Consider the following 56923-nt stretch of genomic DNA (forward strand, 5'->3'; position numbering starts at 1 on the left):
CCCCACCCCCGCCGCGCCGCGCCCCAGCGTCATCCAGCTCGCCATCAAGGAAAAGGCCGCCCTGTACGCGGCCTACATTCCCTTGTTTGCCGACGGCGGCGTGTTCATTCCCACCACGCGGGACTACAAGTTGGGCGACGACGTCTATGTGCTCCTTTCGCTGCCGGACGAACCGCAGCGCTACCCGGTCGCCGGCAAGGTGGCCTGGGTAACGCCCGCGCGCGCTGCGGCCAATCGCACCCAGGGCGTCGGTATCCGGTTCCCGTCCGACGACAAGTCCAAGGTCCTCAAGATGAAAATCGAGGAAATCCTGGGCGGGCACCTGGCCTCCGAGCGGCCCACGCAGACCATCTGACCGCTACAATTTTTGTAGCCTGCCGCGCCATTCCGGCTGCGGCGCACTTCCTTTTCCACTCCCGATGTTCGTCGATTCGCACTGCCACCTGACCTTTCCCGAGCTCGCGGCCCGGCTGCCCGAAATCCGTGAGGCGATGGCGCAGGCGCAGGTCGACCGCGCCCTGTGCATCTGCACCACGCTGGAGGAGTTCGAGTCCGTGCATGCGCTGGCGCTGCAATTCGACAACTTCTGGGCCACCGTCGGCGTCCATCCCGACAACGAGGGCGTGACCGAACCGAGCCTGGACGATCTGGTTCGGCGGTCGGCCTTGCCGCGCGTTGTGGCCATCGGAGAAACCGGCCTGGACTATTACCAGATGGAAGAGCGCAAGGGCGGCCGGGCGGTGTCGGACATGGATTGGCAGCGAGACCGCTTTCGCACGCACATCCGGGCTGCGCGCCAGGTCCGCAAACCCCTGGTGATCCATACGCGGGCGGCGTCTGCCGACACCGTGGCGATCCTGAAGGAGGAGGGTGAGGACGGGTCTCCCGGCAGCGCGGGTGGCGTCTTCCATTGCTTCACCGAGACCGCCGAGGTGGCGCGCGCGGCGCTGGATCTGGGCTTCTACATCTCGTTTTCGGGCATCCTGACGTTCAAGACCGCACAGGATTTGCGCGACGTGGCCGCTTTCGTCCCCGCGGACCGGCTGCTGATCGAGACCGACAGTCCCTACCTCGCACCTGTCCCGTTCCGAGGCAAGACCAACAATCCCTCGTATGTGCCCCATGTGGCCCGCCAGCTGGCGCATTTGCGCGGCGTGGCCGTCGAGGAGGTCGCGGAGCTCACCAGCCGCAATTTCGAGCGTCTTTTCATGGCTGACGAATCATGAGAAACCACATCAAGAATTTTATCTATCTTATTGCCCTGCTGTCATTTTCCTTGGCAAAGGCGGGCTCGTACGAAGATTTCTTCACCGCCATCAAGCGCGACAACCCGGCCGCAATCACAGCATTGCTGACCCGCGGATTCGACCCCAACACACCAAGTCCCGAAGGTCTGGACGGCTTGTACCTCGCGCTGCGCGACTCCTCGCTCAAGGCGGCGCAGGCGCTCGTGGATTGGCCCAAGACCCGGGTCGAAACGCGGACGCCGAAGGACGAGAGCCCGCTGATGCTCGCCGCACTGAAGGGCCACACCGACCTGGTCAAGAAGCTCATCGAGCGCAATGCCGACGTCAACAAGACCGGCTGGACGCCGTTGCATTACGCGGCCACCAACGGGCACCTGGCGATCATCGAACTGCTGCTGGAAAACCATGCGTACATCGACGCCGAGTCGCCGAACGGGACCACGCCTTTGATGATGGCCGCGCATTACGGGTCACCCGAAGGCGTGAAGCTGTTGCTGGAGGCCGGCGCGGATCCGGGGTTGAAGAACCAGCTCGGGCTGACGGCGATTGATTTTGCTCAGAGCGCCAACCGCCGGGATGCGGCAGAGTTGATTGCCGGTTTTGTGCGCCGGGGGCAGCCGAAAGGCAAATGGTGATAAGGGGTTGACGGGTTAATCTCATGTAGGGGGTGAGCTTTTGGCGCTGGCGGCGGCGTGTTTTCGATGAACAAACTGATATGGTTTGTATTTTATACGATGTATATTATGTTAAATAAATGCAGACTTCAATCCGCGTGGTGATTCACCTTCAAACGGGATTGGTAAATCTGTTGACGTCTCTGAGGCAAATTCATTGACGTTCAAACGGAATTCGTTGACGTTTCAGGGTGCCACTCATTCGATCGATGTCAAGTGTGCGACGGACATGAACATGCGACCAACTGGGCGACAACCCTGCGACAAGGCAGCGGGGTTGGGTGTATTGCGCTAACTCCGCCTCAGCACCGTTTCTTTGTGGGCATCAGCACCGCAGTACCACATCCGAAAAGCCAAGTCGCAACTTCACGTCCCAGGCGCTGACAGGAATCCGCGTTTGCTTCTCACGTGACCGACTGCAAAGAGCTTGGGCCACGATCAAGCATGAGCCGACAGCTACCGTTCCCAGACCGGCCTTCCGATAGGGGATTTGACCGGCGGCAGGAACATGGGCGCCCTTCGCGGAAGCAAATCTGGCCAACTTTCCTTCCGCTACCTCGAATGACATCCGGCGAAGGGAAATCAGCACACAAAATGAAAGGATCCCAGCACATTTGGTTGTTAATGTCGGCGCTTGGATTGCACATCGGTGGCCTTGAAACGTCGGATGTCCGCGGCTATGGTGAATCCATGCGCCATGCAACCGATCAAGTTGGACTGGACGTGCTCCTCCGCCTCCCTGGGCAGCCCTTCTTTAATGGTGAACTCTTGGAGTATGGCGGGCGCACAACCGTGCGCTTGGGGCCGCGAAGTTCTGCGATTTCGCCGTCCTGGGGCCGGCGCGACGGCAGCAGCGATGAAGAGCTGAAGACGGGGACTACCGCATGCGAAAGTTGAAGACGCCTCCTCCGCCCAAGCGGCAGACGCAACGCGTCCGGCACACTCGGAATGGCGCCACTGGGCTTACCTCATTTGAGCCTGAGGTCGCCACGTTGCAAGCTAGAGCGCAGGAGATGATCTACGAAGGCACCGAGTGGCTCACCGCGCACCAGGTGGCCAGTCGCGCCGGAGTGGCGGTCGGTTCCGTGCGCCGTTGGAAAGCGCAGCGCAAGCTGTTTTCGATTTGGCTTGCAGGACGAAGTGTGTATCCAGCCTACGCATTTGATCGCGTCCGACAGTGGCGTCCGCTCGCCGTCGTCGCCGAAGTGCTCTCCGCGGCGCCCGAATGGGCTCCGGGTTACACCGCAGCCTTTTTTGAAAGTACTAGCTCTTTCCTAGGCGGCCGCCGGCCACGCGAGATTCTCTCGCTCGACCCACGTCGAGCCATTGCTGCAGCGAAGTTCGCACTCGACACCGAGCGTCACCCCGGTTAGTGACCGACTGTAGTGACCCTTGGCCGCTTCGCGGTATGAGCCGTTGGTCACCATCCCCTTTCGCGGCCGCCCGTGGGAGTCGGCTGGCCAGCGCGTCTTCGTTCCGGTAGTGCCTGGCTAGCCTTGCTGCCGCTCCCCATGCCTGGTCATCGGCGCTGCCTCGCGTGCGTATTTCAGCCCATCGTGGACGGCGTTTCAGGCTGAACGTGGACGGCATTTCAGCGTGATCGTGGACGGCGTTTCAAACTGATCGTGGACGCTGTTTCAGCGCGATCGTGGACGATTTGGGGGTGCGCGCAAGTGATTTCCTGACCCGGCATAGGCTCACCGCTTTTTGCGACGCGAGCCGATGCCAACGAACAGAATCACGATGCGCCGAATCCGAGAGACATTGCGCCTGCACCTGCAGGCAGGCCTGAGCTACAACGAGATTGGCCGAGCGCTGAAGATCTCCAAGAGCGTGGCGGGCAAGTACGTATCACTGGCCCGCGCGGCCGGCGTCGACTGGGACGCTGCCCAGAGCCTCACCGACGAGGAGTTGGAGGCCCGGCTGTATCGCCCGGCACTGCCGCGCTCGAGTCACCAGTTGGCCCCTGACTTCGCGCTGGTGCACCAGGAGCTCAAGCGCCCTGGGGTCACCGTGCAACTGCTGTGGGAGGAGTACGCCAGGAGCAACGCGCAGGCGTACAAGTACACCAGCTTCAGCGTCAAGTACCGCCAGTTCGCCCAAAGCCTGAAGCGCTCGATGCGCCAGGTCCACGTCGCCGGCGAGAAGCTGTTCGTCGACTACGCCGGCCAGACCGTGCCTCTGATCGACGCTGTCACCGGCGAGATCACGGCCGCCCAGATCTTCGTGGCCACGCTGGGCGCGTCCAACTACACCTACGCCTGCGCCACCGAGCGGCAGACCACCGCCGACTGGATCGGCGCGCAGGTTCGGGCCTTGGAGTTCTTCGGCGGCGTGCCGCGCCTGATCGTGCCCGACCAGACCCGCGCCCTGATCAAGTACCCCGACCGCTACGACCCCGAGCCCAATCGCAGCTACGACGAATTCGCCACCCACTACGGTTGCGCTCTGCTGGCCGCACGCCCGGCTCATCCCCGTGATAAACCCAAGGTCGAAGGCTCGGTGCTGCTGGTGGAGAGGTGGATTCTGGCGCGCCTTCGCAACCGGCGCTTCTTCAGCTTGGGCGAACTCAATCGAGCCATCGCCGAGCTTCTGGCCGATCTGAACCAGCGCCCCTTCAAGAAGCTGCCCGGTTGCCGGGCCAGCGCATTCAAGGAGTTGGACGCCCCAGCCCTCAAGCCGTTGCCGGCGCGGCGCTACGAGTTGAGCCGCTGGAAGAGCGCCAAGGTCAACATCGACTATCACGTCGAATTCGACGGCCACTACTACAGCGTTCCGCACGCCCTGGTCGGCACGGTGGTCGAGCTGCGCGTCACCGACGCCCTGGTGGAGTGCTTCGCGGCCCACCAGCGCGTGGCCTGCCACGCCCTGAGCCACAAGCGCGGCGCGCACAGCACGACGGCCGAACACATGCCCGCCTCGCACCGCGCCCACCTGGAGTGGACGCCGGGCAAGCTGATCGCCTGGGGTGCGCGCATCGGGGTGAGCACCGCCGCGGTGGTGACCTGGCAGCTCGAACACCGCCCGCACCCCGAGCAGGGCTACCGCGCCTGCCTGGGCTTGAAGCGCCTGGCGCGCCAGTACAGCCCTGAGCGGCTGGAGGCCGCCTGCACCCGGGCTCTGGCGATCCGCTCGCCCACCTACCGCAGCGTCGCCTCGATTCTGAAGAACGGGCTGGATCGCCAGCCCTCGCTGTTCACCCCGGCGACAGCGCCGCCGCTGCCGGCCCACGAGAACGTGCGCGGCCCCGATTACTACCACTGAAGAAAGACAGATCACGATGCTGAACGAACACACTCTGAACCAACTACGAAACCTGCGCCTGGATGGCATGGTGCGCGCCATCGAGGAGCAGGCCACCAGCACCGCGGCCACGGCGCTGGGGTTCGACGAGCGCCTGACGCTGCTGGTGCAGCGCGAGGTGGCTTGGCGAGACGACCGGCGGGTGCAACGCCTGCTCAAGGCGGCCAAACTCAAGGTCAGTGCCGCCTGCGTGGAGGACATCAACTGGCGCGTCAGCCGTTCGCTGGACCGCTCCCTGGTGGCCGCGCTGGCCGGCGGCGACTGGTTGCGCCACGCCCAGAATCTGCTGATCACTGGGGCCACCGGGTGCGGCAAGACTTGGCTGGCGTGTGCGCTGGCGCATCAGGCCGCACGCTCGGGCTTCTCGGTGCTTTACACGCGCGCGGCGCGCCTGTTCGATGAACTGCAGGTCGCGCACGGGGACGGCAGCTTTGCTCGGCGCCTGACGCAGCTGGCCAAGCTGGATCTCTTGGTCATCGACGACTTTGCGATCTCTCCGATGGGCGCGGCCGAACGCAATGACCTGCTCGAGGTACTCGACGACCGCATCGGCAGCCGCTCCACCTTGATCACCAGCCAGTTGCCGGTCAAGGCCTGGCACACCTACCTGGACGATCCGACGCTCGCCGACGCGATCCTGGACCGCGTGGTCCACAGCAGCCACAAGATCGAGCTCAAAGGCAAATCGCTGCGCGAAACAGCCGAAGACAAATGACCCTCGCGCACCACCGCCGCAGCGCCCAACACGACTTACCCACCGCGTCGGTCGTTCGTCGCAAGCGACGCCCGCCGCCGTGGATAAGTCTGCGCCGCGTAGTTCCGGCAAGCGCTTCGCGCAGGCCCGTTTCAAATTGATCGTGGACGATTGAGATATATTGAACCCCTCGCTTGCGCGCATCCCCCGCGCGTCCACGATGGCGCTGAAACACCGTCCACGATCAGCCTGAAACAGGCGTCCACGATCGCTGAAATGCGCACCTCGCGGACAAGCAGTGGCCGGTCGCCCCATCTTGTGGCCACCATCCATTGAAAGGAAAGTGCCACCACTCGCGTTTGAAGGCAGCTGTGATCAACAAGCTCCCGCCTGGCCGCCATTCGGCATGTGCCGAATATTGGCGATGCTCCGAATATTCACACCCGGAGTTGTCGGACTGGCACTGCCTAGCCTTGGTGGTCCCGCCCTCGCAGCCAATGCACTTGCAATAGCGACTCGATTTCGAGGCGTTATCGTCGAATTTTGGTTTAATGTCCCAGAAGTAGATCACTGCACCGCACCCTGTGCCGATCTGCGGTTGTTTGACGATGAGCGCGTCGCCCGGCTCAGTTGGCTGATGCACAGCGCGGTATCCCATGTGTTAACGGCGCGGATAGCGCGATGTAGTTTAGCGCGGCTGATGCCGGGATACGCTAGGCGTTGGCCGCCGGCACGCAGTGGTCGGCATCGACGTGTACCTGCAAAGGCAGAAATTGGCCAAACGCACGCGGCCCGCCGCACGTTTTGAACCCACATAGACCTCACCTGAACATCAGCACCGCCGGGACGACTTGAAGACCTTTGACTGAGCTTCCAATGTGTCGCGGAGCGCGGCCGTGAGCGCCAAGTACATCCGCGGCATCAAGCGTCTGGCCAAGACGCTTCGTAAAACCACCGGCAGATCGCTTGCCGTCGCTCTGGATGCAGCGGCTACACAGTGCGGCTACGAGCACTGGAAGCATGTGGCAGTCTGCCTTGAACAGATAGCCAGTGCGAGCCGCGGCAAACCGGTACCCGAGTCTCTGAAGGACTGGGGTGCCGTTTCCCGTGCTCAGCGACATCTCGCATTTTCTGTTGCGTTCCCCCTACTTCCTAGCCTATATTGCGGCCACCGAAAACGGCTAGTTATCGTGACTTATAGGCGCGGCCAAAGGGGTACGCGTCGACCTGCCAGGATCCAAAATCATGCGGCTTCCAGTTCTTCGCAGCCACGCCACCCTGCAGCCTCAGGAGCTCTCACAGGCTGCGCAAGATGCGGTGGGCCAGTTGTTGCGGGAAGGTGAATCGCAGAATACGCTGGCCAGTTACCGCTCCGCCTTGCGTTACTGGGCCGCCTGGTTTGTTTTGCGTTACGGGGTCGCACTGGCGATGCCGATGCCCGCCGCTGCAGTGATGCAATTCGTCGTGGACCACGCCGAGCGCTCCACCGAACACGGCTTGCGCCACGAACTACCCAAAGACATCGATCAGACCCTTGTGGCCAATGGCTTCAAGGGCAAACTCGGGCCGTTGGCCCTCAACACCATCGTGCATCGTTTGGCGGTGCTGTCGAAGGCCCACCAGATGCGGGAGGTCAAGAACCCCTGCGACGAACCGAAGGTGCGCGAGCTCTTGTCGAAGACACGCAGAGCCTTTGCCAAGCGTGGCGAACGACCCGCCAAAAAGGACGCCCTCACGAGCGATCCGCTTCAGGCGCTGCTGGCTACCTGCGACGAGTCGCTGCGCGGCAAGCGCGATCGCGCCCTCCTCCTCTTCGCTTGGAGTAGCGGAGGCCGGCGGCGCTCCGAAGTGGCCAACGCCGACATCGGCATGCTGAGCCTATTGCCGGGGGGTGATTTTGTGTACAACTTGGCTCATTCGAAGACCAACCAGGCCGGCACGGACCGACCGGACAACTACAAGCCGGTTGTAGGCGCAGCCGCACAAGCTATGGCGCAGTGGCTGGAGGCAGCCAGCATCCGTGAAGGTCGGATATTCAGGCGGATTCTGCGCGGCGGCCATGTAGGCTCGCCACTGTCTGCCGCGGCAGTACGTGACATCGTGATTAGCAGATGCAAACTCGCTGGCGTTGAGGGCGCGTTCTCCGCCCACTCGTTGCGCAGCGGGTTCGTGACGGAGGCAGATCGGCAAGGCCTTCGCTTGGCGGACACCATGGCGCTAACGGGCCACACCAGCATTTCCACTGTGATGGGCTACACGCGTGCCTCTGAATCGAACCGCGCCGCTGCACTCAAAGCGCTAAGTGCCCTGCGTGGCACGAGTCTATAGGCATGAATGGATGGCCGTAGCATCAAAGCAGGGGTTGAGATTCTGCCGAGCCTGACGCACTTAGCAGCAGTTCAAGATATGGCTGCAGCTCTTCCCGGTTGAGCAATACAAGTTGCTGCGCTTCTGGCACGCCTAGCTCGTGCAGTAGACCGAGCTTCAATAAGACGTAGAACAGCATGGCATGGCGGCACCTGACCTTGAGGACGCCATCAATCATCCCGTAGTCGATTGCGAGCGCACGCCGGCTGGCTTCGGACAAACCGGGGTGCGGCCCAATCTTCAACGTGAGTTCGGTATGCCATTCCTGGTCCTCACTCACGGCCACCGTGCTGGCCGCGCCTACTTCTGCAGAAGCAATTCGAGCAATCACAAAATCCAAGAACCTTCTGCGTGAGTGGCAAAAGGCGCGCACATGCCACCTGAAGCCGTCATGTGCCAAGCCGTGGGGCGAGAGGATCCGCTGCGTGGCATGGGGTCGCTGCACGCTTTGATACTCGACATTAATCATGCGCCTTTCCCTGATGGCGTGAAGAAGCCGCATCAGAATGTCGCCGTCGACCTGTCGGCCGATGACTGGCAACGTCGCTACTGGAGGACGCCATTTCACGAATGTCAACTCGTCGTCGACGATGCCGGCGGCCAAGGCAAGCAGTTCAGCCAAGTACATCCTCGACGAGCTGCGCTGGAATAAAGGTTTGAAGAACGGCGTCCGCAGGTATGCCTTCGAGCTGCGGTCGTACTCCATGTTGTCGGGGGCCAGCTCGTCGTACTTGGCCAAGTCGGCCGTGGCCTGGGGCATCGAAATGTCGAAGAATTTATGCAGATCGTCTCGGTTGATCCTGCCCTCCCACCGCACCCTGAAGTCGATGAATTTCAATCGCCTTTCCTGGCTCCACTTGAGCCCGGCTGGTTCGGCGTCGAGGAATGCCGACCTTGGTGCCTGATCTTCCATACAGCTAACCCGCCTACTAATTTAATCCATCAAGAAACTATGCGTATAATGGGCCAAGCTCGGCAGTTTCGCCAGCAGTTTTTTGACCCACGTACTTGGCGAGAAGGGCCGAAGCGTGACAGCCAACCCACCAATCCCCATTGTCGTGCCACGACGGCGCCTTTCCGAAAGGGCGTCCGGGCAGTTCTTTCACCTGACCCGTGTCATTGCGAACGTATTCGTACCGACCGACACCGAGGTCGAGGTGCTGGATCGAGCCTACCTCTCTATCGGAAACTTCCTGGCGGACAGCGCGGAATTCGGCACCCTTACGATCGAGGTCCACGGTCAAGGGTCGCGCCAGATCGGCACCTTGGTGCGCCCTCTTCATGTCCGTGACCTAGGCTTCGATGTCGATGCGGTGCTGCTGCTCAAACGAGCCGCATTGCAGAGATACCCAGGTTCCGATGGTGCGCGCCGGCTGATAAACGACCTGTACGCGGTTCTCAAGCGGTACGCGGACCAGCACGGATTGAAGATCGAAAGGTGGGAGCGCTGCGTCACCCTGGTCTACGCAAACGATGTGCGGGTGGACGTGGCGCCGGTGATCGAAGATCCGTTGGTGGCTATTCCGTCCGGCGAAACGCACGCCCTGATCCCGGACCGGCTCCTGCAGCGCTACGCGCCGACAAACCCCCGCGGCATCGAACACGGGTTCAACAGCGCAGCCAAGATCCAGGCGAACTTTCCTCGCCGACTGGTTGAGGGCATGACGCTTGACAAGGCCATGCGCGGTGACGTAACGCCCCTGCCCGATGTCGAGGTGGTCTCGGCGAGACTCCTGAGCATCTTCGTGCAGTTGATGAAGGTCCACCGCAACATCAGTTTCGGGGCGCCTCAGGATGGCGTGGAGGATCTCTCCCCGGCATCCATCTTCATCACGTTCCTAGCTGCCGCGGGATACACACTGCAGGCACCCCGGCCGCACGACACGCCCCTCGACCTGCTGCTGGACGTGTTCGATGCGATGCTCCTGTGCTTCGAGCGGGAAGAATTGGCGAACGGTGGACAACGGTGGTCGCTGCCCAACCCGTGGGCGCCGGGTGATGACCTGGCGACGTCGATGAACTCACCGCAGAAGCAAGCCGCCTTTCTCCAATGGCATGAACTGTTCTCCGAGCAGATCGGCCAGTTACTGGACAGCCTGGAGCAGCGCGCTGGCGAGGACGTCATCGAGAAGCTTGTGCACAATGCGTTCGGCCCGCGGGCCGCCCGGGCGGTGCGCGATGATGCGGCGCCCGTTGCGCCGACACGTCAGGCTGGACGGCCAGTCATCTTCGCCACGGCGGCTGGCGCGATAACTAGCGTTGCTGCCCGGGCGAACACCAATTTCGGGTCACCCGATTGAAATCGCGACGCCGGCCGCCTGTGCCCACACTCGCCCAACGCACGATGGAACTGCGTAGGCTCCCATTCCCCGACGCTCGGGTCGAGATGCGTCGCGGCAAGGAACTACGCTATCACTTCAGCATCTCGCCGGGTCGGTATGGCCGCCTTTACGACTGCGTGTTGCAGATCCTGGCCGGCGAGCAACCGCCCCGGATGTTCGTGATGCGGCCGGATCTGGTGGAGCTTTCAGGGGGTATCCGTCCCCCACACTTGTACGACCACGATGGCCCGGGTGCGCTGCTCTGTCTGTACTGGCCGAAGAACGGCGAGTGGGATGCCCGGCTCAAGCTAGCCAATACGTACATCGCGTGGGCAGCCGAGTGGCTGTGGTACTTCGAGCAGTGGCTGAAACACGGCCAGTGGTTGGCTGGCGGCGCTCACCCAACCCGCGTTCCACGCAGGTGGAGTCCCCACTTGTACAGAGAGATTTCCACTGCGGCCGAACCGCCGCTGATTGTGCAGTAGCAAAGCTTCTCGCGACGAGCCGGGCCTCAACCTCGTCGCGCGTAACCTGAGGCAAGGAGTAAGTGATGGGTGCAAATAAAAAGCAGACCTCGCCGCGCGTGGCCACGATCGCAAGCAATACGTTGCGATCGCCCGGCTCTTCCGCAGAAAAAAAGGCGATTGCCGGATCGGCGCTCCGGCAAGCACGCACGCCTGCACAAACAGGCGCCAAGGTCGAAGGAACGGCGTCGCGCGCGCTGGACAATCCGCGTGCGTCGAGAGTGACGCAGACCTTGGCGGGCTCGGTGGTCGCCCAGTCGAATCGCAAGCGCTAAAGCAATGTGCCACGGGACACGCCGATGAGAACGAGCGCACCACCACAATGGAACATACAAGCGCTGGCATCGCGCATCCAACCACAAGATGGCGAGCTCACCGCTGCGCGGGGCCACCTGATGTCGGTTCGCGCTCGTCTGACCAAGTCCTTCGCCGTATCGGGTGCACAGAAGATGGGCAGCCATGCGCGCGAGACGGCCGTCCGACGCTACAGCGATCTGGATTTCATGATCGTCCTGCGCAAGGAGGAGTTTCACTGGGGGGAACGGATGGTCTCTTCAGACACGGTACTCAATCGCCTGCTCGACGACTTGAAGGAGCGCTATCCCCAATCCACTGTAAAGCGCGACATTCTGGCCGCGTCTCTGGGTTTCGGTAGCACCGGACAGAGCCTGGATGTCGTACCCGCAAAGTTCCTGGAGTTCGTGGCCGGCCGGCCGGTGTACCTCATTCCCGACGGAAATGGCGATTGGCTTCGCACCAGCCCGGCGGCGCACGATCGCCGCTTTCAATTGGAACAAGAGCGCAGCGGCAACAAGCTGCGCAAGATCTCGCAGTTGCTGAAGTGGTGGAAGCACTCGCGCGAGAGCGCTCTTCCGATTCGCAGTTTCTACATTGACATGCTCTTGTGCACCAGTGGCGTTGGCACAGGAGTTGGCAAGACATACGGTACTTGCTTGAAGGACTTCTTTGAGTACTTGGTGGCGACCGAATGCCGGCCAGTGGTGGATCCGTGCGGCATTGCAAGCCGCATTTCAGCGAACGACACGCATGCCCAACATGAAGCACTGAATCGCGCCGCGATCTACGCCCACCAGCATGCGCATGCTGCGATTTTGGCGGAACAGCGCCGTGATTTTCCTGAAGCGAATCGCCAGTGGGACCTCGTATTCAATGGCGCTTACTGAGTTTCGACCAAGGCACGAGCCATGAAAAACGCACCATTCCCACAGCGGTCAGATCCAGTTGGAGATGTCTACTACTCGCGCGTGGCCAGCGCGGACAAGGCGTCGGATGTTCTCTTCTGCATCGGCGCGCTGTTGTCGCTGGCAGTGCTGTTCGTTGAGAAAGGTGTGCACCCTAATGGGTACCGGATCGCGAACTTGCTCTTCGCGCTCGCGGTTCTCGGCTTGTTCGTCCTAGGAGCGGTTTCGCGCCTGTATCTCACCCCTCGTGCCGAACACAAGCGGCGGCTTGACTTTTTCTCGAGCGCGCTGAGTATCAAGCTCACACACGAGACCAGTGTCAAGTACTACAACAACGCGGAGACTGATCCGATACGCCGCACCGCCGCCCAACTTCTGGAGAACTTGCACTTCACAAAGGAGATCACCTTGATGATGCTGCGCAGGGAACGCACGAAGGTTGCCGCTTATGGCGTGATCTGGATCAGTTGCCTGCTGTGGCAGCAGTCGGATATCGGACTGGTGGTCGCCATCTCCCAGGCGATTTTCAGCGAGCAGATCTTGGCTCGTTACCTGCGCATGGAGTGGCTGCGTATTACGTGCGAACGGCTGTATGACGAGACCTACCAGTCGTTCGCGAGTCATGGGGACGCGGATGCGTTTCGAGCGCTCACGTTGAACGCAGTTGTCGCCTATGAAGCAGCCAAGGCGATTGCGGCAACACCGCTGTCGTCCACGATCTTTCATCGGGAAAATGTGCGCCTCTCGACCGTCTGGGAGCGGATCAAGCAGAGCCTTGCGCTGTAGCGGAAACTGGACCGCGCTGACCAGAGAATTCCAACCTTGCGACAATGGACAGCTAATGACCCGACTCTTCATTTCCTACAGCCATCGCGACGAAGCCCTGCGTGCCGAACTAGACAAGCACCTTGCACTCTTGCGCCGGCAGGGTGTGCTCGACGTGTGGAGCGATCATCGAATCCCCGCCGGTGGTGAACTCGACGCACACATCGATGCCGCGCTCGAGTCTGCCGATGTGATCGCCCTTTTGGTCAGTTCTGACTTCGTGTCGTCCGAGTACTGCTATGGCATCGAGATGAAGCGCGCCATGGAGCGGCACGCCGCGGGCGAAGCCACTGTGCTGCCTGTGATGCTCCGGCCATGCGACGTGAAGGGTGCACCGTTTGCGAAACTCAAGATGGTGCCCACTGATGCTCGGCCGGTGACAAAGTGGCCCAATCAGGACGAGGCGTTTCTGGACGTGGTGCAGCATCTGCGGCGGCTCCTGGAGTCGCGGCGATCAACTGAAGCCGAGGAGGCTGCTTCTCCCCCACCCGCTTCCCCGCCGCGACGCTCCAGCAATTTGTCTCTTCCCCGGGAGTTCACCGATCAGGATCGTCACGATTTCGTGCGTTCCACTTTCGACTATGTGCGCGAGTATTTCCGGGAATCCTTGGCGGCGCTGGGCGAGCGCAATCCAGGTATCCAGGGTCGTCTGCTTGATCAAGGCGCGCAGTCCTTCGGTTCGATCATCTTTCGCAATGGGTCGCGCATCGGCGGATGCCGGGTACGACTGGGCGGCATGTTCAAGGCCGAAGGCATTTCGTTTTCCAATCACGAAGAGACCGGCGAGAACAGTTTCAATGAGATGCTGAGCGTCGAGGCAGACAAGCACTCTCTCCACATGAAGCCGAGCTTCGGGCGTTTCGATGGAAGCGGCGGAAAACCGCTCTCGCAGCAGGGGGTCGCCGAATACCTTTGGTCCTTGTTGATGGATCAGATTCAGTAGGCCGGCTTGCCTTGCTGGCGGCGTTGGCGCGCAAGAAGGAAAAACCCATGAGCGAATTCCGTTCACACAAGTGGTACCTGCAGGAAGACCCGCAACTCGTGCTGTTTCGCGCGGTACGGCGGTGGCTTCAGGAAAGGGTTGGTCCGATTGAAGATTGTGCGGACTGGCACCCCACTTTCAAGGGTAAGGACACGGTACACCCTTCCTACTTCCAGCTACTGGACCTGCGCGGGTGGGACCCTGCTGGCGATCAGAACGACACCGTGCGCCGCATGCTGATTGCGGCCGTGTGTAATCGAAGTGCCGCGCGCAGACTCCACCGCCAGCCCAACCCCAAGAACCTAACTTTCGAGATTGTGGTCTGCATCGACCAGGTCGACGCGCCGCGGTATAGAGAGCAGGTTCGTCGCATCTGCGCCTGGCTGGACGCCCAAGGTGTCGACTCGACCTACATTGGCGACTTTTTCGAGGGCGAGTACTACGGGGCCCGGCGGCAAACCGAAACTGGCGTGTTCCTGGCTTGAATGCGAGCGGCTTGGTCGGCGACCTGCCCCTTTTAGCAAAGCCAGCGCTTCGTTCAGAGCTGCTTCGTGTTGTTCACGTGCCGTCAGCTGGCGCTCCAGGTCTTCACGGACCCTTCGGACGAAGATATAACGAGCATTGTGCGGCAAGGGGCGTCCTGCTCATTGCAAAGCGTAGGCGCGCACGAACGATGCCTCGACGCACCGCAACACGGAGCGGATTTAGCTAGCCCCTTGCTCGGGTCCAACTACGTGGTCATACGCAGCAAAAAGCGACCCGGTGAGTTCCACGCCAAAGAGCGCGTTATTGATTTTCTGAAACTGCTGCAACCATCCGCTTCGCTCACGAACCGAAATTTCTGCTTCATCGGCCAACGTGCGCTGCGCGTAGAACGGTCTGCCAGCCAGCAGCATCTCCAAGCCTATGACGTGCGCCACGTCTTCGGCGCGCAACGAATACGCCCCATGCCGCGCCATTAAACACATCAACGCCAGCGGAAAGACGAATGCACCAGCGATCAGGTGCTCTTGCTGGCTCCACCCAGAGGGCACATTCAATACCGGTTTGCCGTGTGCGACTTGTCCGCGCAGCTGGTACATGTGATTTAGCCACTGATGCAGCACGGGCTGCCCATCCTCAGCGCACAGCTTCAGTTCACGCCTCATCTCCTCTGTCCAAGGTGAGCCCTCCACTATCGACAGAATCTCCGGGAGCTTGACCTGAATGTCATCGAGCCGCTGGCTGGAACTACTCACACGCTCCAACGCGGCATAGGTGGACAGGCTCAGCGCATCGGGCGGCACGTCCGGCGAATCGCTGTTGGCAAGCAGATACTGTGTGACTGCCGCATCAACGTCATTTCGCTGCAGCTCTGGAAGCGAGTCGAGTTGCTGGAAACCTTCCAGCAGATTCTTGTTGATGGTCGGCGTGCCCTGCCCTACCAGGTAGTAGGGCAGAAAGAACTGAATTTCGCTCTGCCCCATGTGCACGTTGGCGTGCCCGCCCTTTCGCCGATGTGTCAGGTTGATGGCGCCGCTGAACGGCTGAGAGAACGCTTGGACGATGAGTTGGTAGTGACCGGAAGCGGTGTAGTCGTCTGGAAAGTCGCCGATGAAACGGCGTTCGCCCATGCCACTGACGGCCAACTGGCCGGCAAAGCGAAATAGCGCAGCGCGCGCCACTTCGTCCAGATCATCCCCCAGGGGGCGATCTTCATACTGCAGGATCGTTAGGCCTCGAAGCGGCAGATGCGGTGCCGTGCGGTACTGTGCGAGCAGCTTCGTTATGGTTTCCGGCATCAGGCCCGTAGGCACATCGGCAGGCAGTGGCTGGTCGATGACATGCGTGAACGCATGGAATGCCCCTGCTCGCACTGGCTCGCGAAGCTTTAACCACGGGAGAAACGCAAGCATCGGCATGTGCGGTCCTTCAAGGCATCAGTTGTAGCCACGCCGGTATTACAACGACACCACTTGCAACTCTTCTGATGCCACCGAGCGTCGCGCGATGTCCAGCAAGTGCTCATGGTGCGTGAACACCAGCACCTGGCTGCCGCGCGAGAAGTCCGCCAGCGCCTGCAACACGCAGCCGGCGCGGCCGTCACTGGAGGTCATGAGCACATCGTCCAACACCATGGGCAGGTCCACGCCGGCATCCCGGCGCAAGCTCACCGCGGCCAGCCGCAGCGCCAGATAGAGCTGGTCGCGCGTGCCCTCGCTCATGGCCTCCGTGCCTATGGAGCCGCCCTGCACGCGCTCGGCCAGCAGCACCTGCTTGTCTGCGGTCGCGTCGGTCTTCAGGCGCGTGAATGCGCCGTCGGTCATGCGCTGGAAGTAGCCGCTCGCGCGCTCGAGCATCGGTCCCTGCGCTCGCTCCTGAAACCGGCGCTGCGCTTGCATGAGGAGGCTGTGCGCCAGGCGCAACCGCATCCAGGGCCGCAGGCTCGCTTCGATGGTGGCGGCCGTCTGGCACAGGTCTTCCTGCGCCTGCGCGGCGGTGCCGGATGCATCTATGGCCTCCAACTCGCGCTTGGTACGCTCCGCTTCGGAGCGTACCGCCTCCAGCCTGGGTGCGATGTCCTGCAGGTCTCTGGCGCCTTGCTCTTGCTGAGCCTGTAGCGCCGCGCCGTCTTGCGCAGCCAGGTGCTCGCGCAGCTGCTCCAGTGTCTGGTCTGAAAATGACCGCAGATGCTGCAGGCAGCGACTCTTGTTGGCGCTCGCCTGGCGCTTGCGCTCGGCTCGCGCCTCCACGTCAGCCAGCAAATCCACATCGGCCACGCCGGCGGCGTCGCACAGGCCTCGCAGCTGGGTTGCGTGCTTTTCGATAGCGGTCTCCTGCGTGCGTGCAGCAGTTTGCGCAGTGATCAACTCACGGGTAGCCGCCTGCTGGGCGGTGTGCGTTTCAGTCGCCCGGGTGCGCCGCTCTTCTAGTTGGTCGAACCAGGGGCGCAGGCCCTGCACCTTTTGCGGCGGCTGCGCCTGAAGTGCCTGGGCCACCACATGGGCGTCGGACGCAATCTGCGCAAGGTTCGCGCGCGCCAGTTCAAGACGTCCTTGGGTTTCACCGACCTGTCCCCACGCTTCGCACAGATCGGCGAACTCCTGCACCCGGGCGTGGATCGCGGCCGGCGAGGCATCTTGCGGCAGCAACAGTTCAGCCGCAACGGCTTCGACGCTGGAACGCGTTTCGGCAAGCTTCTCTTCAAGCTCCACCAGGCGCCCGGCACGTTGGCGCTTCTGGTTGTCCAGCAAGTGCCGGCGGGCGCGGTTTTCGTCCGCAGCGCGTTGCTCTCGCTGGATCCGCGATTCGTGCTCTCGCGCAATCGTCTCCAGGCTGGCCAGCGGGTCGACTTCGGATGCAGAGGCGACGTCCACCGCCTGCGCGGCGCAGCGTAGCGCATTTGTCAGACCCGCTTCGACCTGCTGTGCCTGCGCCAATTCGCGCTGCAATCGCTGCAAGGCCGCCCTGCCCTCGCGGCCCGCTTTGAGCAGACCTTGCCATTCGCGCAGTGCCGACGGCGCACGCCGCGCCAGGCCATTGGCCTGCAGCTTCTTCGACCAGGTATCCGCCAGAACTCCACCCTGCGTTACCTGCCGGGTCAGATCATCCCGGAGGGTTTGCACATCGCGCTCGTACCGAGCGATCTCGTCGTGCTTGGCCTTGAGTTCGGCCGCGGCCTTGGTGTCACGGGCATACCCATCAGCCTTACCATCGGCCAGTCGCACCGCTTCCTCGTAAGCCTCGGGCAGCACGCCATTGCCCGTGAAGTCGGACAGCGCCTGCGGATCAACGGCCGCGCCTTGGTCCACATAGGTTGCGCGCACAAACTGCCATCCCTGGTCACGGCGGGCACGCGCCAGCAGCACGTCGTCCGAGGTCACTACCGCCTGGTCCTCTCGCATGCGGTCGCGCTGCTCACGCGCCGCGCGAAGCTCCGGCTCGATCTGGCCGATGCGATCGCGCAGCCGCTGCTGGTTCGAGATGTTGTCTTGAAGGGCTTGGGCTGCCTCGTCGATGTCGGCGTCCAGAAGGGGACGTACCGCGTCAAGGTCGGCCTCCCCCTCCAGTCCCAAATCAAGCACTTGGTGCTCCATTGCCTGCTCGGCCGCAGCAATGTCAGCCGGCAAAGCCCGCAGCCGCGCGAGCGTGTTGCGCTCACGTTCGAGGTCGGCCAGCGCATGGCGAAGCTGCCGTATAACTGCTTCCGCAGGTAGGCTCGCCACCCCGTCAGTGTCATCGTCCTGGTCCTGGGGTGCCGACTGGTTATGGTTCTGAAGCGCCTGCTGGGCGCTGACAAAAGCCTGCACCCGCTGCTCGATCTCGGCGGCGCGCGCTTTGGCCGGCGCTTGGCCTAGTATCTTCTTCGGGTCGGTGCCGGTTTCAATCGCCGCAGCCAATTCCTTGGCCTCTGCTAACTGCGCGGCGCCCTGTTGTTCGAGCTCAGTGTTCAATCGGCGCAGATTGTCCACTTCCTCGGCCTTGGCGATCAGCCTGCCGATCGCGGCACTTTGCCCAATCGCATTCGGATCGGGTGTCAGCGTGTCCAGCTGCTGTTGTGCGTCTCGCGCAGCCTGGGTGGCTGCCGCAAGCGCTTCCTGTGCAGCCAGCAAGCTGGCCTGTGCTGCGGTGCGAGTCTGGCCAACACCTTCGGGCAGGTCGGGCACCGCCTCCAGTTCGGTCAGCGCAGCTTGGGCGGCGTCCAGGTCCTGGATTACCGGCGCCGCAGCGCGCAACGTCGCCAGAAGCTTTTGCCGGGCGTTGAGGGCCGCCTGCTCCGCATTCAGGCGCTGGACTTCCTGTCCCGCCCGCTCACTTGCGTTGAACTTGTCTTGCCAGTCGCGCGGCTTGACCATTGCTTCCTTGACCTGGCGCTGCAGGTCCTTGTGCTTTTTGAGCGCCTCGTTGATTCGGCCCTTGGTGCCGCGCGCACCGGGCATGAAGAGCTCGCGAGCACGTTCGTCCAACTCCTGCGCGATGGCCGTCACATCCCGAATACCTAGGCTCGCTTCGAACAGCGACGTCCCAACTTCCACTTCGCCTCGGGCCAGGCGCTGACCGCCGGCGCGCAGCACCTCGTGGTTCAACCCGAACATGCGCCGGTACTCGTCCTGCCCCAGGCCACCGGTGAGCGCATCCTGAAGCCCGGAGGGCGCCTGCGTCTTGGTCGCCTCCAGCGAGCCGCCACCAAGCGCGTTGGCCAGGAACAGGGAATCCTTGGGCCGCTTGATCCGCATCACCATGGGTGTAGTGCTGTCGGATTTGAGCAAGATCGCGCCCACGCACATGTCCGGGTGTTCGTGCAGAAAGTTGTCCGGGGACTGGCCGTGAATCTGATAGCGCAGGGCTTCAATGGCCCGCAGCATCGCTGACTTGCCGGCCTCGTTCGGACCATAGACCACCACCAGGCTCTTGGCCGGCCCGCCGAAGTCCACGACACGATCAGTGAAGGGGCCGAAAGCTTTGAGGTGCAGGGAGGAGATCTTCATGTCGGCGCCCTCCCCTGCCCCGCTGGCTTCGCCACGCTGGCCGGCATCTTGGCCAGCACGGTTGCCTCGGCATCGGCCAGCAGCTCGCGCAGCGCGGCTGCGTCCAGGTTGCCCGGCGCTTGGCTGGCCAGATCAGACGGCAATTCTTTGAGGTCCTGAAGCTCGCCTCGCACCCAAACCAGCACCGAATCGTCATCGCCGGCCAGCTCGTTGACCAGGCGCACCACCTCGCTGAGTGCGTCGTCCCGACCTTCCAGCGCCGCGCGGTCGATCGGGGCGCTGAGATCGGCCTCGACTTTCTCGATCCAGACGTCAAGGCCCTGCAGGTCCTCGGCCGCGGCACGCACCGCCGCCTCCACGGTGCCGCGCTGGGCGGCTTCGAGACGGGCCAATTCGGACTGCCCGGCCACGCTCACCCGGACCGCATGAAGCGGCTCGGGCATGTCCTCCAGCAGCGTGCGCAACTGCGCCGAGCAAGCAGCGGCCAGCGCGTCCACGTCCGCTAACCCCGTCGCGTCGATCCCCAGGCGGTGCCACCGGACCCGATCCAGGGCAATGTGCTCAGCCTCGATTTGGCCATCGCGAACCGTCACCAGCTCGCAGCCCTTCGATCCGGTCTCGTTGGCGTGCCGGCCTTGCAGATTGCCCGGGAACACGATCCGCGGCGCCGTCTCGCGCACCACCTGCCGCTGATGCACATGCCCCAGGGCAAAGTAGTCGTAGCCCTTGGAGGCCAGCGTTGCCACGGAAGTGGGGGCGTAAGGCAAGTGGGTGCCGGCGGTCTCCGGCGTCAGACAAGTGTGCAGCAGTCCGATGTTGAACCAGCCGGTCTGGGCTGCCGGGTAGTCTTGCGCGAGGTCGTCGGTCACCGCACGCTGCTTGAAGCTCTGGCCGTGCAGCGCGACCTTGAGCTCGGCGATCTCCTGGGTCTCGCAGCGCTTGTGGTCAAAGACGTGCACGCCCTCGACCTTGGGCAGCACCTTGGTGATCTGACTCTCGGCGTCGTGGTTGCCCTTTACGATGAAGACCCGGATGGCCGCACGCACCAGCCGCACGTTCTGTTCCCGGAAAAACTGGCCGGTATGGAAGTCGGCCCAGTCGCCGTCGAAGATGTCCCCCACATACAGAACAAAGGCCACCTGCTCGGCGATTGCCAAGTCAACCAGGGCGGTCAGGGCCTGGCGCGTGGCGCTGCGAAGTCGCTCGGCTGGCGCGCCGTCATAGTTGCTCAGCCCGCGCATCGGGCTGTCGATGTGCAGATCCGCGGCATGAATGAATTTGAAGTCCATGGCTCCCCCCAGGCTTTCCGCCCTGTCCGTCCCTACTTGCTTGTGCGGACCATGCTATCACCCGGGCGCGGAGCCACGGTGGGCCAGTGCGTGAGTCGTCTTTGTGCGGGCCGGTGTCTGCGAAGCGGTGCACGACTTCGTCCTGGGACAGGGGGGCCGCTCGTTTTCAGTGCAATCAAGGGGGTGATCTCAGTTCTCGCGCAGTTCGAAACCTTGGAGCAGCCTGTTTAGCTGCTCAGCTAAACAGGCAAAAAACAGCTAACAATTAGCTGCGCGCCGGCTTGCGACGTGCGGCCACCGACTTCCTCGCAGCCTTGGCCGTGGGTGCGGGCGCCCGGACGACGCTGAGTTGCTGCTGGAGGTCCTGCGTGCGCTGCTCCGCGGCCGCCAGCCGCTCTCGGAGTGCGGCAATCTCCAGCCGTCCCTGGGCCTGCGCTTCCATGGCGCCCTCCTTCCCGCGCTGCGCCTCCTCCAAGCCCGTTTCGTGCCGGCGCTTGGCCTCCCCTAGTTCCGCGCGTGCCTGTTTGGCCTCCTGCCGGGCCCGGTCCACTTCTTCGAGGAACCGGCGTTCAGTGGCCTGTTCGCGTGCCTGCAACCGTTCGCGTTCCTGGCTGGCGGCTTCGGCCTGGACGTCGAAGCGCCGGCGGTCGGCGTCACGCTCCTCGACCAGCCGTGCCAGGCTGGCGCGCGCCTGTGCCAGTTGCTTGCCCGCATCCTCCAATTGGGAGGCCTGGTCCTTGAGCTGCGTCCTGGCCAGCTCAAGTGCTTGCTCGAGGGTGGCGCTGCGTTCGGCCAAGGCGCCCTCTTGGCGCTTCAACTCGGTGCGGGCCTGTTCCAGCTCGTGTCTGTCCTTGGCCAGTTGGGCCTGTCGCTCCTGTTCGCCGGCCGCAGCCTCGGTGCGCGCCATCGTCAGTGCTTGGGTCCAGAGGTCCAACAGCGCCTGGCGCAATGCCGGCGGTGGCGTGTCCTTGCCCTCGGCGGCGTTCTCCGGCCGCACCCCCAACCGCGCCGCCAGGCCGGCGAACCAGTTCTCCAGCAGCGGCCCTACGGTGTTGGGCGATCCGCGGCCCAGCTTCATACGCACCCGTTCCACCGTCGGGCGCAGCTGCTCCGCTAATAGCGCATCGGCCGCGAAGTTCACATCGACCTGCTGCACGCCTCTCGTACTTTTCGGTTGCATAGTGGTCTCCGGGACGGTTTTTCACCATCGATAAGAGATATTTATCGTGGTTAGTTATCGAATTTTGTAATAGATCATACATCGCACATATGAAAAAGCTGAACAGGCCGATCGTGCTCGAACTGGCCAACGCTCGCGACCGTATCCTGGCCCAATCGGCAGCGCTTTCGGCAATGAGGCGCGTGCGGTCTAGCAGCTATTGCGACTGCAAAGGCCAAAACACCGTGTGGCTATGCGTTCGGGGGGAATCCGCGGTTGGGCAGGCCGGTTCGCATTGCGAGACTCGACGGCCCGCCCCCTGCACTCAGATAAGTCACAACAAGACCGGCCGAATCCGTGCGTAGAGGCTCGGGCCAAAAACCGTCGACCATTACGAAAAGCGCTGTTGCCAGACTAGGGGCGCTGCTCCGGCGAAGAACGACGTCTTGAAGGCAGCCCTCCGCAGCGTGCGTGATACCTTTTCTAGTGACCTGCACGGCCTGCGAGATCGCGCAGTGCGGCTATCCCCACTTGGTCGGTCGAGTGGGTTTCGGCGCAGTCACGTTTGCGTTCGGTCGTCGCGCAGCTTGAAGGCTAGCCGAATGCCGCCCGCGACGATCGCACCGGTGATCCAGAACACGCCGGAGATGCCGATAGCAGTGCCCGCCAGGCCGAACAGCATCGGCATGGAGAAGCTCGAGACATTGACCGCCATGACCCGCAGCGCGACTGCCTCACCGTGACGGTGCCCTGGCGTAATTTGGTGGAGCATGCTCATCATCATCGGTTGCACGGTTCCTAGGGCCACGCCCAGCAGGATAGAACACGTGCCCATGGCCAGCGGCGCCTGGAGGAGCGGATAGATGCCGAACAACAGTGCCGTTGCCGCCATCGCTGCCGAGATAACCGCCCATTCGCGCAGGCGTGCGGCGACGAGCGGTAGAACCACCCGCACCAGCGCCGAGGCAACGGCAAAGGCACCGAGGATTGAACCGATCACCGAAGCCGACAGGCCACGCTCATGGCCCAGTACCGGCACGACAAACGCGTGAACATCCCAGCACGACGACAGTAACCAATTGACCAGCAGCAGCCTGCGAAACATCGGCTCACGTATCAAGTCCCAGGTCCTCTTTTCGGGCTGCTCGCCCAACGTCGGCACGCAAGGCAAATCCGGTACCGACTTCACCCAGAACCAAGACAGCAGTGGCAGGGCCGCCATCAGCAAAAACGCAACGCGAAAGCCTCCGTTGTCGATGATCAGGCCGGCGCTGAACGGCCCCAGGAAGTTCGAAATCGCCGGCCCTATAGCGAGCCACGAGAACACCTGCTTGAGTTCGGTTGGGTTCTCCGCTGCCCGGCCGACATGTCGCTGCAAGGCAATCGACGCGACGCCGGCCGCGCCTCCGGTTAGCAGTGCGCTCAGGCAAAGCACTGAAAAGACCGGAAAGGCCACGGCCAAACCCGCCCCGAAGGTCGCAGCCACCACACTTAACCCCATGGGCCGCTTCAGGCCGTGCCGGTCGGCATAACGCCCAGCAGGTAGGGCGAAGAACACCTGCGTTAGCGCAAACAGCGCCATCAGCACGCCAACGGCAACCTCGCCATGGCCCTGCCGCAGCGCCAGCAGGGGCGCAGCCATACGCATGCCGGCCATGCACGCATACAGGAAGATGTGGCCGGCGATGAGTCGGGCGAGAACGGGGTTTAAAGCGCCCCTCATTTGAGCGCTTCGACGGCATACACCTGCAAAACGTTCTTGTCAGATCTGGGCGTCATTCAGAAACCGAACATGAGATCTGGTCAATGCCCTTTCTGCGTCGGCCTGTATTCGACGATCCTGTTGGCATCGACCTCGCAGCTTCCCGAACGCCTTGCACAAGTTGGTCGACCGCAAGCATCATCGCCTTCGCGGCTCCGGTGGCCGCGGCGCCGGCTTCTGTGAGTTTCAGCCCACGATGATGACGATAGAACAACTGCGTCCCGAGCGCATCCTCCAGTCGAGCAAGGCGGTGGCTTGCCCCTGCGACAGATAAATGGCAGTGGGACGCAGCTGCCGAGAGTGAGCCGCGAGCGGCACATTCAAGCAGAAGTCGCATGGAGACAAGATCCAGCCGTGCCAAATTGATCTCCGGAGGGGACACCCCCTCACTCGCAGGAACAGCACGCGCCAGCATTTCAGCCGAGTTCGAACAGAATCTCGCCGTACCCAACAAGTGCTCCTTCAATGACGACTTGCCGTAGATCATGGCGATCGCGATCGCGATGGCGTCAGCACTGCAGTCAGGACCTTTTCGCGATGCTTCGTTGGGTTAATTGCTTGAAGCGACTCCTCGCGTCGTCGACCCATCAGCTCGAGACCCTGCTGGATGCGGCTGTGTTCTCGCGCGAGTTCGCGCAATGCGTTGACCGCAGCCTCGCGGTCGACCAGTTCGAATCGGATACGCTGCCCCTCCCTCAGCTGCGCAACCCGCCACAGGTCCGCTTCGATGACGGTGGCGATCTTGGGGTAGCCCCCGCAGGTGTTCGCCTCCGCGAGTTGGATGATCGGCTGTCCGGCTGGCGGCACGTGCACGGTACCGGGGACAATTCCATGCGACAGCAGATCGAGGGTGCGCCTTGTCTTCAGCGCAACCCCTTCCAGACGGTATCCCTGGCGGTTGCGGTCTGGGGTGACTCTGTACTCCGAGAGCTCGAATGCAGTTGCTGCATCCTCAGTAAAATGCCTGTACTCCGCCCCCGACATGACGCGGATTCTCACTGTCCCGGAGGCCAGTTGACTGGCGAACTGAATTCGCGAATCGGGCGCGATACCCACTGGACCAGTGTGGGCCGCCCCCGAGCTGTTCTCCTGAACCAGGGAAAGATGATCACCTTTGCGGAGGCCGCGTCCCTCCAGCCCACCGAAGCTGCCTTTCAGGTCAGTCGAGCGAGAACCGAGAACTAACGGCACGTCGACGCCGCCGGTGAACGCGAGATAGGCTCTGGCGCCGTGCGTGGGAGCCTCAACCTTCAACACATCTCCCGCCCGAGCTTGAGCCGCCCACCAGCTTGGCAGGTTGCGATGCGGAAGCGTCACCGATGTGGCTGCGCCCGTGCATGCGAAATAGGTGTCCTGGTGCAGCTTGATTCTGAATGGGAAAGTGCTGATCTCGATGCCGGCAGACGTTTCATCGTTGCCTACCATGCAGTTCGCCAACGAAAGAGCGGAAGCGTCCATCGCACCGCCGGCGCTAACGCCGATGCCCACATGCGCAGGACGCCCGAGGTCTTCCACGAGGTTCGATGCGCCGTTGCTGAGAATCTCGATCAAGACGCTGCTCCTCGAGCAGAAAAGCGGATGCGATCGCCGGGTGCGAGAAGACACGGCTCAGCGCGCAAGGAATCGAACATGTCTAGCTCCGTCATGCCCAACATGTGCCATCCGGAGGGCATATCCGTTGGAATGACACCCGTCTGCGCACCACCGATCGCCACCGAACCTTTGGGTACTCGAGCGCGCGGCGTTTGGCGCCGCGGAACGGCGAGCCGGGGCGGCAGTCCTACGAGGTAAGCGAAGCCGGGGACGCTACCGATGCACGCGACGTGGTATTCCTCTGACGTGTGGAGCCGAATCACTTCGTCGATGCTCAAGCGCACATGCCGGGCGATGCCCTCAAGTTCGGAGCCTGGTGACGTGTCATAGGCGACCGGCACCTCCAGCACCCGCCCGGTTCCCTCGTGCGGTGCCGATCTGCTCCATGCATCCTCGAGCGAATTCTGGAGCTCCGGGAGGTCCGCTATGAGGGGGTCGAACGCAAAGAGAACGTTGTTGATGCCCAATACTGCGTTGCGCACGCCACGCAACCTCTCCACGGGACCGCCCTTCGCGGTCAGGAACCAGAGGTGCTGCTGCGTCCGAAGGTCGAATGATCCTTCGGACACATCCATCAACAGGGCACCCGCGCCGCAGGCAGAGAAACGTGGCTTGGTCACAGTCGGCAGGTGAACAGGTTCAATCGACCCTGATGCCGGCTTCGTCAATGACCTTCTTCCACTTGGCTCCTTCGGAGCTGACGATGCCCGCAACCTTCGCCGCCGGCCCGCCAACCAGCTCGATGTCCATCTCGGCGAGCTTGTCTCTGAATTCCTTTTCACTGAGCACCGCGTTAATGGACTGGTTCAGTTTCTCGACTACGTCCTTGGGTGTACGCGCAGGTACAACCATCGCGTACCAGAGATAGATTTCAAAATCTTTCATCCCTTTTGTGTCGGCGACCGGCACGAGCTCTGGATAGCGCGCGGAGCGGCCAGGAGAGGTTATCGCGAGCGCCTTGAGCTTGCCTGCCTTGACCAAGGGCATAGCCTCTGAAACCAGGGCGATCATCATCTGGATGTTGCCCGCCATCAAGTCCTGAAGTGCCGGAGCGCCACCCTTGTACGGAATGTGGGTAACGGACACCCCCGCGGCCCGCTTGTACAGCTCCATGGCCAGGTGACTCGGCGCGCCGCTGCCCGCAGATCCATAGCTCAGCTTGCCGGTATTCTTCTTCAGGTACGCAGTGAGTTCCTCGATGTTGTTCGCCGGCACCTGAGGGTTGACGACCAGGACGCTTGCAATGCGAGCCACCGGCAGGACGGCCGCGAAATCCTTCACCGGGTCGTATTGCAGTTTGCTATAGAGCGAGCCATTGATTGCAAGACCGATCGTCGTGGCGAGCATGATGGTGTGGCCATCCGCGGGAGATCTCGCGACGGTGACGGCGCCCACCTGCTCGGAGGCGCCCGGCTTGTTGTCGACCACCACGGGCTGGCCAAGGCGTTCGGTCAATTTCTGGCCAATCATCCGTGCCATGGCATCCGTGGACCCGCCGGGCGAGTACGGCACGACGATGCGGACGGGACCGGAAGGGAAATCCGCAGCGAACGCAACTGGGATGAACGCAACGAGTGCCAAGGCGACTGCGCGCCGGAGAAGTGAAGTCATTTTTTGCTCCTGAATCTATGGGGATGGGCGCTCAACGAACGACTGCGATCTGTTCGCGTTTGCCCGCTTTGTAGGTGAACAGCGTTAGAGCGCCGTTCTTCATATCGCCTTTGTCGTCAAACGAGATTGCGCCAGTCACTCCATTAAATTCCCGTGTCTTCGCGAGCTCAGGCAAGTACTTGGAAGGAGTGGCTGACCCGGCCTTCACCATTGCCGCAACCATCACCTGGACGGCGTCATACGAATACGGCGAATAAATTTGCACATCAGTGCCGAACTTCTTCTTGTAGGTTTCCTTGAACCTGTCGATCGCAACCTTTCTGGAGCCTTCAACGCCACCAGCCTCGGCACATACAACCTGACCGTCGCCAATGGATTCACCAGCCAGTTTGGGCAGTTCACCTGAGCAGATGCCATCACCGCCCATGAACTTTGCATCGACACCCAGTTGTTTCATCTGCCGCAGCATGGGACCGCCCACCGCATCCATACCGCCGAAGAAGACGATGTCGGGCTTCTTCGCCTTGATGGCCGTCAGGATGGCCGTGAAGTCCATGGCCTTGTCTGTCGTGTACTGCTGCTCGGCGATGGTGCCGCCAGCCGCCTTGACAGCCTTGACGAATTCGTCGGCCACCCCCTGGCCGTACGCCGTGCGGTCGTCGATTACCGCGATCGACTTGCCCTTGAGCTCATTGACGGCGTAACGGCCCAACGTGCGTCCCAGTTGCACGTCATCGGCAACAACGCGGAAGGTCGTCTTGTAGCCCTGGCGCGTGTACTTCGGATTGGTCGATGAGGGAGATATCTGCGGGATTCCAGCATCGCTGTAGACCCTGGACGCCGGGATTGTGGTTCCCGAATTCAGATGGCCGATCACACCGTTGATCTTGGAATCCACCAGCTTCTGGGCTGCCGCGGTCCCCTGCTTCGGATCTCCGGCGTCGTCTTCAGTCAGTAGCTCGAACCTGGCCTTCTTGCCGCCAATCTGGACACCCTTGGCATTGAGCTCGTCAATTGCCATTCGCGCACCGTTCTCGTTGTCCTTTCCCAGATGCGAGATTGCGCCGCTGATGGGCCCCACATGGCCGATTCTCACGACAAGTTCCTGGGCCGACAGCGTGCCCGAAGCAACTGCTACGGCGAAAGCAAGGACGTGAATTCGAAAGTTCATCGGAAAGCTCCTCCAACTAGGGTTTGATGAGCGCGGCATTGAAGGTGGCGCACGGGACAAGCGCCTCTGCCAGCTCGGTGGATAGCGTCCCGTTCAAAACTGCTCACTTGACGCGCGTGGACGGCAAGCGGTTTGCCATCTTCTGAAACAGTCCGATCTCCCGCCACATCAGGGCTGGGTTGGAATACATCGGAAAGTGCCCGCTGTGCGGAATCTCCGACAGACGCACTCCGCGGCCCTCAATGTGTGACAAGTAGGACAGCGTCGCGTTTTGGTCGCCGTACATGAACATCTTGGGACAGGGAAGCGCGAGAAACTTCTCTGTCAAGGCGCCGTGGTCGGATAGCTCCACCATGGATTCGAAGATGCCTCGCACTGCGGCAGCTCGAACTTTGTGGCGCAGGCTGGCCGCGTACAGCGCACTTGCGTAAGCTGGCGAGTGGCGGACTCGTTCAATGAAATCGTCAAAGAAGCGCGCGGCGTCCGGCTGTGGATAGTCCAGGATCTGCCGACTCAAGAAGCAGTCCTGGGGATCGAGATTGCCCTCAATGTTGACCAAGCTCAGTATCCGTTGGGGGTACTTGTTGGCCAGCATCAATGCGGTGAGTCCCCCCATCGAGTGCCCGACGAGGTGAAATCGCTCGTATCCCTGCTTCTCAAGCATTGCCAGTACCGTTTCGACCAAAAATGGGATCGATACCCGGGACAGATCACTGCACTCGGTCTCGCCGCATCCAGGCGCGTCATAGGCAAGGAAGGGATGCCCAGTGAATACGTCGTGACGAACGATGTCGGCGTAGTCCTCCTTCGTTGAACCGAATCCGTGAAGGAACACGATCGGTTCGAGCTTCCCTGCGCGATGAATCGATGCGACCTCCAGATCGACGCCGTCGACACGAAGAGCGGCCTTGGACTTGGCGAACTCACATTTCATCGTGATCTTCTTCGTGCATTTGCAGTTCATCCGTTTCGGCTAGCCGGTGTGAAGGGAGTTGGGGGGACGCGCGTATTTGGTGACTACTGCTGCGGGATGTTCAAGTCCTTGACCAACTTCCCGTAGAACGTGGACTCGGCGCGGATGAACTCGGCGAAGTCGGCGGCCGATCCGCCGGCCGGATAGAGGCTGATCTCCCCAAGCTGCTTCTGGACGTCCGGAGCAGACAGGACTTTTTGCGTGACCGCATTCAGTCGCTGAACGATGGGCGCCGGAGTGCCCCCAGGGGCGAGCAGCCCCATCCAGTACACGGCCTTGTAGTTGGGAATGCCCGCTTCCGCCACCGTGGGAACGTCCGGCAGTGTCGGCAGACGCTTGTCGCTGGTGACCGCGAGCGCCTTCAACTTCCCGCTCTTGACGTAGGGAACAGCGGTCGGTGACGTCTCGAACATGAGATCGATGTGGCCGCCGACCAGGTCCGCAAGCGCCGGTGCGCCGCCTTTGTAGGCCACATTGACCATCTCGGTGCGCGTCGCAACCATGAAGATTCGCGCCGAGAGGTCCTGCGGGTTGCCGACGCCGGAGGTGCCGAAGCTCAGCTTGCCCGGGTTCGCACGAAGATGCGCGACCAGTTCGCCTACGGTGTTGGCCTGCACCTTGGCCGGATTCACGATCAGTACGTTCGGTTGGTCCGCCACCCGAATGATGGGCGCAAGATCCTTCAGCGGATCGAAAGACAGTTTCTGGAACAGGTGCGCGTTGGTAGCCAGGCTGAACGGCGCCATCACCAGCGTGTAGCCGTCCTTCGGCGACTTCGCCACATGGTCCATGCCGATGTTTCCGCTTGCGCCCGGCCGGTTGTCGACGATGACCGGCTGCCGCAGCTCTTCGGACAGCTTCTGGCCAAGCATCCGGGCCACCATGTCGATGCTCCCCCCGGGAGGGAATGGGACGACCAGGCGAACGGGTTTGGAAGGGTACTCGTCGGCTGCGATGGCAGCACCCGCGAGCATCGAGGCTGTCGCGACCGCGGCAGTTGCAAGGGTACGAATGAGTGTGTTCATGGAGTTGGCAATTGATGTGTGAATGAAAGGCGGGGTACAAAGCTCAGTGGTGACTTGATATCCATCTGCGTTGGTGCCATGACGTGCAGGATTGATAGCTGCGAGCGACGCCGAGGATGCGGGCATCCGCGTCGGTGGGGCCAGCGATCTGCAGGCCAATCGGCAAGCCCTTGTCGTCCTCGCCCATCTGCACGGAAATGCCGCAGAGATCCAGCAGGTTTCCGATGCGGGCGTATCGAACCGGAGGCACCGCGTGATCAACAGTGGCGAGCGGGCGGGCTGTCCACTGCGTCGTCGGCGTCAGGAACACGTCCAAATCGCCGAACGACTCGGCAAATCGCGCCTTGAGTTCCGCGCGCCGTCTGCAGGCGTTGACGTACTTCACGGAAGAGAACTTCGACCCCGCCACGATCCTCGGCCGCACGGAGGGGTCCATCTTGAGCGAGTCATCCAGTGCCAGGTGTCCCCAGCTCGCCGCCGCTTCCGACAGCATGATGGAACTGGCGACGTCAGCGAAGTCATCGAAGGTCGTGGGCAGAACCAATTCGCGCAAATCAGCTCGCTGCTCTCGGAAGGTCGACAGCGCGCGCGCGTAGGCCGTTTTGATCTCCGGCTGAAGGCCTTCGAGGTCGCTGTCCGCCAAGTACCCGACCCGCAGGCCATGGAGCGACGCAGTCGTGCCTTCTTGCAGTTCCGCTGCGGGAAACGAGCGCTCGTCCCCGGTGAGAGCGGAAAACATCAGCGCCGCGTCCTCAGCGGTCTGAGCGAGCAGGCCCACGCTGTCCAGTGTGGTGCTCAGCGGCACGACACCGTCGCTGCGCAGGCGACCTATCGTTGGCTTGAGCCCGGTGATGCCGCACAGCGCGGCCGGCACGCGTACCGAAGCCCCCGTGTCGGTTCCGATAGACAGCGGCACCATGCCCGCAGCGACTGCCACCGCGGACCCGCTGCTCGATCCGCCCGGGGACAGGTGCTCCGAGTGGCCCCACGGATTGCGCGGAGCGCCCATGTATTCGTTCGCGCCCCATGCGCCGAGGGCGAACTCGACCATGTGCGTCTTGCCGACAATCACCGCGCCGCACTCCAGCAAACGCCTTGTGATCCATGCATCGGCAACGGCAATTTCGTCCACTCGCAACGACGACCCTGCCGTACTGGCACGGCCGCTCACATCGATGTTGTCCTTCAGTGCAACGGGGATGCCGTGCAACGGTCCCAGCCAGTAGCCGGCGCCGATCAGACGGTCTGCTGCCTCGGCCGCACGTAGTGCTTCATCGGCGTAGACGCCAACGAAGGCATGTAGGTGTTCGTCGAGCTTCCGAATGCGCGCGAGCGCGTACTGCGTCAGGTCGACCGATGTGCATGCGCCGGAGCGGAGCATTTCCCCCATGGAAACGAGGCTGGGGAACCCTGCGGCGAGGATTTGAGTGGCCAGGTTCACGCCTGCGCTCCCATCGCCTTCGCGATCAATGCGGACGTCCCCACGATGTCAGGATACTTCTCGCCCGCGTCGAGTCGCTTCAACGTGAGCTTCTCGTCGCTCATCATCTTCAGCGCGCGTCGCGCGCTCGCCTCGATGTCGGCGGCCGGTATGACCAGGACGCCGTTCTCGTCCGCGAGGATCGCGTCGCCTGGGTTGACTGCCACCGACCCGCAGGTCACAGGGACGCAGAATTCGCCGCCGAGGCCGAGGCTCTTGACGGTGACCGCGGAGGTCCCCTTAGACCACACCGGCACGCCGTACTGGCGCAGCTCGCCGAGGTCGGTGACCAGCCCGTCGACGATGATGCCGGCAACGCCGGCAACCTTGGCCGCGTACGCCACTGCGCCGCCCATGGTGGCGATCATCTCGTCCCCGCAGCGGTCGATGACGATGATGTCGCCGCGGCGCGCCTTGCCGACGGCGTGGTGAACCATCGAACCATCCATCCCCGGCACGCGAACGGTGACGGCCGTGCCGGCGATGCGGCGATCCTGGAAATGTGCGCGGATGGAGGGCGCCATGAACCCGGTGTGCCGAAAGTGGCCGATGACTGCCGGCTCGGCGGTGACGAGAAGATCGAGCAGTGCCGCATCGACTTGCGGCGGAAGATCATTCAGAATGAACAAGGTGCGGTCCTTCAAAACAGTTGCGTTGGAAATCAACTCTATGAGTGCAGCGACCAACCGAAAAGACACATATTTCTCCCCCTGGCTATAAACAAAACTGATGTTGCGAATCACCTTTCGGCAGATGGAGGCTTTTTATTGGGCCGCGACCCTCGGAACGGTCAATGCGGCCGCCAAGCATCTGTTCGTTAGCCAGCCCGCCATCACGGCCCGGGTCAAAGAGCTCGAAGACATCCTCGGGATTGCGCTGCTCAGTCGCAGCCAGCAAGGCGTTCAGCTGACGCCTGCGGGCCGGGAAGTTCTCCAGGACGCGCAGCGAATCCTGAAACTGGGCGAAGAATTGGAGCGGCGCGGACAGCATGAGGTGCCGCCTCTCGACGGGGTCCTGCGACTCGGCGCCGACGAATCCTCGGCGGCGGTCGCTGTGTCCGAAATCCTTCGTCAGCTGAGGGTGCGTTATCCGGCGCTTCGCGTCGATCTGAGCATCGAGCGCAGCAAGGTGCTCCACGAGAAGCTCAATCGGCGTGAACTCGATGTGGCGCTGCAGACGAGCCCCGTCGCGCGCCCCCATGTTTCCGACGAACTGCTCGGCTGGGTGCAAGTGGCATGGGTGGCGGCATCGGGCATGGAGTTGGCGCACCTTCCGCTTTCCCCGAGCGATGCCGCTTCCGTGCCTGTCGTGACCAATCCACCGCCGTCGGTGCTGCATTTCGTGGCGCGAGATTGGCTCAGCAAAGCGGGAACGGATCTGCATCATCTGAACACCTGCAATTCCCTCGCGATGATCATGAGTCTGGTCCAGGAGGGGCACGCTATCGCGGCCCTTCCCGTTCCAGTCGTCTTCGAGAAGCTGAAGCTCGGAACGCTGAAGCTGGTTGAGGCGGAGCCGCCTCTGCCGCCTATCGCCTACTACATCTCCTATCTGGTCGAGAAGCAGGACGCCGGTGTTGCGACGATCGTCGACGTCGCGAAGAACGTGCTCAGCTCGGCCCAGTTCTTCCTTCGGCAACCCGCCGAGTAGGCTCGGTTACGGTTTGGTCGTCGCGTTGCAGAACGCGTTAACGGCCGCGCAGCAAGGAATGAATCGTCCATGAACAGCGCACCTATTCCTTCGGCGCCCCAGAGTCGCGCACGATGGTCTCGTACCGCTTCACCTCCGAAGCGGCGAACCTGCCGAACTCTTGTGCGGTTCCGCCTAAGACAATGGCGCCCATGCCGGTCAGCTTGGCTTGAATCTCGGGATTGCGCAGGATCTTGTTCACTTCCGCGTTGAGGCGCGCCACCGCTTCAGCGGGAGCGTTCGCGGGCAGCATCAGGCCGTACCACGCCGACGCCAGCATGGGCGTCCCGGCCTCCTTGAACGTAGGCACATCCGGCAACGCTGGCAGGCGCTTCTGGGAAGCTACTGCCAGCGGCCGGAGCAATCCGCCCTTGATGCTGCCCAGCGAGCCAGTGTCGAGCATCATGTCGATATGTCCGGCGATGAGGTCTTGCGCCGCCGGGCCGCTGCCCTTGTAGGGCACATGGCGGACGTCGAGCCCGGTGGCCGTCTTGAACTGCGCGCCGGCAAGGTGTTGCGATCCGCCAATGCCGGACGAGCCATACGTGTACTTGCCAGGCTCCTTCTTCGCGGCGCTCACGATGTCCTTGAGCGAGTTCCAGCGCGACTTCGCGGGAACCACCATGATGTTCGGGATCTCGCACAGCGACACCACCGGCGTGAAGTCGCTGACGGGCTGGTAGCCCAACTTCGCATACAAATGCGGCGCCGCGGCGTTGGTGGAGCTTGTTGCGAGAAGGATGACATGGCCGTCAGCCTTTTCCTTAACGAACTGCTGTGTGCCGATCACTCCGCCTGCGCCGCCTTTGTTGTCGACCACGACCGGCACGCCGAGCGCTTGCGACAGCGGCTGCGCCAACATGCGGCCTACCTGGTCGGTGGCGCCTCCGGCCGGCCACGGCACCAAAATCTTGATGGGGCGATCGTCGGATGGCCACGCTGCAAGCGCCCACGTGCTGCAGAGAGTCAACAGGCATGCGGCCGCCGCATTGCGGCGAGAGAAGTTTGTGCGATTCACAGTCATGTCCTTGAAGTTTTTTGATTGATGGTGGCAACGGCCAATGGCGCCGCGCAAGTGCCCGCGCAAATGGCCGCGATGGTTTGCTGCTCCTGCCGAGCCTTTTCTCGTGCCATAGCAGGGACTTCTGCAGCGCTGCCCGCCAGAAAGGCCACGAGGCCGTCTGAGTCTCCGTCCACCGCGTCGCCCGGGTTCACGAGCATGCCGCCGACGGTGATCGTCACGTTGATGCTGCCCGGTCCGCCGTTGTAGGGCCCGCGCAAACTCACGCCGAATTGCGATTGAGGGTATTGGGATATGAGCGCCTCGTACCTGTTGCTGGACAAACGCGATCCGTGCATCAGGTCGGCTTGTATCCGACTTTTGCGATGAGTGCCGCCCACTTCGCACGGTCGCGGGAGAACAGCTCGGACGTTTCCTTGAGGTCCGTCGCCACCACTTCCATCGTGGCGCGGCCCAGCGAGTCCACCACGTCCTGCTGCTTCAGCGAAGCGCGCAGCGCCGCGCTGTGTGCCGCGATGACTTCGGCAGGCATCTTCGCATGCGCGAAGAATGAGAAGTACACCCTGTGAACCATGTCCGCCACACCCTGCTCCGCGAAGGTCGCAACGTTCGGCACGAACGGGCTGCGCTTGTCGCTTGTCACCGCGATCAGGCGCAGCCTGCCTTCCCCCAGGTGCGGCAGCACATCTCCGAGCGTCGTCACCAGCGCGGGCACGTTGCCCGCGATCGTGTCCTGTACCGCCAGAGCGCCACCCTTATAGGAAACATTCACGAGATCGATCCCGGCGGCCTTGCCCAGCACCGCGCCGACGATGAGCGACACGACACCTGCCGTGGCGACCGTCGCGTGCTTTGCATCGCGCCTCACCCACGCAAGGTACTCGGGCACCGTGCGCACCGAGGCAGGCACCATCGGCCCGACGGCGTAGGCGTAATCCATGCAGCAGCCTGCCGTCAGCGGAATGAAGTCCGCAACGGGGTCGTACGGCAACGGATCCTTCTGCACATGCTGCGACAGCGTGAACATCGTCATCGCAGTTTGCAGGATGACGCTGCCGTCCGTGGGCAGTGTCCTGACATAGCTCACGCCAACCTGCCCTGCCGCCCCGGCCTTGTTCTCGACGATCACGGAACCCGCGTAGCCCGCCGGCATGTTCAGCGCCACCTTTCGGCTGAGAAGGTCGGTAGTGCCTCCAGGTGCGAACGTGCAAACGATCTTCAACAACGGAAACTTCTGCTGCGCGTGCAGTGCACCGGCCGCGGCGAGAAGGGGCAAGGTGCCCGCGACAGCAATGATGTCCCGGCGTCGCGAGCCGAAAGTCTTGTCGATAGCGCTCATGCTTAGATCACTCCCGCAGCGCGCAACGCTGCAATGTCGGATTCCCCAAGTTGAAGAACGTCTCGCAGCACTTCGTCCGTGTGCTGGCCGAGAGTCGGCGGAGCAACGGGAGGACGGGTTTCCATGCCCGTGAACTTGATGGGATTGCCCAGGAACTTCACCGCCCCGCCCTGGACGTGCTCGGCCTCGAACGTGAGTTCACGCTGCGCCACCTGCGCATCCGCGAACATCTCGGGATAGGTGTAGATCGGGCCGCCTGGAACTCCGGCGGCCTCGAGTTGCGCCAGCAGCTCGTCCGACTGCCAGGTGCGCGTGAGCGCGTTGAATGCAGACGCGAGGTCGGCGCGATGCGCAAGGCGCTTCGCGTTCGTCGAGAAACGCGGATCACCGGCCAGCTCGGGGTGGCGCAGAACTTCGCAGAAACTCTTGTACTGCGCCTCGCTGCCGCAGATCACCACGATGCTGCGGTCCGCGCATTCGAAGGCCTGGGACGGCAGGCCGCCATTGCCTTCGGTGCCTCTGCGCTGCGGAACGATGCCCGTGGTGAGGTACGTCGCGACATAGTGCGCCTGCGCGGCGATCGTGCAATCCAGCAACGCGATGTCGATGTGCTGGCCCTCGCCCGAAAACGTCTCGCGTTCGTACAGGGCCGCGATCACTCCCGTCGTGGCGTATTGGCCAGCGATAAAGTCCGAGATGCTCGGTCCCGTCTTCATCGGCCCGCCGCCGGGCACACCGTCGGGCAGTCCGGTCACGCTCATCAACCCGCCCATGGCCTGGAACACCGTGTCGTAGCCCGGCCGCTTTGCATACGGGCCGGTCTGTCCGTAACCGGTCACCGAGCAATATACGATCTTCGGGTTCGTCTTGCGAATGGATTCGTAGTCCAGGCCGTAGCGCTGGAGGTCGCCCACCTTGTAGTTCTCGATCAACACGTCGCACTGCGCGGCGAGCTGGTGCACGAGGCGCTGGCCTTCCGGCCTGGCGATGTCGATGGTCAGCGACCGCTTGTTGCGGTTGGCGCTGAGGTACATCGGCGACTCGCGCGTGTCGTTGCCGTCGCGGTCCTTCAGGAAGGGCGGCCCCCAGTGGCGGGATTCGTCTCCCTTGCCCGGACGTTCCACCTTGATGACCTCGGCGCCAAGGTCGCCCAACGACTGGGCCGCGAGCGGCGCCGCGAGGATGCGGCTGAGGTCCAGCACGCGAATGCCGGCAAGGGGTAGTCTTTTCACGATGTTTTTCCAAAGACCCGGTTGACGAATTGCGGATACGTTTCAGCGAGCTCCGCGGCGACGCGCCCGCGCAGCAGCGCCAGCGTTTCGCCGTCAGGCGCCGGCGTCTGCGGCACCTGGCCGGGGCACTCGAAGTCGAAGCCGGTGTTGTCCCGCACTTCCTCGATGGTGTGGCCCGGGTGAATGCTCGCCAGGCGAAAGCGCAGCCGCGCGCGGTCGAACGAGAACCAGCACAGGGGCGTGAGCAGCCCCACGGGGCCGCCGGGTCGGTACGTGCCATCGTTCTTCGGCCCGCACGACGAAATGAAATCCACCCTGGGCACGAATACGCGCCGCGAGTGCTCCTCGCGAAAGAGGATCACCCGCGGTACCAGGTAGTACAGCTGCCCTGAACCGAAAGAGCCCGGCCAGCGCACATCGGTTCGCGGGTACTCGCCGCCGGCGCCAACGAGGTTGATGTTGGCCTGGCCGTCGATCTGCCCGCCGCTCAGGAAGAACGCATCCAGGCGTCCCTGCGCCGCCAGGTCGAACAGCTCGCCGCCGGTTCGGATGAAATTGTGACGGTTGCTCCCGAGTATCCCGAGATACATGGGCGTCTTGGATTTCGCGCGCGCCAGCAGTGCGCCCGCGGCGGGAATCGGCGAAGAAGCGCCGGTCGCCACGATGCGGCAACCCTCCAGCAGCTTCGCGATGACATCGATCAGGAGCTCCTGCGCGTTTGTCTGCAGCACGCTCATGACGGCCCCATCTCCGGGCTGAAGACATGCTTGTCGAGATAGGACTGGAAGTCGGCTTCGCTGCGCGACATCTCCGTATAGAGCTTCAGGTGCGCGGCGTCGGCTTCGTACAGGTCCCACAACGCGAGCGGCCATGCACCACGCTTCGCGATCGCGACTTCGGCGCCGTAGGCGGCCGCCAGGCAGCCGGCCGCCGTCTCTTCCCGCGCGAGCAGGTCGATGTCGCGGATTTCCTCGACAGTGACGAGCGTGCGGTTCGCGGCCTGCGCCATGACCAGAAACTCGCGTCGGGCGCCGATGAACACGTTGCCGTTGCGGTCCGCGTAAGGAGCATGGAACATCGCGAATTCCGGCCGGATCGCGGGCAGCAGGACGAGCGGGTCCTTCTCTTGCGCGAAGGGGTTGTCGATCACCTGCCAGTCGGGCCGGTTGGCGAGCAAGTCGGTCCCGAGTAGTCCGCGCATGGCCATGAAAGGAAGGCCCGCCGCCGCGGCGCGAAAGCCCGCGTGCACCGCGGGACACGTCGCGTCCAGCACGCGGACCTCTCCGGACTTGAGCGCGGCCTGGAACCTGCGGGCTGAGCCGAACTCGCCCAGGGTGATGCCGGACGTTTCCACCGTGCCCACGCAACCGGCGCCGATCAGGAGGTCGGCCTGCATGCCCGATGTCGGCAGGCACACCAGGTGAAGACCGCGCACCCCGCGCCGCACGAGAGCGCGTGTGAGGCTCATCGACACGCCCGACATGTCCGACGGCAGGGCGACCATCGAGCCATCTGGGATCGACGCGGCGAGCTGCTCGACAGTGGCGGGAGTCATCATTGCAGGGCTGCCTTGGCCTTCGCTTCCTCGCTGAACTGCTCGTAGGCGTCGAACGCGCGCACGGAATAGGCGTAAGCGGCACCGGCATTCATGGCGATCGCGGTGCCCATGGCATCGGCCAGTTCCGCTCGCGTCACGCCGGCCGCCACGGCGGCCTTCACGTGCCCGGCGATGCACGTCTCGCAGCGCGTCGTCACCGCCACCGCCAGCGCGATCAGCTCGCGCGTCTTGCGATCGATGGCGCCGGCGCCGTTCTGCGCCGCGCCCAGGTGCTGGAAAGCCTCCATCAGCTTCGGCGATGCCTTCATCAACGCACTGCCGGCGAGTCGGCTGGCCTTCAGTTCCTCGATCCAGTTTTTCAAGCCCATGACGTGTACCTTCAGGCCGCGACAGGCTTCGCTGCTTTCGCGGCGCCCGTGCGGGTGTGGTTGATCGTCGCGCGCACATGCTGCGGGTTCTTGACCAGGCTCAGGACGGGGCAGGTCTGCTCCACCGCCTCGAACAGTTCCTTGATCTGTTCGTTCGATGCCGGCGACGACACATTCACCACGTAGTTGATGTCGGTCGGGTGCACCGGCAGGTTCTCGAACCCCGGCTTGCCCGCGCGCGGGTCGTACGTGCCGTTCACTTCCACTTCGATGGATTCCAGCGGGATGCGGCGCACGGAGGCCTGCATCTCACAGATGTGGACGACGCACGCGCCCAGCACGCCCATCATCGTCTCCGGCGAGCTCGGGCCCAGGTCGTAGCCGGCGAAGTCATACGGGCTGTCGTTGATGATGTGGTGGTCACGGATGCGGATATGCCGGATGCCGCTGCGGCCTTCGGCCGTCACTTTGGCATTGAGCGTCATCGGAAGCAGTTCGCCGCGCGCATGCTTGGCATCGCGTGCTTCCATCGCAAGCCGTTTCTGTTCCAGGTATTCGTTGAGGTTGCTCATGGTGTCCTTCGGTTCGGTGATGGCGATGAATGATTTGGGGAGGTCGGTCAGGCCGCGGGAGGCTGGTAGTTGACGCGCTTGATGTATGCGGCCCACTGCACGCGGTCCTTCGCAAGGAGTTCCGCGGTCTGGTTCGGATCCGTCGGCAACGGGTCCAGGGCGACGCGGGCCAGCGCGTCGACCACATCCTTCTGCGCGAGCGCCGCGCGGATGGCGGCGCTGTGGCTCGCCACCAGCTCGGCAGGAGTCTTGGCATGGGCGAAGAACGCGAAATAGTTCTTGACCACCACATCCGCAACGCCCTGTTCCACGAAAGTCGGCACGTTGGGCGTCAAGGTATTGCGCTTGTCGCCGGTCGTTGCGAGCAGCCGCAATTTGTCACCCAAGAAAGGAACGATGTCACCGATCGTCGTCACCACGCCCGGGATGTTGCCAGCCATGGTGTCCTGCACCGCCGGCGCGCCACCCTTGTACTGCACCTGCACCAGCTCGACATTCGACGCCTTGCCCAGCAGCAGGCCCACGATGGTGGGGAGCTGTCCGATGGCGGCAAAAGTGGCGTTCCTCGGGTCGCGCTTCGTCCAGGCCACGTACTCCTGCACCGTGCGGATGGACGGCGGCACCATGGGGCCGACGGCGAAAGCGTATTCCACCTGGCAGCCGGCCGTGAGCGGCACGAAGTCGGCGGCTTCGTACTGCAGGTTCTTGTAGACCTGCGGGAACAGCGAGAACATGGTGAAGGTCGCCTGCAGGATGTGCGACCCGTCGGCGGGCTGCTGCTTCACGTACGCAACCGAGATCACTGCCTGGGCGCCGGTCTTGTTCTCGACGATCACAGAAGGCACGTAGCCGGGCGACAGCTTCGCGGCCACCTGGCGGCACAGCTGGTCGGTCGTTCCACCGGGGGCATACCCGCAGATGATCTTGATGTTGCCGGGCTTTGGTTGAGCGGCCGCCTGTCCCACGGCGGATAACAACGCGAGGCCACCGGCGGTGCCGATCAGTTGACGACGCTGGATCATGGAAGAAAGCTCCTCGGATGGAAAGTGACGCTGCAACCGCAGGCCTCGAGCCAACTGTGATTCTTCGCGGGAGACCTGTAAATTTCGAATAACCGAACGGGTCGATACGCCGCGCCTATGGCAGCGCGATAGGCGCGCCATATCGAACCGTTCCGGGATAAAGAATGGACGCGCCCCACGCCCGCGGCGAAAGTCTCGCCAGCCAACACTGGAGATTCGCGCTATGGAAAAAGTCGATGCCGCCGTCAAGCTCGCCCACCGTGCCGTCGAGACACGCTACGAGGACCTGACTCAACAGGAAGTCCTCGCGACGAAGCACGGCATCCTTGACACTTTCGGCGTGCTGCTCGCCGGCACCACGCTCGGCCCCAAGGTCAGGGAAATCGTCGAGTTCGTCAAGGAAAGCGGCGGGCGGGAAGAAGCGACCATCCTGGGATTCGGCGGCAAGGTGCCCGCCATGATGGCTGCGTACGCGAACGGCGCCACGGTCCATTCGCTGGACTTCGACGACACGCACGATCCGAGCACCCTGCACCCGACGGCTTCGTGCCTCCCGGCCGCATTGGCCGTCATGGAGAAGCTCGGCGGCAAGACCGGCAGGGACCTCATCACCGCCATCGCAGTCGGCAACGACCTCGTGAGCCGGATGGGATCCGCCGCGCCGACGGGCATCTCCGAGGCGGGCCTGCTTGCGCCGATGACCTTCGGCTACTTCGGCTCGGCGGTCGCCGCGGGCAAGATCCTGGGCCTGTCCAAGGACCAGATGGTCGGCTGCATGGGCTTGGCCTACACGCAGGTCTCCGGCAGCGGGCAGCACTTCGTCGAAGGCGGCTCCGACGTGCGCCTCATCTACCAATCGTTCAACAACAAAGCCGGTGTCCTCTCCGCGCTGCTCACCGAGAAGGGCGTCAACGGCGGCGGCAGGAACGCGCTCGAGGGCGAATACGGCTTCTACGACCTGTTCTTCCGCGGCAAGTACGACCCCAAGTACGTGGACGTGAAGATGGGCGACCGCTACGAGGGCACGAGCATCTCGATCAAGCCCTATCCGTCGTGCCGCCAGACGCATCCTTACATCGACGCGACGCGGGCCCTGATCGCGAAGCACGACATCACGCCCCAGCGCGTGGCCAAGGTCGAGCTGAAAGTCGGCACGCTGGGCAAGCACCTGTGCCTGCCCGAGCAGTCGCGTAAACGCCCCACCCTTACTTCCGACGCGAAGTTCAGCGTGCCCTACCCCGTTGCGGCCTGCCTCGTGTACGGCAACATCGACCTCGCGAGTTTCCTCACCGAAAACCTCGCCAACCCGCAGGTGCTAGCGATGGTCGGCAAGGTGGAGTGGGTGTTCGACGAGCGGATCAGCCGCTCGGTGGGCGTCGAGCCTGCGATCGTCACCATCCACACGACCGACGGCAAGTCGTACACCGAGAGGGTGGATCACGGCCTGGGCGCCCCGGAGAACCCCATGTCGCAGGAGCAACTGGTCGCGAAGTTCCGCGACTGCGCCGGGTACTCCATCAATAAGATGAGCAAGCAGTCGATTGACCGGGTCGTCGAGCTGTGCCTGGACCTCGACAATGTCTCCGACATCGGCGAGCTGGTCGACTTCCTCACCTGACGTACACGATGAAAGTCACCCAGATTGACGTCCTCGAAGCCGAACTCTCCGGCGCCAACGGCATCGCCTCCTGGCACCACGTGTTCGCGCGCGTCCACACGGACGAGGGCATTACGGGACTCGGCGAAGTCGGCATGGCTTATGGGACGGGCGCCCGCGCGGGCGCCCAGATGGTGCTCGCGCTGGGCGAGCGGTTCGTTCTCGGCAAGGATCCTTTCTGCAACGAAACGATCTGGGAGACGATGCTGCGCCGCTCGTTCTGGGCCGAAGGGGGCGGCCCCGTGGTGTTCGGCGCGATGAGCGCCGTCGATGCGGCGCTGTGGGACATCAAGGGACGCGCGCTCGGACAGCCTGTGCACCGTCTGCTCGGTGCCGAGCGTCCGCAGCCGCTGCGCACCTATGCGAGCCAGCTTCAATTCGGGTGGGGAGACACGGTCAAGCTCGAAGCCGATCCCGCACGCTACCGCGCCGCAGCCGAGCTGGCCCGAGAGCAAGGGTATGACTGCGTGAAGGTCGATCCGATCATGGCCGACAGCGAGGGCAATCGCGCTTACGGTCTTCGCACACTGTTCACGCCCTCGCAGCGCCGCATGATCCGGCGCCGCCTCGAAGCCGTGCGTGAGGGCGTCGGCCCCGACGCCGACATCATCATCGAGCTGCACTCTTACTGCTCCGCGGGCAGCGCCATGCAGGTCGCGGAACTCGCCGAGGACCTCGACATCCTGTTCATCGAGGAACCGACGCACTACAACAGCGCGCATGCGCACGTGAAGTTCGCGCGCCGTTCGCCGATTCGCGTCGCCACGGGCGAGCGGCTCTACACGCGCTGGGGCTTCCTGGAATACCTGCAGGCCGATTCGATCGACATGATCCAGCCCGATGTCGGCCTCGTGGGTGGCATCACGGAGGCGGTCAAGATCGCACAGCTCGCGCACACCTTCGATGTCGGCGTGCAGGCGCACATTTGCGGCTCGCCGCTGGCCACCGCGATCGGGCTGCAGTTCGAAGCGGCCATCCCGAACTTTGAGATCCACGAACACCACACCTACGCGCTCAAGGCGTGCAACCGGGATCTGTTCGAAGAGGACCTCCAGCCCGTCTCCGGGAAGTTTACGGTACCGACAGGTCCCGGACTTGGCATGACCATGCGGCCGGAGGCCGAGCGCCGCATGGAGAAGACCAGCGTCAAGCTTTCGTGAGGGTGAAAGAGAAAGCCTTCGTCCTGGCGACGGACCCTTTCGACGACACAGCGCTGCCGGAGCTGGCGGGGACGCAGCTGCACATCCTGCCCGACCTGCGCTCCGAGACGTACCGTCCCTTGATGCGCCGCGCGCACGTCTTCGTCGTGCGAAGCGGAGCCCCGGTTCCGCGCGACATCCTGGACGACTCACCGAACCTCCTGGGTCTCGTCCGGCACGGGGTGGGCCTGGACGTCGTGCCGATGGATGCGGCCAAGCGGCTCGCCGTCCCCGTGGCCAACACGCCCGGCAGCAACGCGCAGTCCGTGGCCGAGTACGGGATGATGGTCATGGGGATGCTGTCGCGGCGCCTGCACATCGCCGATGCGACGCTGCGCCAACACGGCTGGAATACCGCGAAGGCGCGCGTCGGGCGGGCCCACGACCTGTCCGGAAAATCGGTGGGCATCGTGGGCCTGGGCGAAGTCGGCTCCCGCCTGGCCCGCATCTGCCACATGGGTTTCGGGATGCAGGTGCTGGGCCACCAGCGGCGTCCCAATGCCCTGGCGGAGTTCGTACGCCCGGTGACTCTCGAAGAGATATTCGAACGCAGCGACTTCGTCGTGCTGGCGTGCCCCTTGACCCCTGAAACGCGCCGCATGGTGTCACAGCCCCGGTTGCGCGCTATGAAGCCATCGGCTTTCCTCGTCAATCTCGCGCGTGGCGAGCTCATCGATACCGATGCCCTGCTCGCAGCGCTGGACAGTGGTGGCATCGCGGGCGCGGCGCTGGACGTGTTCGATCAGGAACCGCTGCCGCCGCAACATCCCTTCTTTGCCTCCGAGCGCCTGATCCTGACTCCGCACCTGGCCGCCCGCACCTGCGAGAGCGACATGCGCACCAGCGCAGTCGCGGCCCGCCAGGTGATGCAACTGCTGCGCGGCGAAGCGCCGCAATTCCTCGTCAATCCTTCGGCCTGGGCGGCCAGTGCGTCGAGGCGGGTGGCGATCCTCGAGCGGCTCGCCGGTTCATGAGGAAACCTGCGGCAGCGGTTTCGCCAGCCACTCGCGTCCGCGCAGCATCGCGTCCCAATATAGCGCAGGAAGAACCCGCTCCTTCAAGTGCCACGCGAGCGAAGATGGCCGCGTCCCATCGATGAACCAGCCTGGAAATGTGGGTGCGAGTTTGCCCCCGTAGGTGAACTCCGCCAGCACGATCTTCCCGCGCTCAACGGTGATCGGGCAGGACGAGTAGCCGTCGTACCCGGCCTTCGCGGCAGAGTCGCCCCGCGCATGCAACAGGTTCTGCGCCACCACCGGCGCCTGCAAGCGCACCGCGGCCGCCGTCTTCGAATTCGGCGTCCCCGCGGCGTCGCCCAGCCCGAACACGTTGTCATAACGCTTGTGACGCAGTGTGGCCGGATCCACGTCCACCCAGCCTGCCGCGTCCGCCAGCGGACTCGCACGAACGAAGTCCGGCGCCCTCTGAGGTGGCACGACATGAAGCATGTCGAACTCGCGCGTCTCGGTCCCCTGCTTGCCCGCGAAGGTGGCGGTGCGCGCCTCTCCATCCACGGACACCAGGTTCTGCTCGAAGTCCACATGAATGTCGTACGCGTCGATGTAGCGCTCTAGCGCCGGGATGTAATCGGGCACGCTGAAGAGCGCCTTGGCCGCGCTGCAGAACTGGATGTCGATGGCGGCGAGCATGCCGCTGCGGCGCCAATGGTCCGCGCACAGGTACATCGCCTTCTGGGGCGCGCCCGCGCATTTGATGGGCAGCGGCGGCTGGGTGAAGATGGCCGTGCCGCCGCGCAGGAACTGCGCAAGCCTCCATGTGTAGGGAGCCAGGTCGTAACGGTAGTTGGAGGTGACGCCGTTGCGCCCCAGCGTTTCCGTCAAGCCGGGCACGGCCGCCCAATCCAGCATCAGGCCGGGACAAACCACCAGCTGCTCGTAGCCGACGGTGCGGCCGTCGGCCAGCACGACGGCGCTGCGTTCGGGCTCGAACGCGGCCACCGCCGTGTTCAGCCAGCGCACGCCATGCGGCATCACTGCGTCCATGCGACGGGCGGTCCGCGCGGCGTCGAACACACCGGCACCGACAAGCGTCCACCCCGGCTGGTAGTAGTGGGTCTGCGCCGGCTCGATGACGGTGATGTCGAGCCCGGGCTTCCTGGCCAGCAAGCTCGCGGCGGTTGCCACTCCCGCGGCCCCGCCACCGACGATTACGACAGCAGGCATGTGGTGGACCGGGCGATCACGTCGGCTGATAGTTGATGCGCTTGACGACAGAAGCCCATCGCGCGCGGTCCTGGGCGATGAGCTCGCCGGACTGCTTTAGGTCGGTGGGCACCACGGTCATCCCGACCTGGGCCAGGGAGTCGACGATCTCCTTCTTCGTCAGCGCGGAACGGATGGCCGCACTATGACTCGCCATCAGTTCGGCCGGTGTCTTCGCATGGGCGAAGAACCCGAAGTAAGTCTTGATCACCATGTCGGCGATACCCTGCTCCGCGAATGTCGGCACCGTGGGCAAGAGGGGATTGCGTTTGTCGCTGGTGATGGCCAGGACCCGCAGTTTCCCGTCGCCGAGGTGCGGAGCGAGGTCCCCGAGTGTCGTCACCGTGGCCGGCACATTGCCCGCCACGGTGTCCAGGACAGCCGGTGCGCCGCCCTTGTAGGTGACGGGCACCAGCTCCATGTTGCCGATCTTGGCCAGCAAGGTGCCGACCATTGACGGCAGCACGCCCGCCGTGGCGAATGTCGCATTCTTCGCGTCGCGCTTGGCCCAGGCGATGTATTCGGGGATCGTGCGCACCGAGGCCGGCACCATGGGGCCGACTGCGTAGCCGTACTCCACCTCGCAGCCCGCCGTCAGCGTCGCGAAATCGTTCATGGCGTCGTACGGAAGGGACTTGTAGATGAACGGGAACAGCGTGAACAGCACCGAAGACACCGACAGGATGTTGCTGCCATCGGGCGGCTGCTGCTTCACGTAGCTCACCGCCAGTTGGGCGAGCGCACCCGGCTTGTTCTCGACAATGACCGAGTTGGCATACCCGGCGGGCATGTTCGACGCCACCTTGCGCGACAGCAGGTCCGAAGTCCCGCCGGCCGCATAGCCGCACACGATTCTGATCGTTGAGGGTTTCGACTGGGCCGCGGCGCGGCCGACCGCCGAAAGCAGCGCGAGACCACCGGCGGTGCCCAGCAGTTCGCGGCGGGTCGGGGAAAACCGGGAGAGTTGCTCACTCATGGATGAATTGCTCCTTGCATGGAGCGTCCGACTGTGCGGAAGATGCGGGACGCTGTAAATTTCGATTCGACGAACGACTCGATACGCCGCGCATATCACCGGGGCGGCGCGCACCATACGTTCGGGCTATCGGCGCATTCGCCAATTCGAACTTTACGGGGTGACCCCGGTGGCAGACAGTCCGTCCATGACCTCTCGAGAGCTGACCTCATCCCATTGGGGCGTGTATGAAGTGGTGCGCTGGGACGGCGAAGCCTGCGGCCTGCGCCCCCTGGCGGAAGATCCCGACCCGTCCCCGATCGGTGTCGCCATGTGGGACGCCTACCAGTCGCCGCTGCGCATCAGGCGGCCAGCGGTGCGGCGCAGCTGGCTGCGTGGAGGACCCGGAAGCGCACCCGAGCTAAGGGGGCGCGAGCCCTTCGTGGAGGTGGACTGGGACGAGGCGCTCGACCTGGTCGCCAGTGAAGTCGGCCGCGTGCGCCGCGATCACGGCAACTCAGCGATCTTCGGCGGCTCGTACGGATGGTCCAGCGCGGGCCGCTTCCACCATGCGCAGAGCCAGATCCACCGGTTCCTCAATCTGGTGGGAGGCTATGTCGGCCACACGGACACGTACAGCCTCGGCGCGGGCAAGGTCATCATGCGTAATGTGATGCACCAACTCGACGAGTTGCTGGACATCCACCACGACTGGAACGTCATGGCGCAGCACACGCGCCTCATCGTCGCCTTCGGCGGCGTGCCTGCCAAGAACGCGCAGGTCACGCCGGGCGGCAGCCCGGAACACCGCGTGCGCTCTGGCCTCGCACGCCTGGCCGGCGAAGGGTGCCGGTTCGTGCACATCAGCCCGGTGCGCCACGACTTCGACGGACCGGAAGGCAGCGTCGAGTGGCTCCCCGTCCGCCCGAACACCGATGCCGCGGCGATGATCGCGCTCGCCTGCGAGATCGTGCGCTCGGGGCGCCACGACGCTGCTTTCCTGCAGCGATACTGCGTCGGCTTCGATCATTGGGCCGACTACCTCCTGGGGTGCACTGACGGCATCGTGAAAGATGCGGAGTGGGCGGCGCCTATCACCGGTCTGGATCCCGCCCGGCTGCGCAAGCTCGCCGCCGAGCTGGTGGACACGCGCTCGCTGATCAACGTGGCGTGGTCGCTGCAGCGTGCCGAGCATGGCGAGCAGCCCTTCTGGGCCGCGGTCGCGCTCGCATCGGTCGTGGGACAGATCGGTTTGCCCGGCGGCGGCGTGGCAATGGGCTACGGCCCGATCAACCGCCCAGGAAGCGCCCACCCCAAGTTCGGGGGCCCGACGTTTCCCCAGGGCCGCAATCCCATTGGCCCACCGATACCCTGTGCGCGGATCGCGGACATGCTGCTCCATCCCGGTGGGGCGTATGACTACGACGGCGAGCGCCGCACGTACGCGGACATTGAGCTGGTCTATTGGGCGGGCGGCAACCCGTTCCACCATCACCAGGACCTGAACCGGCTGGCGGTCGCGTGGCGCAAGCCGGCGACGGTCGTGGTCCACGAGCAGTTCTGGAACGCGCACGCCAGAATGGCCGACATCGTCCTGCCCGCCACGTCCACGCTGGAGCGCGATGACATCGGCTTCGCGTCCCGCGAGCCGCTCATGGTGGCCATGAAGGCCGTGCTGAAGCCACCGGGAGAAGCACGCGATGACTTCGCGATTTTCGCGGCGTTGTCCGCGCGCCTTGGCACGGTCGCGCAATTCACCGAGGGTCGCACGCCGGCCGAGTGGCTGCGCGCGATGTACGAGCGCAGCGCCGACAGCGCCACGCGGGCAGGCGTGGAACTGCCCTCCTTCGACGAGTTCTGGGAGGCCGGATTTGCCCGGATCGAAAGTGCGTGCGCGGAGCCTGTCGTCATGCTCGGGGATTACCGCCGTGATCCGGATGCCCATCCGTTGAAAACGTCGACCGGCCGCATCGAACTTCACTCTGCAACCATTGCCGGGTACGGCTATGAAGATTGCCCGGGACATCCGGTGTGGCTGGCGCCGAACGAGTGGCTCGGCGGCGCGGCGGCGATGCGCTTCCCGCTTCACATGCTCTCGGACCAGCCGCACACGAAGTTGCACAGCCAGCTCGATCACAACGCCCTCAGCCTGGCTAATAAGGTGTCCGGGCGCGAACCGCTTCGAATCCACCCGAACGATGCGCGCAGCCGAGGCATCTCGGACGGAGATCTCCTACGGATCTTCAACGATCGCGGCGCGTGCCTCGCCGGTGCTCGTCTCGATGCGGGGCTGCTGCCGGGCGTGGTTCAGCTCGCCACGGGCGCCTGGTGGGATCCCTCGTGGGACCGGGCCGACGCGCTGGATCTCCACGGCAACCCGAACGTGCTCACGCAGGATGTCGGTTCGTCCCGGATGTCCCAGGGTTGCAGTGCGCAGTCGTGCCTTGTGGAGGTCGAGCGGTTCGCCGGTGACGCCCCCGCGCACCGCGCCTTCGAGCTGCCGGAGTTCACGACACGCTGATCAAGCCCATTCCAGGACAGGCGCGCCGTACCCCACGAGTTCACCTTCCGCCGCCAGGAGACGCGCGACCTTCCCGTCGCGATCGGCCTCCACCGGCGCGAGCAACTCGCCTGCCTGGAGCACCGCCACAATGTGGCCCTTAGACAGCCAGTCGCCTACGCGTACCATTGCGTCGCCTGCGAGGGGATGCCGCAGCAGGAGGCGGCCCATGCCGGGCGAGCGCAGGACACTGCTCGCGGTCGCCGGCTGCACCGCGACATCGGTACTGGCCTGCGCAGGAGGCGCGGCGTTCGTCGGCAGTGGCCCTGGTTGGGTGATGTGCAGGCGCAGCAGACCCTGCGGGGCCTGGTACTCGAACATCGTCACGCCGCCCGCTTGCAGCCGCCGCACCAGCGCCTGGACTTCATCCGGTTTGATCATTGTTTCGTGCTCCCATGCGTGCCAGCCGCCAACCATCGTTCGAGGTGGTGGATGTCCGCGCCGCCCCGCACAAACTCCGGCTCATCCATCAATGCCTCGTGAAGAGGCGTCGTCGTGTCGATGCCCTCGACGACCAGTTCCCGCAGTGCCGTGCGCATCCGGGCCAGGGCTTCGGGACGATCGCGCCCGTGCACGAGGACTTTCGCCACCAAGGAGTCGTAGTTCGGCGGAACGACGTAGCCGTCGTACAGATGCGACTCGACGCGCACCCCCGGCCCGCCCGGCGGCATCCACTTCACCACCTTGCCGGGCGACGGCGTGAAGCGCCAGGGATGCTCGGCATTGATGCGGCACTCGATGGCGTGGCCGTGCGGCTGCACATCTTCCTGCCGGAAGGAAAGTCGTTCGCCCTGCGCGATGCGCAACTGCTCCACGACGATGTCGATGCCCGTGGCCAGCTCGGTGACCGGATGCTCCACCTGCACCCGCGTGTTCATCTCGATGAAGAAGAACTCACCGTCCTCGTAAAGGAATTCGAACGTGCCCGCGCCGACGTAGCCGATCTCCCGGCACGCACGCGTGCACAGCTCGCCCACCTTTGCGACGAGGTCCCGCGCGATCCCGGGCGCCGGCGACTCTTCGACCAGTTTCTGGTGACGCCGCTGCATCGAGCAGTCACGCTCGCCCAGCCACACGGCGTTGCCGTGGCTGTCGGCCAGCACCTGGATCTCCACGTGGCGCGGGTGTTCCAGGAATCGCTCCATGTACACGTCGGCGCAGCCGAAGGCGCGGCCGGCCTCTTCGCGGGTCGTCGCGACGGCATTCGCCAGTTCCGATTCCGACTTCACGACGCGCATGCCGCGTCCACCGCCGCCGGCGGTGGCCTTGATGATCAGCGGGTAGCGAACGTCACGCGCCATCGCGGCCACGGCCTGGGCGTCCTGCGGCAGCGCGCCCTCGGAGCCGGGAACACACGGTACGCCCGCGGCCGCCATCGCGCGCTTCGCGCTGATCTTGTCGCCCATCCGCCGGATCGCTTCGGCCGGTGGCCCGATGAACACGAGACCCGCGTCCGCCACTGCTTGCGCGAACTGCGCGTTTTCCGAGAGAAAGCCATATCCGGGATGCACCGCCTGGGCGCCCGTGAGCCTGGCGGCCAGCAGCAACCGCGCGGTGTCGAGGTAACTCTCCCTCGCCGCTGCCGGGCCGATGCACAGCGCCTGGTCCGCCATCCTGACGTGACGCAGGGTGGCGTCGGCTTCGGAGTGGACGGCTACCGTCTTGAGCCCTAGAACCCGGCAGGCGCGCAGGATGCGCAATGCGATTTCGCCGCGGTTGGCGATGAGAACGGTGTCAAACATCGCGGGCGCCCTCCACAAGCTCCATCTCGAACAGGGGCGTGCCCGGTTCGACCGCGAGCGCGTTGACCGCGAGCACCTTCACGATGCGCCCGGCGTGCTCGGCCTCAATGGCGTGCAGCATCTTCATGGCCTCCAGCAACGCGATCTGCTGGCCGGCTCCGACCTCGGCGCCCTCTTCCACGAGGGGCGGATCCCCAGGTGCGGACGACCGGTAGAAGGTGCCATGCATCGGCGCACACACAATGTGGCGGCGCGCGTCGGCCCCGCGGGTGGCAGCGGCGGCAGTGGCAGTGGCCGGTGGAAATGCCGTTGCGGGCGCCGATGGCGCGACCGCGATACCTTGCGCCTGGCGCACGATCCGCAACCGGTGGCCATCGGCCTCATAGTCAATTTCAGCGACGGCGGTGCCCTCGACGCTGCGAAGCAGCGCCTCGACGAGTTCAGGGATCATGAGCGCCTCAGGAGAAAGGTTTGACTTCGATGCCGGCATCGACCAAGCGCTTGCGCACGGCGGCCGCCATCTGGATCGCGCCGGGGCTATCGCCATGCACGCAGATCGAGGCGATATCCATCGGCAGCAGGCCGCCATCGATAGTTTCGACGGCGCCCGCCTGGACCATGCGCAGCACGCGGGCCGCGACTTCCTCGGCATCGTGCAGCACGGCGCCCGGTTGTTTCCGGGGAACGAGTTGACCCGTTGGCAGGTAAGCGCGGTCCGCGAAGATCTCGGCGCATGTGCGCAATCCCATTTCCTTCGCGATGCGTGTGGCATGGCCGTCCGGGTAGGTGAGCAGCACCAAGCTGGAGTCCACGGCGGCGATGGCGCGCACGATCGCGCCCGCGACCGTCTCGTTCACCTGGGAGAGGTTGGCGAGCGCGCCGTGGGGCTTCACGAAGGTGATCGGGTGGCCCGCATAGGCGGAGACGCCCATCGCCGCGCCGACCTGGTAGGCGACGAACTGTTCGATCTCGGTGGCGGAGAACGCCATCTCGCGGCGGCCGAAGCCCCAGAGGTCGGGATAGCCCGGGTGCGCGCCGACGGCGACACCCAGTTCTCTTGCCCGCGCGAACGTGCGCGCCATGATGTGCGGATCACCCGCGTGCATGCCGCACGCCACGTTGGCCGAGCTCACCACCTGCAGGATGGCATCGTCGTCGCCCATCTCCCAGGCGCCGAACCCCTCGCCGAGATCCGAGTTCAGGTCGACCGATCGCAACGAATTTGTCTTATTCATGTGGGGTCCTCAAAAAAATTCAGGGGCGGCGCGCCATCAGTGACAGGCCGTCACGCAGCCGTTGCTGCTCGGCCAGGTTCTCGCGCGACGCGGCCACGCCGCTCGGGTGGTCCACGAGCTCGAAGCGGATGCGCTGGCCGGGCCGAAGCTGAGCCAGGCGCCAGATGTCGGCCTCGATCACGGTGGCGATCTTCGGGTAGCCGCCGATCGTGTTGGCCTCCGCCATCTGGACGATGGGCTGGCCGGAAGGCGGCACCTGGACTACGCCCGGCACCACACCATGGGACAGCAACTCCAGCGGACGCGAGGTCTTGAGGACCTTGCCTTCGAGGCGGTAGCCCTGGCGGTTGCAGTCCGGCGTCAGTTGGTATTCGGTGCCATCGAAGGCTGCCCTGGCCTCATCGGTGAACTCGTCGTATTCCGCCGCGGCAATCGCCCGGACCTTCACGCTGCCCGACGCGAGTTCCTCGATGAATCGCGTGCGCGAGACGGGCGCGACGCCGAACGATCGCAGCCCCACATCATCGGCGCTCGGCCCGAGCGTGAGTTGATCGCCCTTTCGCAGTCCCCGGCCGTCCACGCCGCCAAATCCGCTCTTAATGTCGGTCGCGCGCGAACCCAGCACCCGCGGCACCTCGATGCCACCGCGAAAGGCCAGGAAAGCGCGCGAGCCGTGCTGCGGCGGGGTGACGGTGATCGTGTCGCCGGCGCGAGCGTGCGCGGCCCACCAGCTGGGGTAGCTGCGCAGCGGCAGAGTCACGGTCGTCACAGCCCCCGTACACGCGAACCAGGCATCCTGGTGAAGCTTCACCCGGAACGGAAAGATGCAGATCTCGATCCCGGCGGCTCCTTCGTCGTTGCCGACCAGCAGGTTCGCGATCTGCAGCGCGGGCGCGTCCATCGCGCCACTGTTGCTCACACCGATGCCCAGGTGGGCCGGTCGACCAGTATCCTGCACCAGGTTCAGGGCGCCATTGCTGAGGACTTCGATCATGGTGCCGTACTGTTCGCGATGAACCGGACGCGATCGCCGGGGGCCAGCAGGCACGGATTCGCGCGTCCGGGTGAGAAGAGTTCGATCGTGGTCCGGCCCAACAGGTTCCACCCCGACGGAACGTCGATGGGGATCACGCCGGTCTGCGCGCCCCCGATGCCGACGGACCCCTTGGGGACGCGCAGGCGCGGGTTGGCGCGGCGAGGCGTCGTGAGCTGCGGTGGCAGGCCGACCAGGAACGCGAACCCGGGGACCCAGCCGATGCAGGCGACGCGGTAATCGGCGGAGGCGTGCAGCGCAATCGTCTCCTCGATGCTGAGTTCCGCGTTCGCCGCGACGGCTTCGAGATCGGAATCGACGGTCGCCTCGTAATCGACGGGGACTTCCACCAAGCGCCCCTGCCCGAGGAACGGCGTGGACTCCGCCCAGGCCTGGGCCATCGCGTCCCGCAGGGCCTCAAAGCGAACCCCCAATGGATCGAACGTGACGGCAACGTTGTTCACACCCAGCAACACGCTCGCGACGCCGGGCAACCGGCGCAGCGCGCCGTCTTCGCCGCAGAGTGCCCACAGCTTCTGTTGGGTGCCCAGTTCGAACGAGCCGTGCGCGACGTCCATCAGCAACGCCGCCGTGCCGCTCAAATGGAATTTGGGATTGATTTTCATGAGGTCTGGGCTCGCACTGTCGCGTCGCACGCCCTGCGCGTCCAATCCGAATCGGGGAACAACGCCATACGCGCAAGCTATCGGGGATCGGGTACGCGTCGCATTTATAGGCGCGGCGTATCGACTCCTTCCGTGATTGGAAATTTACAGCGCCAGTGACCTCGACCACAGTTCCAATGTCATTAACAAGGTACATCCTGAACCAGGAAGATCGCGAGCTGGCCGTCCTCTTCGAGGGCCTGGACACCCCGGGCGTTTCGGACGCCCTGGACAAATTGGGAATCGCGGGCCAGTGTCACGGTCTCGCACCGCTCGACAATTACCGCAAGGCGGTCGTGGGCACGGCGTTCACCGTGAAATATGTTCCGGCCGCGAGCCCGCCCGGGACCGTGGGCGACTTCATCGACGAAGTGGAGCCCGGGCAATTCGTGGTGCTCGACAACGACGGCCGCACGGACTGCACCGTTTGGGGCGACAACATGACCGAGTACGCGGGCGCCCGGAAGATTGCCGGCACCGCGATCGACGGCGTCTGCCGCGACGTGGCGAAGGCGCTCGGCGACGGCAATCCGCTGTTCATCCGCGGACGCTACATGCGCATGGGGAAGGACCGCGTGCAGGTGGAAGCCGTGAATGTGCCCGTGGCGATAGGCACCGTGCGGGTCTGCCCGGGCGACATCGTGGTCGCGGATGCGAATGGCGTCGTCATCGTGCCGAGGGCGCGCGCCCGCGAGTGGCCGAAGCGGCGCGCGCCCCGATCAAGGCCAGCGCACCTTCGGTCGGGCAGCCGGTGCGCTTCACAGGCGTGCGCGTGGCCGACAGCGACTTCGTCGTCGCGGACGACGACGGTGTGATCGTCCTCCCCGCCGGGGAGTGCGCACGCATCTTCGCGGCATCCGAGGAACGCGCCGCAAAAGAGACCGTCATGATGACGAAACTGGAACGCAGCGAAAATTCCCTCGACCTGCTGGGCCTTTCCCGCTTTCGCGAAGCGGTGCGCTGAGTCAGGCTTCGGCTGCGCGCGCCGCCTTGCGCGCGACAGCCGATCGCCCAAGCAGGGCTTCCTTGAACTCATCGACAAGCACGTTGGGCCGCTTCCTGTTCCACGCCACGGCCGCAGTGATGACCTTCACGTTTTCTTTCAGGGGCTTGATGACGACGTTCTCCGCGGCCAGCTTGCGCATGGATGCGGGCACCAGCGCCACGCCCTGGCCGCAACCGACAAAGGCCACTTGCGAAGCGACCGAACGCACCAGGTGCACGATGCGCGGCGTGAAGTCGTTAGCGCGGCATGCCGCGGTCAGGCTGTCGAAGTAGTCCGGGCTCACCTCGCGGGCGAACATGATGAAATTCTCTGCCGCGAGCGTCGCCAAGCGGATGCGCGGCAAGCCCGCCGAGGGATGATCCTTGGGCATCGCGACCGCGAGTCGGTCTTCCTTCAGGGGTTCGGTCGCGATCTCGTCGTCCCCTATGACCTGCAGCCGCGCGAGCGCCAGGTCAATCTCGCCGGTTCGCAGGCTCGAGACGGCATCGACGCTGTCGATTTCCTTGACCGCCACCGTCACGCCCGGATGCGACTTGCGGAAGCCGTCGATCACAGGCGGAAGGACGTCCAGCATACTCGAACTGATGGCACCGATCGTCAGCACGCCGATCTGGCCGGCAGCGGCTTCGCGGACCGCCAACTCCAGTTGCTGCATGTGCTCGACCAGCTTGCGCACGACCGGCAGGATGGCCGCGCCGGCAGCAGTGAGTTGCGTGCCGCGGCTGGACCGTTCGAACAATTTCACCTTGAGTGACGCTTCCAGAATCTGGATCTGCTCGGTCACCGGGGGCTGCGACATGCCCAGTCGTTTAGCGGCGCGCCCAAAATGCTGCTCCTCCGCGACGACGAGGAACAGCCACAGGTGGCGCATCAGCCTGAAGTTGATCATTGGAGATAGGTTTGGCGTATCGCCTGGTTTCGTTCTTCGGAATTTACACCCGCGCGGCGACGCGAGACAGTGGCACTTGCACATTCACCCTATCCGCCACATGCCTGAACGTAACTTGAAGCGCCTTGCCGGCCTCGACACCAACACCATTTCGGACGCCCTGGACTTCCTCGGCCTGCCGGGCGCAACTTTCGGCCTGCGGCCCTTGTGGGACTGTCCCAAGATCGTCGGCCGCGCCAGCACCGTGCAACTCGGCCCGAAGACGGAAGCTAAGCCGACCGTCCACCTCATCTCCCCTGTCATCGACGCCATCGCGTCGGACGACCGGGTTCTCGTCATCGCCGGCGGCCCCGAAGGCATCTCGTGCTGGGGCGACATCCTTGCCAATGCCGCCACGGCCAAGCGTATCCGGGCCACGATCATCGACGGGTGCAGCCGCGACATCGAGGGCAGCGAGTCGATCGACTACCCCGTTTACGGAAAGGGCCTCACGATGATCAGTGCCCGCAATCGCATCGTCCAGGTTGACTCCGGCAAACCGGTTCGCATGGCGGGTGTGACCGTCGAGGAGAACGACTACGTCATCGCCGACCGCTGCGGCACAGTGTTCGTGCAGCAGGCGCGAATCGTCCAGGTGCTCGATCTGGCCGAGCGCATTGCCCACCGCCAGGACGGCATGGTCGCGGCCGTGCGGGCCGGCCGATCGGTGGCGGACGTCATGCACGACAAGGAGTTTGAGGCGATCGCGGTAGAGGAAGCGAAATGAACATGACCGACCTGCCGCTCAACACGCGCCTTGCCGCGGCCGAACCCTCCGCGACCTACCGGATGATGGAGCGGGCCGCGGCCTGCAAGGCGGCAGGGCGCCCGGTGATCTCGCTGACCGCGGGGGAGCCGGATTTCGACACGCCCGTCCATGTGTGCGATGCAGCGGTCGATGCCATCCGGATGGGTCACACGCGGTACACGCCGGTCGCAGGGCTGCGCGCGCTTCGTGAAGCCGTAGCCGCGAAGTTCCAGCGCGAGAACGGGCTGGAGGTGGACTGGAAGGACACCATCGTCTGCTCCGGCGGCAAGCAGGTGATCTACAACGCCCTCGCGGCCACGCTCAACGAAGGCGACGAAGTGATCGTGCCATCGCCCTACTGGGTGAGCTACCCCGAGATGGTGCAGATCTGCGGCGGGCGCAGTGTCACCGCGCCCTGTACGGCGGCCGCCGGCTTCAAGCTCACGCCTGCCGTGCTCGAGGCCGCGATCACCCCGCACACGCGCTGGCTGATCCTCAATTC

Annotated in this window: 55 protein-coding genes and 1 pseudogene (1 of these 56 cut by a window edge); 23 read left to right on the plus strand and 33 right to left on the minus strand. The window is 63.9% G+C overall.

Annotated features, from left to right (window positions below; all coding sequences use genetic code 11):
* From EEB15_RS05910 to EEB15_RS05940, 7 genes are all read left to right on the plus strand, one after another.
* Positions 1–355: PilZ domain-containing protein (locus EEB15_RS05910; RefSeq protein WP_233259371.1), on the plus strand; the 355-nt coding region annotated here is incomplete at its 5' end.
* A 64-nt stretch (positions 356–419) separates the two neighbouring features.
* Positions 420–1226, plus strand: a complete 807-nt coding sequence (locus EEB15_RS05915; protein ID WP_141508663.1) for a TatD family hydrolase — start codon at positions 420–422, stop codon at positions 1224–1226.
* The gene (locus tag EEB15_RS05920; protein ID WP_141508665.1) at positions 1223–1882 is read left to right on the plus strand and encodes an ankyrin repeat domain-containing protein; all 660 of its coding nucleotides are present in this window, start codon (positions 1223–1225) and stop codon (positions 1880–1882) included. Before EEB15_RS05915 ends, EEB15_RS05920 begins: the two co-directional genes overlap by 4 nt.
* 1052 nt (positions 1883–2934) lie before the next feature.
* Entirely contained in the window at positions 2935–3294 is a 360-nt protein-coding gene (locus EEB15_RS05925) for a hypothetical protein (RefSeq protein ID WP_141508667.1), read from the plus strand.
* A gap of 349 nt (positions 3295–3643) precedes the next feature.
* Complete coding sequence (istA, locus tag EEB15_RS05930; protein WP_141508669.1) at positions 3644–5185, plus strand: IS21 family transposase; 1542 nt, start codon at positions 3644–3646, stop codon at positions 5183–5185.
* Positions 5186–5201: 16 nt separating this feature from the next.
* The gene (gene istB, locus EEB15_RS05935; RefSeq protein WP_141508671.1) at positions 5202–5939 is read left to right on the plus strand and encodes an IS21-like element helper ATPase IstB; all 738 of its coding nucleotides are present in this window, start codon (positions 5202–5204) and stop codon (positions 5937–5939) included.
* 1224 nt (positions 5940–7163) lie between these two features.
* Positions 7164–8246, plus strand: a complete 1083-nt coding sequence (locus EEB15_RS05940; RefSeq protein WP_141508672.1) for a site-specific integrase — start codon at positions 7164–7166, stop codon at positions 8244–8246.
* Between the two features lie 22 nt (positions 8247–8268).
* Here the strand turns inward: EEB15_RS05940 and EEB15_RS05945 are convergent, their stop codons facing one another.
* Positions 8269–9123 carry a WYL domain-containing protein gene (locus EEB15_RS05945; RefSeq protein WP_233259372.1) on the minus strand — a complete coding sequence of 285 codons (855 nt, stop codon included), beginning with the start codon at positions 9121–9123 and terminating at the stop codon, positions 8269–8271.
* A gap of 190 nt (positions 9124–9313) precedes the next feature.
* On the opposite strand from EEB15_RS05945, the gene EEB15_RS05950 reads away from it, so the two are divergent.
* From EEB15_RS05950 to EEB15_RS05980, 7 genes are all read left to right on the plus strand, one after another.
* Positions 9314–10585: a cyclic GMP-AMP synthase DncV-like nucleotidyltransferase gene (locus EEB15_RS05950; protein WP_141508676.1), complete on the plus strand. Its 1272-nt coding sequence runs from the start codon at positions 9314–9316 to the stop codon at positions 10583–10585.
* Positions 10586–10671: 86 nt separating this feature from the next.
* Positions 10672–11091, plus strand: a complete 420-nt coding sequence (locus EEB15_RS05955; protein WP_199236465.1) for a hypothetical protein — start codon at positions 10672–10674, stop codon at positions 11089–11091.
* A gap of 98 nt (positions 11092–11189) precedes the next feature.
* Positions 11190–11405: a hypothetical protein gene (locus EEB15_RS05960; protein WP_233259373.1), complete on the plus strand. Its 216-nt coding sequence runs from the start codon at positions 11190–11192 to the stop codon at positions 11403–11405.
* Between the two features lie 24 nt (positions 11406–11429).
* Complete coding sequence (locus tag EEB15_RS05965) at positions 11430–12314, plus strand: nucleotidyltransferase (RefSeq protein WP_141508681.1); 885 nt, start codon at positions 11430–11432, stop codon at positions 12312–12314.
* A gap of 21 nt (positions 12315–12335) precedes the next feature.
* Positions 12336–13118 carry a DUF4149 domain-containing protein gene (locus tag EEB15_RS05970; RefSeq protein ID WP_141508682.1) on the plus strand — a complete coding sequence of 261 codons (783 nt, stop codon included), beginning with the start codon at positions 12336–12338 and terminating at the stop codon, positions 13116–13118.
* Between the two features lie 55 nt (positions 13119–13173).
* Complete coding sequence (locus EEB15_RS05975) at positions 13174–14100, plus strand: toll/interleukin-1 receptor domain-containing protein (RefSeq protein ID WP_158290001.1); 927 nt, start codon at positions 13174–13176, stop codon at positions 14098–14100.
* Positions 14101–14147: 47 nt separating this feature from the next.
* A complete protein-coding gene (locus tag EEB15_RS05980) occupies positions 14148–14624 on the plus strand; it encodes a hypothetical protein (RefSeq protein WP_141508686.1) in 477 nt (158 codons plus the stop codon).
* Positions 14625–14843: 219 nt separating this feature from the next.
* Here EEB15_RS05980 and EEB15_RS05985 read toward each other — a convergent pair whose 3' ends face one another.
* From EEB15_RS05985 to EEB15_RS06050, 14 genes are all read right to left on the minus strand, one after another.
* Positions 14844–16040 carry a hypothetical protein gene (locus EEB15_RS05985; RefSeq protein ID WP_141508688.1) on the minus strand — a complete coding sequence of 399 codons (1197 nt, stop codon included), beginning with the start codon at positions 16038–16040 and terminating at the stop codon, positions 14844–14846.
* Positions 16041–16079: 39 nt separating this feature from the next.
* Positions 16080–19607, minus strand: a complete 3528-nt coding sequence (locus EEB15_RS05990) for a YhaN family protein (RefSeq protein WP_141508690.1) — start codon at positions 19605–19607, stop codon at positions 16080–16082.
* Positions 19604–20896 carry a DNA repair exonuclease gene (locus EEB15_RS05995; protein WP_141508692.1) on the minus strand — a complete coding sequence of 431 codons (1293 nt, stop codon included), beginning with the start codon at positions 20894–20896 and terminating at the stop codon, positions 19604–19606. Before EEB15_RS05995 ends, EEB15_RS05990 begins: the two co-directional genes overlap by 4 nt.
* A 265-nt stretch (positions 20897–21161) precedes the next feature.
* Positions 21162–22076: a DNA-binding protein gene (locus EEB15_RS06000; RefSeq protein ID WP_141508694.1), complete on the minus strand. Its 915-nt coding sequence runs from the start codon at positions 22074–22076 to the stop codon at positions 21162–21164.
* Between the two features lie 538 nt (positions 22077–22614).
* The gene (locus EEB15_RS06005; RefSeq protein ID WP_141508696.1) at positions 22615–23778 is read right to left on the minus strand and encodes an MFS transporter; all 1164 of its coding nucleotides are present in this window, start codon (positions 23776–23778) and stop codon (positions 22615–22617) included.
* A 52-nt stretch (positions 23779–23830) separates the two neighbouring features.
* Positions 23831–24304 (minus strand): LysR family transcriptional regulator, encoded by a 474-nt coding sequence (locus EEB15_RS06010; protein ID WP_370283397.1) that lies wholly within the window; start codon positions 24302–24304, stop codon positions 23831–23833.
* Positions 24301–25368, minus strand: a complete 1068-nt coding sequence (locus tag EEB15_RS06015; protein WP_141508697.1) for a biotin-dependent carboxyltransferase family protein — start codon at positions 25366–25368, stop codon at positions 24301–24303. The genes EEB15_RS06010 and EEB15_RS06015 overlap by 4 nt, the downstream gene beginning before the upstream one ends.
* A complete protein-coding gene (gene pxpB, locus EEB15_RS06020) occupies positions 25365–26078 on the minus strand; it encodes a 5-oxoprolinase subunit PxpB (protein ID WP_141508699.1) in 714 nt (237 codons plus the stop codon). The genes EEB15_RS06015 and pxpB (EEB15_RS06020) overlap by 4 nt, the downstream gene beginning before the upstream one ends.
* Positions 26050–27021 (minus strand): tripartite tricarboxylate transporter substrate binding protein, encoded by a 972-nt coding sequence (locus EEB15_RS06025; RefSeq protein WP_141508701.1) that lies wholly within the window; start codon positions 27019–27021, stop codon positions 26050–26052. The genes pxpB (EEB15_RS06020) and EEB15_RS06025 overlap by 29 nt, the downstream gene beginning before the upstream one ends.
* A gap of 31 nt (positions 27022–27052) precedes the next feature.
* Positions 27053–28192: a branched-chain amino acid ABC transporter substrate-binding protein gene (locus EEB15_RS06030; RefSeq protein WP_141508703.1), complete on the minus strand. Its 1140-nt coding sequence runs from the start codon at positions 28190–28192 to the stop codon at positions 27053–27055.
* Between the two features lie 103 nt (positions 28193–28295).
* On the minus strand, positions 28296–29126 hold the full coding sequence (locus EEB15_RS06035; RefSeq protein ID WP_370283399.1) for an alpha/beta fold hydrolase: 831 nt from the start codon (positions 29124–29126) through the stop codon (positions 28296–28298).
* An 83-nt stretch (positions 29127–29209) separates the two neighbouring features.
* A complete protein-coding gene (locus tag EEB15_RS06040; protein WP_141508704.1) occupies positions 29210–30190 on the minus strand; it encodes a tripartite tricarboxylate transporter substrate binding protein in 981 nt (326 codons plus the stop codon).
* A gap of 43 nt (positions 30191–30233) precedes the next feature.
* The gene (locus EEB15_RS06045) at positions 30234–31631 is read right to left on the minus strand and encodes an amidase (RefSeq protein ID WP_141508706.1); all 1398 of its coding nucleotides are present in this window, start codon (positions 31629–31631) and stop codon (positions 30234–30236) included.
* Positions 31628–32413: an RraA family protein gene (locus tag EEB15_RS06050; RefSeq protein WP_233259375.1), complete on the minus strand. Its 786-nt coding sequence runs from the start codon at positions 32411–32413 to the stop codon at positions 31628–31630. The genes EEB15_RS06045 and EEB15_RS06050 overlap by 4 nt, the downstream gene beginning before the upstream one ends.
* Here EEB15_RS06050 and EEB15_RS06055 point away from each other — a divergent pair.
* Positions 32400–33320 (plus strand): LysR family transcriptional regulator, encoded by a 921-nt coding sequence (locus EEB15_RS06055; protein WP_141508708.1) that lies wholly within the window; start codon positions 32400–32402, stop codon positions 33318–33320. The genes EEB15_RS06050 and EEB15_RS06055 overlap by 14 nt on opposite strands.
* An 82-nt stretch (positions 33321–33402) precedes the next feature.
* Here EEB15_RS06055 and EEB15_RS06060 read toward each other — a convergent pair whose 3' ends face one another.
* Genes EEB15_RS06060 through EEB15_RS06100 form a run of 9 tightly spaced genes read right to left on the minus strand, consistent with a single transcriptional unit; the run spans position 33403 to position 40471 of the window.
* Positions 33403–34377 carry a tripartite tricarboxylate transporter substrate binding protein gene (locus EEB15_RS06060; protein ID WP_233259376.1) on the minus strand — a complete coding sequence of 325 codons (975 nt, stop codon included), beginning with the start codon at positions 34375–34377 and terminating at the stop codon, positions 33403–33405.
* A gap of 2 nt (positions 34378–34379) precedes the next feature.
* Positions 34380–34718 (minus strand): hypothetical protein, encoded by a 339-nt coding sequence (locus EEB15_RS34570; RefSeq protein ID WP_141508711.1) that lies wholly within the window; start codon positions 34716–34718, stop codon positions 34380–34382.
* Positions 34718–35719 carry a tripartite tricarboxylate transporter substrate-binding protein gene (locus EEB15_RS06070; protein WP_141508713.1) on the minus strand — a complete coding sequence of 334 codons (1002 nt, stop codon included), beginning with the start codon at positions 35717–35719 and terminating at the stop codon, positions 34718–34720. Before EEB15_RS06070 ends, EEB15_RS34570 begins: the two co-directional genes overlap by 1 nt.
* A gap of 2 nt (positions 35720–35721) precedes the next feature.
* Entirely contained in the window at positions 35722–36951 is a 1230-nt protein-coding gene (locus EEB15_RS06075) for a CaiB/BaiF CoA-transferase family protein (protein ID WP_141508715.1), read from the minus strand.
* Positions 36948–37688, minus strand: a complete 741-nt coding sequence (locus EEB15_RS06080) for a CoA-transferase (RefSeq protein ID WP_141508717.1) — start codon at positions 37686–37688, stop codon at positions 36948–36950. The genes EEB15_RS06075 and EEB15_RS06080 overlap by 4 nt, the downstream gene beginning before the upstream one ends.
* On the minus strand, positions 37685–38509 hold the full coding sequence (locus EEB15_RS06085) for a CoA transferase subunit A (RefSeq protein WP_233259377.1): 825 nt from the start codon (positions 38507–38509) through the stop codon (positions 37685–37687). The genes EEB15_RS06080 and EEB15_RS06085 overlap by 4 nt, the downstream gene beginning before the upstream one ends.
* Complete coding sequence (locus EEB15_RS06090; RefSeq protein ID WP_141508721.1) at positions 38506–38877, minus strand: carboxymuconolactone decarboxylase family protein; 372 nt, start codon at positions 38875–38877, stop codon at positions 38506–38508. The genes EEB15_RS06085 and EEB15_RS06090 overlap by 4 nt, the downstream gene beginning before the upstream one ends.
* Positions 38878–38888: 11 nt before the next feature.
* Positions 38889–39449, minus strand: a complete 561-nt coding sequence (locus EEB15_RS06095) for an OsmC family protein (RefSeq protein ID WP_141508723.1) — start codon at positions 39447–39449, stop codon at positions 38889–38891.
* A gap of 47 nt (positions 39450–39496) precedes the next feature.
* The gene (locus EEB15_RS06100) at positions 39497–40471 is read right to left on the minus strand and encodes a tripartite tricarboxylate transporter substrate-binding protein (RefSeq protein ID WP_158290003.1); all 975 of its coding nucleotides are present in this window, start codon (positions 40469–40471) and stop codon (positions 39497–39499) included.
* 223 nt (positions 40472–40694) lie between these two features.
* Between EEB15_RS06100 and EEB15_RS06105 the strand changes: the two genes are divergently transcribed.
* From EEB15_RS06105 to EEB15_RS06115, 3 genes are read left to right on the plus strand one after another with little or no spacing between them, the layout of a single operon-like run.
* A complete protein-coding gene (locus EEB15_RS06105; protein ID WP_141508727.1) occupies positions 40695–42089 on the plus strand; it encodes an MmgE/PrpD family protein in 1395 nt (464 codons plus the stop codon).
* An 8-nt stretch (positions 42090–42097) separates the two neighbouring features.
* On the plus strand, positions 42098–43288 hold the full coding sequence (locus EEB15_RS06110) for a mandelate racemase/muconate lactonizing enzyme family protein (protein ID WP_141508729.1): 1191 nt from the start codon (positions 42098–42100) through the stop codon (positions 43286–43288).
* Between the two features lie 2 nt (positions 43289–43290).
* Entirely contained in the window at positions 43291–44301 is a 1011-nt protein-coding gene (locus tag EEB15_RS06115) for a hydroxyacid dehydrogenase (protein WP_233259378.1), read from the plus strand.
* Here EEB15_RS06115 and EEB15_RS06120 read toward each other — a convergent pair.
* Together EEB15_RS06120 and EEB15_RS06125 are read right to left on the minus strand one after the other, a co-directional pair.
* Positions 44296–45501: pseudogene (locus tag EEB15_RS06120) on the minus strand (FAD/NAD(P)-binding oxidoreductase); the annotation flags it as partial. The gene EEB15_RS06115 and the pseudogene EEB15_RS06120 sit on opposite strands and share 6 nt — an antisense overlap.
* 25 nt (positions 45502–45526) lie before the next feature.
* Positions 45527–46525 (minus strand): tripartite tricarboxylate transporter substrate binding protein, encoded by a 999-nt coding sequence (locus EEB15_RS06125; RefSeq protein ID WP_158290004.1) that lies wholly within the window; start codon positions 46523–46525, stop codon positions 45527–45529.
* A 187-nt stretch (positions 46526–46712) separates the two neighbouring features.
* Here EEB15_RS06125 and EEB15_RS06130 point away from each other — a divergent pair, with 187 nt between their 5' ends.
* Positions 46713–49025 carry a molybdopterin guanine dinucleotide-containing S/N-oxide reductase gene (locus tag EEB15_RS06130; protein WP_141508734.1) on the plus strand — a complete coding sequence of 771 codons (2313 nt, stop codon included), beginning with the start codon at positions 46713–46715 and terminating at the stop codon, positions 49023–49025.
* Here the strand turns inward: EEB15_RS06130 and EEB15_RS06135 are convergent, their stop codons facing one another.
* The 6 genes from EEB15_RS06135 to pxpB (EEB15_RS06160) are packed head-to-tail and all read right to left on the minus strand — an operon-like array spanning position 49026 to position 53700.
* Positions 49026–49445, minus strand: coding sequence for a biotin/lipoyl-containing protein (locus EEB15_RS06135; RefSeq protein WP_199236466.1), 420 nt, complete (start codon positions 49443–49445; stop codon positions 49026–49028).
* Positions 49442–50806: an acetyl-CoA carboxylase biotin carboxylase subunit gene (gene accC / locus EEB15_RS06140; protein ID WP_141508736.1), complete on the minus strand. Its 1365-nt coding sequence runs from the start codon at positions 50804–50806 to the stop codon at positions 49442–49444. Before accC ends, EEB15_RS06135 begins: the two co-directional genes overlap by 4 nt.
* Positions 50799–51257 (minus strand): biotin/lipoyl-containing protein, encoded by a 459-nt coding sequence (locus tag EEB15_RS06145; RefSeq protein WP_158290005.1) that lies wholly within the window; start codon positions 51255–51257, stop codon positions 50799–50801. Before EEB15_RS06145 ends, accC begins: the two co-directional genes overlap by 8 nt.
* Positions 51258–51264: 7 nt before the next feature.
* The gene (locus EEB15_RS06150; RefSeq protein ID WP_141508739.1) at positions 51265–52041 is read right to left on the minus strand and encodes a LamB/YcsF family protein; all 777 of its coding nucleotides are present in this window, start codon (positions 52039–52041) and stop codon (positions 51265–51267) included.
* 19 nt (positions 52042–52060) lie between these two features.
* Complete coding sequence (locus EEB15_RS06155) at positions 52061–53035, minus strand: biotin-dependent carboxyltransferase family protein (protein ID WP_141508741.1); 975 nt, start codon at positions 53033–53035, stop codon at positions 52061–52063.
* Positions 53032–53700, minus strand: coding sequence for a 5-oxoprolinase subunit PxpB (gene pxpB / locus EEB15_RS06160; protein ID WP_141508743.1), 669 nt, complete (start codon positions 53698–53700; stop codon positions 53032–53034). The genes EEB15_RS06155 and pxpB (EEB15_RS06160) overlap by 4 nt, the downstream gene beginning before the upstream one ends.
* Positions 53701–53897: 197 nt before the next feature.
* On the opposite strand from pxpB (EEB15_RS06160), the gene EEB15_RS06165 reads away from it, so the two are divergent.
* Together EEB15_RS06165 and EEB15_RS33600 are read left to right on the plus strand one after the other, a co-directional pair.
* A complete protein-coding gene (locus tag EEB15_RS06165; protein WP_141509300.1) occupies positions 53898–54554 on the plus strand; it encodes an RraA family protein in 657 nt (218 codons plus the stop codon).
* Positions 54491–54703, plus strand: a complete 213-nt coding sequence (locus EEB15_RS33600; protein ID WP_370283403.1) for a hypothetical protein — start codon at positions 54491–54493, stop codon at positions 54701–54703. The genes EEB15_RS06165 and EEB15_RS33600 overlap by 64 nt, the downstream gene beginning before the upstream one ends.
* Before the next feature lies 1 nt (position 54704).
* Here EEB15_RS33600 and EEB15_RS06175 read toward each other — a convergent pair whose 3' ends face one another.
* The gene (locus EEB15_RS06175) at positions 54705–55634 is read right to left on the minus strand and encodes a LysR family transcriptional regulator (protein ID WP_141508746.1); all 930 of its coding nucleotides are present in this window, start codon (positions 55632–55634) and stop codon (positions 54705–54707) included.
* A gap of 100 nt (positions 55635–55734) precedes the next feature.
* On the opposite strand from EEB15_RS06175, the gene EEB15_RS06180 reads away from it, so the two are divergent.
* Together EEB15_RS06180 and EEB15_RS06185 are read left to right on the plus strand one after the other, a co-directional pair.
* Complete coding sequence (locus EEB15_RS06180; protein WP_141508747.1) at positions 55735–56400, plus strand: RraA family protein; 666 nt, start codon at positions 55735–55737, stop codon at positions 56398–56400.
* Between the two features lie 2 nt (positions 56401–56402).
* A protein-coding gene (locus tag EEB15_RS06185; protein ID WP_370283449.1) for a pyridoxal phosphate-dependent aminotransferase crosses the window boundary here: on the plus strand, positions 56403–56923 show its beginning. Its footprint extends 691 nt past the window's final position; the window shows 521 of its 1212 coding nt (coding positions 1–521); it begins with the start codon at positions 56403–56405; the stop codon falls past the right edge of the window.

The organism is Ramlibacter sp. WS9, from assembly GCF_003797765.1.
In the GTDB taxonomy this organism is placed as follows: Bacteria; Pseudomonadota; Gammaproteobacteria; order Burkholderiales; family Burkholderiaceae_C; genus Ramlibacter.

Coding starts and splice junctions, on each gene's coding strand:
- EEB15_RS05940 (WP_141508672.1), top strand. CDS start 7,164: ATGCGGCTTCCAGTTCTTCGCAGCCACGCCACCCTGCAGCCTCAGGAG.
- EEB15_RS06070 (WP_141508713.1), bottom strand. CDS start 35,719: ATGAGCGCTATCGACAAGACTTTCGGCTCGCGACGCCGGGACATCATT.
- EEB15_RS06010 (WP_370283397.1), bottom strand. CDS start 24,304: ATGATCTACGGCAAGTCGTCATTGAAGGAGCACTTGTTGGGTACGGCG.
- EEB15_RS05970 (WP_141508682.1), top strand. CDS start 12,336: ATGAAAAACGCACCATTCCCACAGCGGTCAGATCCAGTTGGAGATGTC.
- EEB15_RS05980 (WP_141508686.1), top strand. CDS start 14,148: ATGAGCGAATTCCGTTCACACAAGTGGTACCTGCAGGAAGACCCGCAA.
- EEB15_RS05990 (WP_141508690.1), bottom strand. CDS start 19,607: ATGAAGATCTCCTCCCTGCACCTCAAAGCTTTCGGCCCCTTCACTGAT.
- EEB15_RS06175 (WP_141508746.1), bottom strand. CDS start 55,634: ATGATCAACTTCAGGCTGATGCGCCACCTGTGGCTGTTCCTCGTCGTC.
- EEB15_RS06035 (WP_370283399.1), bottom strand. CDS start 29,126: ATGAAATGTGAGTTCGCCAAGTCCAAGGCCGCTCTTCGTGTCGACGGC.
- pxpB (WP_141508743.1), bottom strand. CDS start 53,700: ATGAAAATCAATCCCAAATTCCATTTGAGCGGCACGGCGGCGTTGCTG.
- EEB15_RS06095 (WP_141508723.1), bottom strand. CDS start 39,449: ATGAGCAACCTCAACGAATACCTGGAACAGAAACGGCTTGCGATGGAA.
- EEB15_RS34570 (WP_141508711.1), bottom strand. CDS start 34,718: ATGCACGGATCGCGTTTGTCCAGCAACAGGTACGAGGCGCTCATATCC.
- EEB15_RS06005 (WP_141508696.1), bottom strand. CDS start 23,778: ATGAGGGGCGCTTTAAACCCCGTTCTCGCCCGACTCATCGCCGGCCAC.
- EEB15_RS06090 (WP_141508721.1), bottom strand. CDS start 38,877: ATGGGCTTGAAAAACTGGATCGAGGAACTGAAGGCCAGCCGACTCGCC.
- accC (WP_141508736.1), bottom strand. CDS start 50,806: ATGTTTGACACCGTTCTCATCGCCAACCGCGGCGAAATCGCATTGCGC.
- EEB15_RS05925 (WP_141508667.1), top strand. CDS start 2,935: ATGATCTACGAAGGCACCGAGTGGCTCACCGCGCACCAGGTGGCCAGT.
- EEB15_RS06080 (WP_141508717.1), bottom strand. CDS start 37,688: ATGAGCGTGCTGCAGACAAACGCGCAGGAGCTCCTGATCGATGTCATC.
- EEB15_RS06180 (WP_141508747.1), top strand. CDS start 55,735: ATGCCTGAACGTAACTTGAAGCGCCTTGCCGGCCTCGACACCAACACC.
- EEB15_RS05920 (WP_141508665.1), top strand. CDS start 1,223: ATGAGAAACCACATCAAGAATTTTATCTATCTTATTGCCCTGCTGTCA.
- istB (WP_141508671.1), top strand. CDS start 5,202: ATGCTGAACGAACACACTCTGAACCAACTACGAAACCTGCGCCTGGAT.
- EEB15_RS05965 (WP_141508681.1), top strand. CDS start 11,430: ATGAGAACGAGCGCACCACCACAATGGAACATACAAGCGCTGGCATCG.
- EEB15_RS06105 (WP_141508727.1), top strand. CDS start 40,695: ATGGAAAAAGTCGATGCCGCCGTCAAGCTCGCCCACCGTGCCGTCGAG.
- EEB15_RS06100 (WP_158290003.1), bottom strand. CDS start 40,471: ATGATCCAGCGTCGTCAACTGATCGGCACCGCCGGTGGCCTCGCGTTG.
- EEB15_RS06055 (WP_141508708.1), top strand. CDS start 32,400: ATGTTGCGAATCACCTTTCGGCAGATGGAGGCTTTTTATTGGGCCGCG.
- EEB15_RS06030 (WP_141508703.1), bottom strand. CDS start 28,192: ATGAACTTTCGAATTCACGTCCTTGCTTTCGCCGTAGCAGTTGCTTCG.
- EEB15_RS06040 (WP_141508704.1), bottom strand. CDS start 30,190: ATGAACACACTCATTCGTACCCTTGCAACTGCCGCGGTCGCGACAGCC.
- EEB15_RS06125 (WP_158290004.1), bottom strand. CDS start 46,525: ATGAGTGAGCAACTCTCCCGGTTTTCCCCGACCCGCCGCGAACTGCTG.
- EEB15_RS05985 (WP_141508688.1), bottom strand. CDS start 16,040: ATGCCGATGCTTGCGTTTCTCCCGTGGTTAAAGCTTCGCGAGCCAGTG.
- EEB15_RS05955 (WP_199236465.1), top strand. CDS start 10,672: ATGCGTCGCGGCAAGGAACTACGCTATCACTTCAGCATCTCGCCGGGT.
- EEB15_RS06135 (WP_199236466.1), bottom strand. CDS start 49,445: ATGATCAAACCGGATGAAGTCCAGGCGCTGGTGCGGCGGCTGCAAGCG.
- EEB15_RS05915 (WP_141508663.1), top strand. CDS start 420: ATGTTCGTCGATTCGCACTGCCACCTGACCTTTCCCGAGCTCGCGGCC.
- EEB15_RS06110 (WP_141508729.1), top strand. CDS start 42,098: ATGAAAGTCACCCAGATTGACGTCCTCGAAGCCGAACTCTCCGGCGCC.
- istA (WP_141508669.1), top strand. CDS start 3,644: ATGCCAACGAACAGAATCACGATGCGCCGAATCCGAGAGACATTGCGC.
- EEB15_RS06000 (WP_141508694.1), bottom strand. CDS start 22,076: ATGCAACCGAAAAGTACGAGAGGCGTGCAGCAGGTCGATGTGAACTTC.
- EEB15_RS06130 (WP_141508734.1), top strand. CDS start 46,713: ATGACCTCTCGAGAGCTGACCTCATCCCATTGGGGCGTGTATGAAGTG.
- EEB15_RS05975 (WP_158290001.1), top strand. CDS start 13,174: ATGACCCGACTCTTCATTTCCTACAGCCATCGCGACGAAGCCCTGCGT.
- EEB15_RS06150 (WP_141508739.1), bottom strand. CDS start 52,041: ATGAATAAGACAAATTCGTTGCGATCGGTCGACCTGAACTCGGATCTC.
- EEB15_RS05995 (WP_141508692.1), bottom strand. CDS start 20,896: ATGGACTTCAAATTCATTCATGCCGCGGATCTGCACATCGACAGCCCG.
- EEB15_RS06145 (WP_158290005.1), bottom strand. CDS start 51,257: ATGATCCCTGAACTCGTCGAGGCGCTGCTTCGCAGCGTCGAGGGCACC.
- EEB15_RS06025 (WP_141508701.1), bottom strand. CDS start 27,021: ATGACTTCACTTCTCCGGCGCGCAGTCGCCTTGGCACTCGTTGCGTTC.
- EEB15_RS06155 (WP_141508741.1), bottom strand. CDS start 53,035: ATGATCGAAGTCCTCAGCAATGGCGCCCTGAACCTGGTGCAGGATACT.
- EEB15_RS06085 (WP_233259377.1), bottom strand. CDS start 38,509: ATGATGACTCCCGCCACTGTCGAGCAGCTCGCCGCGTCGATCCCAGAT.